The 57,671-nt window shown below is 35.0% G+C and carries 57 protein-coding genes (2 of these 57 running past the window's edge); 1 reads left to right on the forward strand and 56 read right to left on the reverse strand.

Going from position 1 to position 57,671, the window contains the following annotated elements; genetic code table 11:
• The 26 genes from ICG50_RS09570 to ICG50_RS09695 form a co-directional block, all read right to left on the reverse strand.
• Positions 1-208, reverse strand: the start of a protein-coding gene (locus ICG50_RS09570) for a glycosyltransferase family 4 protein (protein WP_187660689.1). It extends 935 nt beyond the left edge of the window; the window shows 208 of its 1,143 coding nt (coding positions 1-208); its start codon is at positions 206-208; its stop codon lies beyond the left edge, outside the window.
• The gene (locus ICG50_RS09575) at positions 205-774 is read right to left on the reverse strand and encodes a serine acetyltransferase (protein WP_187660690.1); all 570 of its coding nucleotides are present in this window, start codon (positions 772-774) and stop codon (positions 205-207) included. The genes ICG50_RS09570 and ICG50_RS09575 overlap by 4 nt, the downstream gene beginning before the upstream one ends.
• A gap of 1 nt (position 775) precedes the next feature.
• Positions 776-2,179 (reverse strand): glycosyltransferase family protein, encoded by a 1,404-nt coding sequence (locus tag ICG50_RS09580; RefSeq protein ID WP_187660691.1) that lies wholly within the window; start codon positions 2,177-2,179, stop codon positions 776-778.
• Positions 2,180-2,274: 95 nt separating this feature from the next.
• Entirely contained in the window at positions 2,275-3,159 is an 885-nt protein-coding gene (locus ICG50_RS09585; RefSeq protein WP_187660692.1) for a hypothetical protein, read from the reverse strand.
• A 1-nt stretch (position 3,160) separates the two neighbouring features.
• Entirely contained in the window at positions 3,161-4,597 is a 1,437-nt protein-coding gene (locus ICG50_RS09590; protein WP_187660693.1) for an MBOAT family O-acyltransferase, read from the reverse strand.
• A 3-nt stretch (positions 4,598-4,600) separates the two neighbouring features.
• Positions 4,601-6,298, reverse strand: a complete 1,698-nt coding sequence (gene asnB / locus ICG50_RS09595; RefSeq protein ID WP_187660694.1) for an asparagine synthase (glutamine-hydrolyzing) — start codon at positions 6,296-6,298, stop codon at positions 4,601-4,603.
• A 6-nt stretch (positions 6,299-6,304) separates the two neighbouring features.
• Positions 6,305-6,937, reverse strand: a complete 633-nt coding sequence (locus tag ICG50_RS09600; RefSeq protein ID WP_187660695.1) for a hypothetical protein — start codon at positions 6,935-6,937, stop codon at positions 6,305-6,307.
• A 5-nt stretch (positions 6,938-6,942) separates the two neighbouring features.
• A complete protein-coding gene (locus ICG50_RS09605) occupies positions 6,943-7,632 on the reverse strand; it encodes an acylneuraminate cytidylyltransferase family protein (protein ID WP_187660696.1) in 690 nt (229 codons plus the stop codon).
• Positions 7,632-8,792 carry a UDP-N-acetylglucosamine 2-epimerase gene (gene neuC, locus ICG50_RS09610; protein ID WP_187660697.1) on the reverse strand — a complete coding sequence of 387 codons (1,161 nt, stop codon included), beginning with the start codon at positions 8,790-8,792 and terminating at the stop codon, positions 7,632-7,634. Before neuC ends, ICG50_RS09605 begins: the two co-directional genes overlap by 1 nt.
• The gene (locus ICG50_RS09615; RefSeq protein ID WP_187660698.1) at positions 8,789-9,796 is read right to left on the reverse strand and encodes an N-acetylneuraminate synthase family protein; all 1,008 of its coding nucleotides are present in this window, start codon (positions 9,794-9,796) and stop codon (positions 8,789-8,791) included. The genes neuC and ICG50_RS09615 overlap by 4 nt, the downstream gene beginning before the upstream one ends.
• A gap of 145 nt (positions 9,797-9,941) precedes the next feature.
• Positions 9,942-11,150, reverse strand: a complete 1,209-nt coding sequence (locus tag ICG50_RS09620; protein WP_187660699.1) for a hypothetical protein — start codon at positions 11,148-11,150, stop codon at positions 9,942-9,944.
• A 5-nt stretch (positions 11,151-11,155) separates the two neighbouring features.
• A complete protein-coding gene (locus tag ICG50_RS09625) occupies positions 11,156-12,082 on the reverse strand; it encodes a glycosyltransferase family 2 protein (RefSeq protein ID WP_187660700.1) in 927 nt (308 codons plus the stop codon).
• Between the two features lie 34 nt (positions 12,083-12,116).
• Positions 12,117-13,007, reverse strand: a complete 891-nt coding sequence (locus ICG50_RS09630) for a glycosyltransferase family 2 protein (protein WP_187660701.1) — start codon at positions 13,005-13,007, stop codon at positions 12,117-12,119.
• A 2-nt stretch (positions 13,008-13,009) separates the two neighbouring features.
• The gene (locus tag ICG50_RS09635; RefSeq protein ID WP_187660702.1) at positions 13,010-13,846 is read right to left on the reverse strand and encodes a glycosyltransferase family 2 protein; all 837 of its coding nucleotides are present in this window, start codon (positions 13,844-13,846) and stop codon (positions 13,010-13,012) included.
• A complete protein-coding gene (locus ICG50_RS09640; protein ID WP_187660703.1) occupies positions 13,843-14,745 on the reverse strand; it encodes a glycosyltransferase in 903 nt (300 codons plus the stop codon). Before ICG50_RS09640 ends, ICG50_RS09635 begins: the two co-directional genes overlap by 4 nt.
• 21 nt (positions 14,746-14,766) lie before the next feature.
• Positions 14,767-15,492 (reverse strand): FkbM family methyltransferase, encoded by a 726-nt coding sequence (locus tag ICG50_RS09645; protein ID WP_187660704.1) that lies wholly within the window; start codon positions 15,490-15,492, stop codon positions 14,767-14,769.
• Positions 15,493-16,320 (reverse strand): phytanoyl-CoA dioxygenase family protein, encoded by an 828-nt coding sequence (locus ICG50_RS09650; RefSeq protein ID WP_187660705.1) that lies wholly within the window; start codon positions 16,318-16,320, stop codon positions 15,493-15,495.
• A gap of 62 nt (positions 16,321-16,382) precedes the next feature.
• Positions 16,383-18,170 (reverse strand): hypothetical protein, encoded by a 1,788-nt coding sequence (locus ICG50_RS09655; RefSeq protein WP_187660706.1) that lies wholly within the window; start codon positions 18,168-18,170, stop codon positions 16,383-16,385.
• Between the two features lie 6 nt (positions 18,171-18,176).
• Entirely contained in the window at positions 18,177-19,103 is a 927-nt protein-coding gene (locus ICG50_RS09660) for a glycoside hydrolase family protein (protein ID WP_187660707.1), read from the reverse strand.
• Between the two features lie 2 nt (positions 19,104-19,105).
• On the reverse strand, positions 19,106-19,759 hold the full coding sequence (locus ICG50_RS09665; RefSeq protein WP_187660708.1) for an acetyltransferase: 654 nt from the start codon (positions 19,757-19,759) through the stop codon (positions 19,106-19,108).
• A gap of 5 nt (positions 19,760-19,764) precedes the next feature.
• Positions 19,765-20,400, reverse strand: a complete 636-nt coding sequence (locus ICG50_RS09670; RefSeq protein ID WP_187660709.1) for a class I SAM-dependent methyltransferase — start codon at positions 20,398-20,400, stop codon at positions 19,765-19,767.
• On the reverse strand, positions 20,397-21,095 hold the full coding sequence (locus ICG50_RS09675) for a WbqC family protein (protein ID WP_187660710.1): 699 nt from the start codon (positions 21,093-21,095) through the stop codon (positions 20,397-20,399). Before ICG50_RS09675 ends, ICG50_RS09670 begins: the two co-directional genes overlap by 4 nt.
• Positions 21,095-22,168, reverse strand: coding sequence for a DegT/DnrJ/EryC1/StrS family aminotransferase (locus ICG50_RS09680; RefSeq protein WP_187660711.1), 1,074 nt, complete (start codon positions 22,166-22,168; stop codon positions 21,095-21,097). The genes ICG50_RS09675 and ICG50_RS09680 overlap by 1 nt, the downstream gene beginning before the upstream one ends.
• A gap of 1 nt (position 22,169) precedes the next feature.
• Positions 22,170-22,934, reverse strand: coding sequence for an FkbM family methyltransferase (locus ICG50_RS09685; protein WP_187660712.1), 765 nt, complete (start codon positions 22,932-22,934; stop codon positions 22,170-22,172).
• Between the two features lie 10 nt (positions 22,935-22,944).
• A complete protein-coding gene (locus ICG50_RS09690; RefSeq protein WP_187660713.1) occupies positions 22,945-24,207 on the reverse strand; it encodes an ABC transporter ATP-binding protein in 1,263 nt (420 codons plus the stop codon).
• Between the two features lie 15 nt (positions 24,208-24,222).
• A complete protein-coding gene (locus tag ICG50_RS09695; RefSeq protein WP_187660714.1) occupies positions 24,223-25,077 on the reverse strand; it encodes an ABC transporter permease in 855 nt (284 codons plus the stop codon).
• Between the two features lie 157 nt (positions 25,078-25,234).
• Between ICG50_RS09695 and ICG50_RS09700 the strand changes: the two genes are divergently transcribed.
• Complete coding sequence (locus tag ICG50_RS09700) at positions 25,235-25,972, forward strand: tyrosine-protein phosphatase (protein WP_187660715.1); 738 nt, start codon at positions 25,235-25,237, stop codon at positions 25,970-25,972.
• Here the strand turns inward: ICG50_RS09700 and ICG50_RS09705 are convergent.
• The 30 genes from ICG50_RS09705 to ICG50_RS13115 all read right to left on the reverse strand — a co-directional run.
• Entirely contained in the window at positions 25,955-28,357 is a 2,403-nt protein-coding gene (locus tag ICG50_RS09705; RefSeq protein ID WP_187660716.1) for a GumC family protein, read from the reverse strand. The two genes, ICG50_RS09700 and ICG50_RS09705, sit on opposite strands and share 18 nt — an antisense overlap.
• Before the next feature lies 1 nt (position 28,358).
• On the reverse strand, positions 28,359-29,129 hold the full coding sequence (locus ICG50_RS09710) for a polysaccharide biosynthesis/export family protein (protein ID WP_187660717.1): 771 nt from the start codon (positions 29,127-29,129) through the stop codon (positions 28,359-28,361).
• A gap of 55 nt (positions 29,130-29,184) precedes the next feature.
• The gene (locus ICG50_RS09715) at positions 29,185-31,131 is read right to left on the reverse strand and encodes a polysaccharide biosynthesis protein (RefSeq protein WP_187660718.1); all 1,947 of its coding nucleotides are present in this window, start codon (positions 31,129-31,131) and stop codon (positions 29,185-29,187) included.
• A gap of 36 nt (positions 31,132-31,167) precedes the next feature.
• Positions 31,168-32,322 carry a DegT/DnrJ/EryC1/StrS family aminotransferase gene (locus tag ICG50_RS09720; RefSeq protein WP_187660719.1) on the reverse strand — a complete coding sequence of 385 codons (1,155 nt, stop codon included), beginning with the start codon at positions 32,320-32,322 and terminating at the stop codon, positions 31,168-31,170.
• Positions 32,323-32,349: 27 nt separating this feature from the next.
• Positions 32,350-32,952, reverse strand: coding sequence for a sugar transferase (locus tag ICG50_RS09725; RefSeq protein ID WP_187660720.1), 603 nt, complete (start codon positions 32,950-32,952; stop codon positions 32,350-32,352).
• Between the two features lie 42 nt (positions 32,953-32,994).
• Positions 32,995-33,615, reverse strand: coding sequence for an MBL fold metallo-hydrolase (locus tag ICG50_RS09730; RefSeq protein ID WP_187660721.1), 621 nt, complete (start codon positions 33,613-33,615; stop codon positions 32,995-32,997).
• 31 nt (positions 33,616-33,646) lie between these two features.
• Positions 33,647-35,038, reverse strand: a complete 1,392-nt coding sequence (locus tag ICG50_RS09735) for an AMP-binding protein (RefSeq protein WP_187660722.1) — start codon at positions 35,036-35,038, stop codon at positions 33,647-33,649.
• An 11-nt stretch (positions 35,039-35,049) separates the two neighbouring features.
• Positions 35,050-35,805 carry an SDR family NAD(P)-dependent oxidoreductase gene (locus ICG50_RS09740; protein ID WP_187660723.1) on the reverse strand — a complete coding sequence of 252 codons (756 nt, stop codon included), beginning with the start codon at positions 35,803-35,805 and terminating at the stop codon, positions 35,050-35,052.
• 10 nt (positions 35,806-35,815) lie between these two features.
• Positions 35,816-36,055 (reverse strand): acyl carrier protein, encoded by a 240-nt coding sequence (locus ICG50_RS09745; protein WP_187660724.1) that lies wholly within the window; start codon positions 36,053-36,055, stop codon positions 35,816-35,818.
• Between the two features lie 90 nt (positions 36,056-36,145).
• Positions 36,146-37,219, reverse strand: coding sequence for a 3-oxoacyl-ACP synthase III family protein (locus tag ICG50_RS09750; RefSeq protein WP_187660725.1), 1,074 nt, complete (start codon positions 37,217-37,219; stop codon positions 36,146-36,148).
• A 2-nt stretch (positions 37,220-37,221) separates the two neighbouring features.
• On the reverse strand, positions 37,222-38,205 hold the full coding sequence (locus ICG50_RS09755; RefSeq protein WP_187660726.1) for a 3-oxoacyl-[acyl-carrier-protein] synthase III C-terminal domain-containing protein: 984 nt from the start codon (positions 38,203-38,205) through the stop codon (positions 37,222-37,224).
• Positions 38,206-38,225: 20 nt separating this feature from the next.
• On the reverse strand, positions 38,226-38,858 hold the full coding sequence (locus ICG50_RS09760; RefSeq protein ID WP_187660727.1) for a NeuD/PglB/VioB family sugar acetyltransferase: 633 nt from the start codon (positions 38,856-38,858) through the stop codon (positions 38,226-38,228).
• Positions 38,859-38,861: 3 nt separating this feature from the next.
• Positions 38,862-39,605 (reverse strand): SDR family NAD(P)-dependent oxidoreductase, encoded by a 744-nt coding sequence (locus tag ICG50_RS09765; protein ID WP_187660728.1) that lies wholly within the window; start codon positions 39,603-39,605, stop codon positions 38,862-38,864.
• A 33-nt stretch (positions 39,606-39,638) separates the two neighbouring features.
• Positions 39,639-39,866: an acyl carrier protein gene (locus ICG50_RS09770; RefSeq protein ID WP_187660729.1), complete on the reverse strand. Its 228-nt coding sequence runs from the start codon at positions 39,864-39,866 to the stop codon at positions 39,639-39,641.
• A gap of 127 nt (positions 39,867-39,993) precedes the next feature.
• The gene (locus tag ICG50_RS09775; protein ID WP_187660730.1) at positions 39,994-40,902 is read right to left on the reverse strand and encodes an SGNH/GDSL hydrolase family protein; all 909 of its coding nucleotides are present in this window, start codon (positions 40,900-40,902) and stop codon (positions 39,994-39,996) included.
• A 6-nt stretch (positions 40,903-40,908) separates the two neighbouring features.
• A complete protein-coding gene (locus ICG50_RS09780; RefSeq protein ID WP_246448734.1) occupies positions 40,909-42,192 on the reverse strand; it encodes an MBOAT family O-acyltransferase in 1,284 nt (427 codons plus the stop codon).
• A gap of 334 nt (positions 42,193-42,526) precedes the next feature.
• On the reverse strand, positions 42,527-43,666 hold the full coding sequence (locus tag ICG50_RS09785; RefSeq protein ID WP_187660732.1) for a glycosyltransferase family 4 protein: 1,140 nt from the start codon (positions 43,664-43,666) through the stop codon (positions 42,527-42,529).
• The gene (locus tag ICG50_RS09790; RefSeq protein ID WP_187660733.1) at positions 43,659-44,780 is read right to left on the reverse strand and encodes a hypothetical protein; all 1,122 of its coding nucleotides are present in this window, start codon (positions 44,778-44,780) and stop codon (positions 43,659-43,661) included. Before ICG50_RS09790 ends, ICG50_RS09785 begins: the two co-directional genes overlap by 8 nt.
• A gap of 6 nt (positions 44,781-44,786) precedes the next feature.
• Positions 44,787-45,641, reverse strand: coding sequence for a hypothetical protein (locus tag ICG50_RS09795; RefSeq protein ID WP_187660734.1), 855 nt, complete (start codon positions 45,639-45,641; stop codon positions 44,787-44,789).
• A gap of 86 nt (positions 45,642-45,727) precedes the next feature.
• Entirely contained in the window at positions 45,728-46,792 is a 1,065-nt protein-coding gene (locus ICG50_RS09800) for a glycosyltransferase (RefSeq protein ID WP_187660735.1), read from the reverse strand.
• Between the two features lie 2 nt (positions 46,793-46,794).
• Entirely contained in the window at positions 46,795-47,820 is a 1,026-nt protein-coding gene (locus ICG50_RS09805; protein WP_187660736.1) for an ATP-grasp domain-containing protein, read from the reverse strand.
• 3 nt (positions 47,821-47,823) lie between these two features.
• On the reverse strand, positions 47,824-48,981 hold the full coding sequence (locus tag ICG50_RS09810; RefSeq protein WP_187660737.1) for a CapA family protein: 1,158 nt from the start codon (positions 48,979-48,981) through the stop codon (positions 47,824-47,826).
• Complete coding sequence (locus ICG50_RS09815; protein ID WP_187660738.1) at positions 48,971-50,095, reverse strand: hypothetical protein; 1,125 nt, start codon at positions 50,093-50,095, stop codon at positions 48,971-48,973. The genes ICG50_RS09810 and ICG50_RS09815 overlap by 11 nt, the downstream gene beginning before the upstream one ends.
• A gap of 69 nt (positions 50,096-50,164) precedes the next feature.
• Positions 50,165-51,400, reverse strand: a complete 1,236-nt coding sequence (locus tag ICG50_RS09820) for an EpsG family protein (RefSeq protein ID WP_187660739.1) — start codon at positions 51,398-51,400, stop codon at positions 50,165-50,167.
• A gap of 6 nt (positions 51,401-51,406) precedes the next feature.
• Positions 51,407-52,705, reverse strand: a complete 1,299-nt coding sequence (locus ICG50_RS09825) for a lipopolysaccharide biosynthesis protein (RefSeq protein WP_187660740.1) — start codon at positions 52,703-52,705, stop codon at positions 51,407-51,409.
• Entirely contained in the window at positions 52,706-53,713 is a 1,008-nt protein-coding gene (locus ICG50_RS09830) for a polysialyltransferase family glycosyltransferase (RefSeq protein ID WP_187660741.1), read from the reverse strand. It lies immediately after the preceding gene.
• A 4-nt stretch (positions 53,714-53,717) separates the two neighbouring features.
• Entirely contained in the window at positions 53,718-54,785 is a 1,068-nt protein-coding gene (pseI, locus tag ICG50_RS09835) for a pseudaminic acid synthase (protein WP_187660742.1), read from the reverse strand.
• Positions 54,782-55,771, reverse strand: coding sequence for a GNAT family N-acetyltransferase (locus ICG50_RS09840; protein ID WP_187660743.1), 990 nt, complete (start codon positions 55,769-55,771; stop codon positions 54,782-54,784). The genes pseI and ICG50_RS09840 overlap by 4 nt, the downstream gene beginning before the upstream one ends.
• A 4-nt stretch (positions 55,772-55,775) precedes the next feature.
• On the reverse strand, positions 55,776-57,089 hold the full coding sequence (locus ICG50_RS13110; protein WP_222940178.1) for an aminotransferase class III-fold pyridoxal phosphate-dependent enzyme: 1,314 nt from the start codon (positions 57,087-57,089) through the stop codon (positions 55,776-55,778).
• A protein-coding gene (locus ICG50_RS13115; RefSeq protein ID WP_222940179.1) for a cytidylyltransferase domain-containing protein crosses the window boundary here: on the reverse strand, positions 57,082-57,671 show its 3' portion. It continues 175 nt past the right edge of the window; the window shows 590 of its 765 coding nt (coding positions 176-765); the start codon falls outside the window, past its right edge — the gene reads right to left on this strand; it ends in the stop codon at positions 57,082-57,084. The genes ICG50_RS13110 and ICG50_RS13115 overlap by 8 nt, the downstream gene beginning before the upstream one ends.

A 57,671-nucleotide genomic window follows, 5' to 3' on the forward strand; every position in this document is an offset into this window, starting at 1 on the left:
AACCTTTGAGCTTGACATTTTTGATTCGGTAATAGTGAATAGTATTTTCTGTAAAAACCTCGTCTTCTTTTTGTCCATAAACCAAAACAAAGACCTCGTGTCCGGCTGCGGTTAACCCTTTGGCTAAATTCAAAATACTTGTCCCAATGCCTCCGGAGGAACCCATTTTGGGATGCGGAAATTCCGGTGTTAGAAAAGCCACTCTCATTTTAATTGGGGGAATTCATGAATATAGTATGCCGACAAATCTTTATCGATAAGCGTTATCTTAGCCGGCAAAACGGTTTTTCCTGCCGGAATGTTATCGGTAACCACTGCATTAGCACCAATCACTACATTATCACCGATGGTAATTTTGCCAAAAACACAAGCATTCGGACCAATAAAAACTCGGTCACCAATGGTTGGAACACCAATTTTCTTTCCGTAATTGCTAACGCCAATAGTAATGCCTTGCGAAATGTTACAATTTTCCCCGATAACACTATCGCCATGAATTACGACATTGCCGAAATGACCAATATAAAACCCTTTTCCAATTTGTGTTCTGTAAGAAATATCAAAGCCATACTTAACTTTAAGCCGTCTTAACCAGAGGAAAAAAAAGTAAAACAACAAACGATTATTAGTGCGATAATGTTGGACCAGTCGAAAAATAGTCATGAATTTTAAACCCGGAATCGGATGCAAAATAAAAACAAAGAATAGCGTTCTAAAATTGATTTTAGAAAGGTTATATCTTTTATAATCTGCTAAAAGTATACTTTTAACCATATCATTCTTTTGTTATCGTTTCGATGGCTGTCCAAATTCGTTCCGAAGCTAATTCGGTCGGATGCTGATTGATTTTCTCAAACCATTGTTGGGCATTTACTATAACGTCATTGGCTTCATTTCCCATTCCTTTTACTAGACAATCTTCAATTTCGGCCGGACTGTTAACCCACAAAACAGCATTTGAATTAGGCATGGATCGGAAATGTATAAATTTATAAATATTTTTTACAGCCCAATCAGGAAATTGCTCGTTAGGCACATCATAATTAATATAAGCACAAGGCTTTTGAAAAGAAACATAATCAAAAACCATGGACGAACCCAAATTAACCACCATTTCGGTATGGGCAATCGTATTCATCTGAAGAATCAAATCTTCTTTGGTCGGCAAAATGTCGTGCCAGGCTTCTCCAATTTTCTTCCATTTTGGATTTACACTCGTGATGATATCTTTAAATTCTTCCAAAACAACGTTGTAACGGTTTGAAAAATCAACCGGACATCTTCTGAAAACTATGCCTAAATTATATCCTTTTTGATTGAGTTGTGCCACCGCAAGAGCCGTATCTCTCAAATAAGTGGGATCATTAGGTGAAGTCGTCACATCATCTCCTGAAAAACAAATGTATTTTTTACTTAAATCTAAGTTGTATTCCTTAAAAAAAACTTCTTTTGAAAGTACAATTTCTTTTTCCGTATGGGTTTCAAACTGTGGTGTACCGGTTACCAACACCTGATTTTTATTGAGATGCGGATAATAATACAACAACTCATTTTTCATATGATCACTCCAAACAAAATAGTAATCGGTTTCGATAATTTTGGTGGCTTTTGGTAAATTATCCCAAGAAAAAATAAAAGTCGCGGTTGGAATGCCCAAATCCTGTGCTGCCAATATCGGTGCTACTGCTAACATTGTCCTTTGATTGGTACAAAAAACAAAATCGGGTTTTTCTTTTTGAAGTGTTTCAAAACTGTCAAAATACAATTTGGTCTTTCGTTCTTGCTTACCAATATTTTTTCTAATGTGATTTAATCCCTTTTCAGAATTGTACCAAAAAACCAACCCCTTAGTACAAACGCTTTTCAGAGATGATTTAAGATCTCTGTAAACAAAAGGAAATCGATAAGAATCGTAAACGTTATCTTTTGATTTTTTGATACTTAGATTGAGTTCGATTTGGGTTTGTGCTTTCTTTAAAATGTCGGTTAACGGATGTACTTTGGCATTTTGAAAACGGATTTCTTTGAAACCCAATTCGTTTAAATCAAAAGGAGTATTATTCCAAAAAGTAATATCATTTCCTCTTTCAAGACCAATAGCGTGAAAATTAGTAAAAGCAAAGTTTTTCAAACCAACACCATCGGGAAGAAGTAAGAATATTTTTTTGGGATACTGCATTGACTTTTTTAATTGAAGTACCAAATATCTTTATTTTATAATGAAAGTAAAAATTTATTGGTCATGAATTATAAGCCTTGTTGTCTCAATTGGCATCATTTGTTGGTCAAAACCTCGTCTGCAAAAATTTCTGTGAAGTATTGTGCCCCTTTATCATTTAAATGATTGGCATTTTGAAAAAGATTCTCGTCTTTAACCGTTCTTGAAAAATCATATAATCCGGGAATCTTGGTTTTCAATTGTGCAATAAAATCCAAATTAGTGGTATGCTGGCAAAACGGTGCTGTATAAAAAGTGATCTTGATTTTATTCTTTTCACAAAACTCCTGAATATGTTTAATATACTCGTTACTTTCATTAATCTTATCAGGCAGTGGAAAATGATGTTTTTCAGCATTACCGTATAAGGGCGCATACCCTTTGTAGGTTACTGCATTGGTTTTCTTTTTGGCAAGATTCAAACCAATTTCTCGGAAGCCTAATTTTAAATCATTTCTGCCATATCGGAAAAATGGAATGTAACGATATTGATTGTAATGAATAGAATCAAATTTGAGGTGATTATCATAAATCTCGTTTTCATGCATAAACGGAATGATTTCGGGTTGGAAAATAGTCGAAGCCTGATTGATGTTGTAGCTATAATCAACTTGTATAAATATCCTTTCGTGTTTGATTTTGTAATGCTGAACCAATTGCAGTATGGTATAAATATCATGCAATTTAGCCGCTTGAAAACCCAAGTTAAGCGCTGTTTTTCCGGTCTTTTTTTCGATGATTGAGGGTACAATCCCACTTTCTACCCGAGAAGAACCGATGAAAATATAATCGATTTTTTGATCCTTAAGCGTTCTTAGATATTGGATTTTGGTTCGTGGTGAAGAAGTCTGGTAAACTTTAGTATATGCCAAATCTAACAACAACATCATGAACAATGTCACTGCAAAAAATAAGGCTATTTTTAAGATAAACTGCTTCATTTTAGAATTGGAAATAAATAAATTCACTCGCCTGAGAATAAACCCCAAAGACTACTATCATCAAAATAACAAACACGGCCAGCATATCTTTGGCTTTGCCAAAAAACGGATGTTCTTTTTCACGGGAAAACCATTCAAATACTATAAAGGCAAAAAGCATGAAAAGCAATTCAACCGAATACCTATCGATCTCTAAATACGCTATTCCACCTTCAAAGTTGAAAGAGAAAAGGTTTTTGATGTAAGTAAAAGCTTGTCCAAGGGTTTCCGATCTAAAGAATATCCAAGCAAAAGTGGTCAAGCAAAAGGTCAACAAAATGCTAAAAAACTCTTTGACCGTTGGCCACGACTTGCCTTTTGCTACAATTTCAAGATGATTTCGGTTACTGTTGGTGAGTAAAAGGGGTAAAAAATAAATCGCATTTAGCAAACCCCAAACAATGAACGTCCAATTGGCGCCATGCCAAAAACCACTTACTAAAAAGATGATAAAAGTGTTTCTAACTTTTGATTTCAGACCGCCTTTGCTACCACCAAGCGGAATGTAAAGATAATCGCGAAACCACGATGATAAAGAAATATGCCATCTTCGCCAAAACTCGGCTATGTCACGAGAAAAATAAGGGAAGTTGAAATTGCGAAACAAATCGATACCAAACAATTTTGAAGTCCCAAGAGCAATATCAGAATAACCGCTAAAATCACCATAAATTTGGAACGAAAAATAAATCGCACCCAATAAAAGTGTGATGGAATTGGCGTTCTCATAATTATCAAAAATTGCATTAGCATAAGCGGCACAACTGTCGGCTATCACAATCTTCTTAAACAATCCCCACAAAATTTGATAAAAACCGTCCATGGCTTTGTGGTAATCAAAATGACGTTTCTTTTTCAGTTGTGGTAAAAGATGTGTCGCTCGTTCGATTGGACCGGCCACTAAAAGAGGGAAATAGCTAACGAACAAGGAATAATCTACTATGTTTTTTTCAGGCTTTATCCTATCGTTGTAAATATCAATAACATAAGACAACCCATGAAAAGTGTAAAATGAAATTCCAACCGGCAAAATGATTTGTAAAGTCCAAAAACTAGACTGTATTCCGAAACCCGAAAGCAACTCTTGAAAAGAATCGACAAAGAAATTATAGTACTTGAAAACACCCAGAAACCCAAGGTTGATGATAATACTCAGCCAAAACCAAAACTTTTTGTGGCCTTGATTTTTAGCGTTATGCATTTGCAATCCGGTGAAATAATCCAAACCGGTAGAAAAAACTAGTAAAAACAAAAAACGCCAATCCCAACAAGCATAAAAAAAGTAACTAGCCGCCAGCAACAATAAATTCTGAAGTTTTAAACTTTTGGTATTGACCAACCAATAGAGTGCAAACACTACCGGTAGAAAGACTAAATAAGAAAGTGAATTATACAGCATGGACTATGACTTTAGTAATTGAGCCGCATTAATCCATTGCCAAATGTGAAAACTGCTTTGATTGTCTCCTTGAAAGAAATTTTTCAACTCGCTTTGCAACTGTTTTTTATCAAACCAATTATTTTTTTCTAACTGTTCAACCTCAGCGGTAACCCAAGCTTTTAAATCCTCCGAAAGCCATTCTCTTTGTGGGGTTTGCAAAGGTCTTTTGGGTGCTAAAACCAAGTCTTTTTGCAAAAACTTTTCAGCAATTTTTCGCAGCATCCATTTTTGAGCACCGTCTTTTATTTTAAAATTGGTTGGTCTGCTGAAAACATATTCCACCAATTCATAATCTAAAAAAGGTTCGCGCAATTCCGTGCCATACAGCATAGAAACCCGGTCATTAAAGCGCAACGCTCTTGGAATTTTGGTATAAAACAAATCGCGGTATTGCAGGTTTAGTAAGTGGTCATCAAATGGTTTCGGATAATTCGTTTTACTGTAATCTTTAGCAAAATCATTATCTAAAACTCCTATTCTGAAAGGTGATTTGGTAACCCCTTGCACTACACTATCGGAATTGGAAACATAGTAATCATAACCGGCCCAAGCTTCGTCTGAACCTTGTCCGTCGAGCAATACCTTTACGCCTTTTTCACTCGCGGTTTTGAATATTTTTGAATAAGCAATCGTTGGAATCCCGCCATAAGGTTCAGCTTGATGTTGCGCCATTTTTAAGGCCAAATCCGGAATCTCATTCGCCGATAAAGTACAAATATTCAAAGGATATTGTCGTTTTTCGAGCATCGCTTTTACCCAAGGTAGCTCGTCATAGCGCTCGTCATTGGTCACAAAAGTAAAAGCTTCAATGGTTGATTTGTCTATATTTTGTTGATCAATCAGTGCTAATAAAGTACTCGAATCCAATCCACCGCTCAAATTAAAACCGATAGGAACATCGGCTCTGAATCGGAGATTAATCGCTTTTAAGAGCAAACTGGTAATATATTCTTCTTCGTTTTGTGCAAATTGATTTTGCAGTTGGACAATTCTTTCTTCAAAATGATACCATTTTTTGATTTGCAAATGGTTGTTTTTTAAAGTCAAAAAATGTCCGGCTTCTAGTTGGTGAATGTTCGTCCAAAAAGTCTCATTGGGCAAACCGTAACTGCCTTCGGAAAAAAAGTTCAGCCAAACCTTATCGTTTGGAATTTTAGCAACATCTGCGGCAAAAAGCGTATTGATTTCGGAAGCAAAATAGAAGTTATTTTGGTCGAAGTAATAATAAAACGGCTTTACACCAAAACGGTCTCGCGCAGCAAACAACGTTTGCTCTTTGATATTCCAAATGGCAAACGAAAACATACCGTTGCATTGGTCTAAACACTTTTCACCCCATTCGCGGTAGGCATTTAGTAAAACTTCGGTATCGGATTGGGTTTTGAAGATGTATTTGGACTGGAGTGTTTTTCGCAGTTCCAAATAGTTGTAAATTTCGCCATTGAAAATCAGCACATAATTCCCGCAATCGCTCAAAAAAGGTTGGTTTCCGGCATCGGACAAATCAATAATACTCAATCGATTGTGTCCAAAAGCCACTTGATTTTCAATCAGCCAATTCCCGGTAAAATCAGGTCCGCGGTGCTTTTGCACGGCTAGCATGTTCAGCAAAATAGGCTGATGGGCATTTGGACCAATAATTCCGGCAATTCCGCACATGCTTTGTTATCTTAGTCTGTAATTAATAGCCGTTTTGATTTTATAAACTGCAAAATCTATCTTTTGCTTTAGTGTTGGATTGGTAAAAATCAATTGCAATCCACCGGAAAAACTATCGGGTGGAAACGGTCCATAATCCGGACTTTTATAATTTGAAATCACTCGGGTATACAATGATTTCGGGAAAATTTCTCTGATGATTTTTAACTGCGGAATTCTATCGCCTTCAATAATAATGATTCCGTTATCGGCAATCATATTTTTGATTTTCAACACATTCTCGTCTGTTCCGTCGATAATGATTAAATCGAATTTTTGAGTAGTTTCAATATCTTTTAACGTATTGAAAATTTGAACCTTTGCGTAATATTCTTTTAAATATTGGGACAAAGCATTTAAACAAAACGCATTGGCTTCCGTGCCCACATAATTTAGTTGTCGGTGTTGCTTTTGATAAAAATCCTGAATACAGTAGGCGATTGAACCGATTCCGAGACCTAATTCTAATACGTTTTCCGTTTTGTATTTGTCCACTATGTCCACTATTGTTTTCAAAGCAAACTCTGAGGCAATGTGCTGGTTTCCTTCGAGACCGGAAAAATATTTAAACGTGGCTACTGCTATATCTTGATTACTCATTTAGGTTATAATTTGTTTACTATTTTTTCTGCCTTTTCCCAATCTTCCATAGTGTCGATATTGACATGGAATTCAGGATTACTCTCCATGTAGGCTATTTTATTTCCGTAAAGGCTACCGTTTTTAATCACTTCCGTTTTGGTTATATAAATTGAACCATCACGGTGAAATGCTTTGGGTAAGGCTTGTCTTCTTGGAATAATCGTTGTTTCACCAGTGGCAATTTTCAACAATCCATTTTCGGTTTCTTCAAACGCCCAATGGGGATTGTATTCTAACGGAATGGGCAAAACACTCACCAAACAATCAGCTTGGGTATGAATAAATTGTGTAATGGCTTTGTCAATACAGCCTTTTTCACGAAACGGGCTAGTCGGTTGCAATAAACAAACGGCATCGAAAAAGATATTTTGGGACTCAAAAAAACCGATGGCGTGTTGCACAACTTCGAGTGAAGTCGAAGTGTCTTCAGCTAACTCCGCCGGGCGAATAAAAGGGGGTTTGCATCCGTAAATTTCTGCGGCTATAGCAATTTCTTCATGGTCTGTTGAAACCACTATTTGAGTTAACAAGGTTGATTCTTTCGCGGAATCTATGGTATATTCAATCAAGGGTTTTTTACCCAGCAATTTGATGTTTTTTTTGGGAACGCCTTTGGAACCACCACGAGCCGGTATTAATCCTAATATTTTCATTAATAAGTAATGGTTTTGTGAAACTGTAAAGGCAACTCTTTGAGCAATTGTGCTATTTTAACGCCGGCATCACCACCGCCGTAAACATTAGATTTTGGTCTTTCGTTTTTGGTCAAAAGGGATGTAATTGCGGCTACAATTTCTTCTTCGGCATAACTTACATCAACCACATTTTGACCACGGTCTCGACGGTTTTGACGCGAACCGATATTGATGGTCGGCACACCAAGATAGGCACATTCGCGAATCCCAACACTTGAATTTCCCACCAAACAAAGAGAAGAATGCAATAAATTTAAAAAATCATCGCCTTCCATATTTTTGAAAAAGTGAACATTACTCATTTCGTATTTTTCACGGAACGAGCGAATTCCTGTGGAAGTTCCATCGGCACCGGCATCCACATTGGGCCAGAACCACAAAGTTGGTTTGTTTATTTTTTGAATCGCTCTTAAAGTGGCCTCAATGTGTTTTCGAGAATCTTGGTATTCATTGGTTACCGGATGTTGCATTACAACTATGTAACCATTGCTTAAATCAGGTTGCGAACCAACACCGCCATATTTTGCATACGGATTAAAGGTTAGCACTTTATTTTTAGCTACTTCCTGCGCAATGTCTATCGATGGACAACCGGTATTGAAGACCATGCTTTCATTTTCACCCAATTGGATAACTCTTTGTTTGGCATTTTCAGAAGCTACAAAATGGTAATCGGCTAATTTGGTAATGGCGTGTCTAACTTTCTCATCTATATTTCCGGTTACTTCGCCTCCTTGAATGTGCGCCAAAGGAATATTCATATACGAAGCGGAAATCGCGGTGGCCATAGTTTCAAATCGGTCGGCAACGGTGACTACAATATCGGGACGAAGATTATCAAAAACCGTCGACAATTCTAATATACCGATTCCGGTGGTTTTGGCGGCAGCAGTTAAGTTTTCACCTTCTAACACATTAAATACTTTGGCGGCTATTTCGAAACCGTCTTTTTCAATAAAATTCACCGCACTGCCGTATCGGTCAAGCAAAGCAGAAGCCGCGACGATAAGTTGCAACTCTAATTCGGGATGCTTTTGGATAGCAGTTAAAACGGTTTTAACTCGGCTGTAAGAGGGTCTGGCTGTGATAACGACAGCTATTTTTCGGGTTTGGTTCATGCTAAATCTTCTTCATTCAAAAAATCCCATTGGGACTTATGGGCAGCCAATGGTCTTCCTATTACTTTGGCAAATTCAGCCGCGGAAATACCGTAGCCTTTAGGTTTTTTACTTTCTAAATCGGCAAAAGTCAGTACATGACCTTTGGCTAAATCTTTATTGATGGCTAATGATTTTTCAAAGATGTTTTTGAGTTCTCTGAAGTCCTCATTATTGTTTTTATGGATTGGGTGGTTTTGGGCCAAATGAATTTCGTTTACGGCTTCCACCAATTGTTTTGTTTCGTCAAAAGTTAGTGACGCGATGGCATCCGGTCCGAACATCGAACGATTGAAAACCACATGAAATTCTAAGATTTCAGCCCCAAGAGCAACGGCGGCAATTCCGGTTGAAATTTTAGCCGAATGGTCTGAAAAACCTACAGTTACTTTATACCTTTCTTTTAATTCCCCAATCACATTCAGTCCGTATTGTTCCGGTTTTGTCGGATAAGCGGTGGTGCATTGCAAAATGGAGAAATTGGCTTTTTTGCTTTTCAGAAAATCAACCGTTTTGTCCAATTCGGTATAGCTGCTCATACCTGAAGAAATAATGATAGGTTTACCGGTTTGGGTAATTTTTTCGAGTAACAAAAAATTATTGACTTCACCTGAACCCACTTTATAAATGTGAACGCCGACTTCCTCTAACCAATCTACGGCTAAATTGCTGAAGGGCGAACAAATAAAGTCTAAATCCACTTCGTCACAATGCTTTTTGAGATCTTTCCATTGTTCTAAGGTGAATTCCATTCTTTTCCAATAGTCGAAACGCGTCGCATCTTCTTTGGAAAATTTGACCCTAAAAGGTTCGTGTATACTGCTTTCTGCATCGGCAATATGCATTTGAAATTTAATTGCCTGAACGCCGGTTTGGGCCACGGCATCAATATAGGAATGCAAGAGACCCAAACTTCCTTCATGGGCTTGTGCAATTTCAGCTATCAAATAAGGTTGGTTGCTCATAAAAAAATGCTAACGGAAGTAAAAATAACTATTTTATGCTTTGCGGTACAATTTTGAGTCAATATAAAATACTGACCGAGTTAATTAATCCTTTATTTTAGTCTATTTTTTTACAAGAGTCAATAGCTAAAAACATGGAAGGACACTACTTGTCTTCAAGGATTTCATTCAGGCGCCATTTAAAATTGACTTCGTTGAAATAATCTCCGAAAGGATAAACCGGTTCCACATTGTTTACTCTTGAAAGTATCAGTTGTTCCAGTTTATTTTGTATTTCCAGTTTGTCCTCCATAGCTGCTATGTATTTTTCATCTTTAATAATGGTTCGCAATTCGCTTACCGGAGGAGAAATACACAAGACAGGTTTGTTAGAAGAGGCTAAGAAAGGCGCTTTACCCACCAAAATATTGCAATACAGCGGACCGTTTTCCAATATAATATTGATATCGGCCACATGGGTTTGTTCGTAGCAGGAATTGGAAAAATTTAACGTATCCAGGATAATGATATTGGGTGTATTGGTATAACGCTCTGCTAATTTTTTGAGATCAATTCCTTTTAATCTTAAGATAAACTCTGTTTTTTCACTGTACAATGGATTGCTGTGAACCAAGGTTTCATAAGCATCTAAAAGGTTTTCTATAGTTCGGCCAAATTGGATGGCGCCATGATAAGCAATGGTGATGGCTTTGCCTTTTTTTAAGGCTTTGCCTGTATCGGATAAATCAAAAACACTTTCGCAATACTGATGAGGCAAGCTGTAGAATTTCTTTCGGGAACCATACAAAAACTGCATGTCTTTCGCCATGGCGTTGGCAGAACTCATACAGGTTTTGGCTTGAGAAACTACTTTTTGCATTGATTTCATTTGAAACAATTCCAAATTAGTTAACGCTTTTGTGGTACCAGCGTACCAAAAAATAGGATACGGATCGTGAAAATTGACAATGGCTTTTTTTAGTATTGGAAGGTCTTTACACCCTAAAATAGTTTCATGAGCTAAACCGGCACTTCTAACAAAAATATGATCGTAACTTTGATACTCTATCTTGGCTATGCAAGCGCCATAAACTTTATTAATGTGTTCTACTACTAAGGAAACATGAAACAAACGCCAATAAAATCGGTTGATTAGTTTGGTAAAAAAGGGAACTTTTAAGTTTAGAATATGGCTTTCTATATGGTCAACCGGTAATAAGTGCAATTGATCATCACTGGGATGGCTTTTCAAATAAACCACATTGATAACTGCCTTCGGATGAGCGTTTCTTAATCGGTATAAAAAAGAGCGAGAAATGATACCCTGACTGGTTCCGGACACTCTTAAATCTTGCTCAATGACTAAAATTTTCATTTGTTTTATTTTATAGCTTTCCGCATTCGGTACAAACTTAGCCTAATAGGTAAAATGGCGAAGAAAAAGCGCCATTTAAATTGTTCCAACTTGGACAGTTCAAGAATAGTTAAAATTTTTTCAAATAAGGCATACTCTTTAAAATTTATTGAAATGGCGATGAAATAACGAATTATTCGGTATGACAATAAGTTCTTTTCTTTCAAATTTTTGAGTACCAAAAGTACGGCATCAACATAAGAGGCTCTTCTGATGGGATTGTGATTATAGAACTCACCGGTATTGGATTCCGGATGCTTTCGACCATAGAATAAGCATTTGTCAATGGAAATTCCTTTATAACCTGAGGAAATAATTCTGGAATACAATTCCCATTCTTCGGCATACATCAAATGCTCTTCAAACCTATGGTGTTCAAAACATTCTTTCTTCCACATGACGGCACATGAATTAAAAGGAAGTTCGTTTTTAATCATCGCTTCTACATCATTTTGGTCGATGTAAAAAGAAGTGTAATCGGTAGCATAATCAAATTGATAATCAAAATCACCAAAAAAGACATTTCGAATATAACGACAAAAATAGATAGTGTTATCTGCCAATTCGGAAACACATAACGCTAAATTCTGTGGATGTGGCAAATCATCATCATCAAAGAAAATAATATGATCTCCTTTGGCCAAATCCAAACCATAATTTCGACAACCCGGTAAACCTTTCTCATACTTATCCGAACGTTTTAAAAACTGAAATCGTTTGTCTTGACGAAGTATTGGTGCAATAACCTCAGCGGTGTTATCCGTTCCGCCATCATCAATAATGAGACATTCCCAATCGGAAAAAGTCTGATTTTGAATGGCTGTCAAAGTCTCCAAAATAAAATTGGCCCTGTTATAGGTTGCCATAATGATGGTCACTTTTACTTCATTCATGCTGTTGTGATTAAAAACATTGGCCTTGGATTATTTATTTGGATACTCTTTTTTTAAAAAATTCAGTAATGGTGGTAGTGTTCAAGTTGATAAAGTAATTCCACGCAAAAAAACACCAATCTTTAAATTGCAAAGGTCTACTTTTACGGAGTTCCTCTTGGTACTTTCTAACTATTTTAATCCTTTGGTATTTGGTGTAATAAGGTAATTTTTTTTCAATCAAAAAAGTATAAAAAGCAACGAGAGACTGGTTCTTTAAGGACAAGTTGTCTTTTTTACCGGTGATATTCAAACTTGACAATCGCACACAAACCACACTTTCATTGATGGAATAAATCGGTTGGTCTTCAGCAAAATCAAGCCAAGCTCTATCATCGCTATTCCAAGCCAATGGGTAATTGTAAAAACGATGTCTTTCAAAAGCGCTCTTTAAAAACACGTACTCTGAAAGGGAACTTCTGGAGGTTTTCATGAGTTTTCTAAAATAGGAATCCGTAGCACTTTCCCAGACCGGATTGGTGCAAATTGCGGCTTTGTGTTGGGTTTCTTCGACTACCGTTTGAGAGGCAAATCGAACCAAATTGGTTTTAGAAATGAACTGAGGCAATTGCGCATAAAACTGTTCGACTACAGTATGCGTTAAGTAATCATCATCGCCTAAAATCATAAGCCATTGCTCGTTTTTAGTAAGCGATATGCAACGTTCCCACTGTTTGACCAAAGCTTTTCCACCCCAATTATCCTCAAAGCGATGGTAAACAAACTGGAATTTATTTTGGAATTGAGCCAATAAATCTTTTGGGTTTTCCGGACTGGCATCATCACCAATATAAACCGTAAAACGCTGGTCCGTTTGATTAGCCAAGGAAGCCAATGTTTCCTCAAAAAAAGCGAGTTTGAAATACGGAATAACAATAGCTAACATTACTATTTTTTTGTTTTATACAATCCAAAGATAGAAAAACCAAAAAAGGTTTTGCAAAATAAATCGATTACAAATTTTTCGCTTTTTAATTGAGCTGTCCTTTGATGCTCCGCATTTTGATATAGTAAAAAAAGATCTAAATAATGTTGCTGACATTGCTCACTGTACTTTTTAAAGATATAATCATTGTTGGCTTGTTGCATCGAAGCATTAAAGGACCTAATCATTGACTTTTTGGAAACATAGTAATGGAACGTAATTTTGTTTAAATGGTAAAATTGAACCTTTAAAACGCCTAATGCTATCCAAAAATCCCAATCCTCATGACCTTGGTAGGGCATATTTTCGTCATAACCACCAACTTCAATCCAACACTTTTTTCGGTAAATGGCACACGCGTCTATATAATTAGCAGCTAGTATTTTTTTAAAATCATAGGCATCCACTTCCCAAAGACCTTGCTTTTCTCCGAAATAGCGTGCATGCCCATACACCACTCCTATTTGGGGGTTTTCCTCAAAAACAGCAATAGCGTCTTGGGCAAAATCTGTCGCTACTAAATTGTCTGAGTCCAAAGGTAAAATGTACGTTCCTTGGGCTTTTTCAATTCCGAAATTTCGGGTTTTGCCTAAGCCTTCGTTGGGTTTTGTGAAGTACTTAAATCTATCGTCATTTTTCACCCAATTTAAAGCGATGGTTTCTGTGTCATCGGTTGAACCATCATTGACAATTATCGCTTCCCAATGCCGGAAATTTTGCGTGACAACAGATTTCAATGTGGCTTCTAAAGTCGCCTCAGCATTATAACACGGAATAATGATACTAAGTAGAGCATTCATAGGTATCGAAATGATTTTATCAAATTAAAATACAAATGCAACTTCCTTGCTATTTTTTGGGAAGGATATTTATAATTCGACACGTTAGACAATGACTTCTTGATTTTTTGGGAGACAATGGATTGCTCATTTTTATTCAGATGGACATACATGTTTTTATAAAAATCCAAATATTTTTTTTCGGCCTCTATGGGTTTAACTTTAGACCAAATGCCTTCACCATGAATGCGATAAACACTCATGACTTCGTCTATACAAGCGATTTTTTTATCTTGACTTATTACTTTATACACACCCAAATCGCCGAATGGCAAAGAAGTAATCCATTCCGGAATAACCAAATTTTTTTGATTCTTGAACATGACACTGGCGGTGGTAATAAAATTATAATACCGCAGTAACTCTTCATAAAAAAAAGGAACCGAACTGAAGGGTTTCGGTATTTCATGTAAGGTTAATACTGACCCTTTCAACATAGTAGCGCGGGTAAAGCAAACATTGCAATCTTTATGGACCTCTAAAAAATCTACTTGTTTTTGAAGCTTTAAAGGATCTGTCCAATAATCGTCACCTTCGCATAAAGCGATATATTTTGCACCGGTTTGAATACAATGTTGGTACATAAAAATCCCGTTTGGACTGGCACCTAAGTTTTTCTCGTGCAACAACAATTCAATCTTATGTGGATATTTTTCTTTGTACTCTTGAATGATTTTTCGGGTATTGTCTTTTGAGCAGTCATCACCGATGTACAGTTTAAAATCAAAATGAGTTTGTTGCATTAAAACAGAATCAATGGCTTCTACAACATAAGCTTCATGATTATAAGTCACCATCCATATGGCGACTAAAGGGCTTTTATTAGTTTCTGTTTTCCAATCTAAATCTTGACTTTTCATGCGGTGGGATAACGCTAAAAATTATTGTCTTTCGAACACGATGTTAAAGAGATTGGCTTCATTAGGCACATTAAATCTTGCCATTTCCACAAATCCGTTATCATTCAAAATGGTCATTATGTTTTGAAAATTGGGATCCAATTCATTCAATTCAAAAATAATTCCTTTTAAGTCATTACTTTTCAATGTTTTAGCGGCGCCAATAAGGAAAGGCATTTCAGAACCATCGATGTCGATTTTTAAATAATTTGGTGCCGGATACAATCCTTCTTCCACAAAGCTATCAATAGAAACCAATGCTATTTCTTGATTTTCAACAAAATTAAAATTCAAATCATTGCGAATTTCCCCATGCTCAACCACTTTTTGATGGCCGCCTTCCCAGGGTTGCCCGATATTGATGATGGCTTTTCCGTTTTTAGCGCCAACGCCGGCATTGATAGCAGTAAGTTTAGCTTCTCCGATATGATTAAGGGCAATGTTTTGTGAAAAAACGGAGAAATTTTTAGCTTCCGGTTCAAAGGAAACTACCGTAACTCCTTTTAATGCTGCATACAAAGAAAAACGACCTTCACACGCACCTAAATCATAAAGTACTTCATTGGGTTTTATCCTATCAATAAAATCCAAGTTCTCGGTTTCATAATTCATTCTGGCACATAACTCAAGAGAACGGGTATAAGTCATTAATTTAAAATCAATGCCACGAACGGCTACTTCGCTGTATTTCTTTTCTTCAGTATTCATTTATGAGTATATTTTTGATAGGTCGTTTATTGTTGGGAAGTCTTTTGTGATTAATTCTTCCATGGGTTTATAGAGGTAAGGATGCGCAAATTTTCTTTGAATAAAAGTTTCTTCTTCTAAGTCATTGTACCTAAAATGGCAACTCCATCTAGGCATATCGGTAATATTATCGCCACTTTGGTGAATTAAAAAAGAGGAAAACAGCAAGGCATCTCCGGCATTAAGTTCAACAGCAATTAAGTTTTCTTTTTCTTCATCGGTTAAAGCTACCATTCCGAAACCATTCTCAATATGATCTGTTCTCAATCCGTCCAAATGACTTTGGGGTAATATTTCCAAAGCACCTAATGCTTTATTGATATCGACCAAGGGAATCCAAATCACCACTGCATTTAGAGAACCTTGCATACTTCGCCAATCCTGATGCGCATCAACGGTGTGAAATACTTTTTGTTTGGCTAATTTGGGATGGTTAAAATACAAAACAGGTCGGGTACTAACAATGGGTGATTTTAAACCCATTCGTTGGAGCAAATCGACAATTTTAGCGTCTAAAGACAAAGTATGAAGACTAATCAAGTGTTGTACTTGTTTGCCACAATTGGTAAGGCATTCTAAATCTTCCTCGAACAAACGGTATAAAAAATTATTAAATTGGGCATCATCAAGATCTTCTAAGGCACATGGCATTATGTATTTTTTTTCAATAAACTGTCTCAAAAATACACTTTTAGCCTCTTTTAAAACCAAGGCTATAGCTTGTTTTGGGAAAAAGTGCTCCAAAACTAAATATCCGTTTTTATTAAAAAAATTTACTTCCTCATTCATAATCCAAAAAAAATTAAAATTGATTCTAACTGTGCCAAATTATCATTTTAAACTCAAAACAATTAAAATTTAGGAACAATTATTTTTTGTTTAAAAGCGTCTATTTCTAATTTATCGTATTCAAATATACTGGGTTTATTCACTACTTTTCCCTTTTTATCTTTCAAGTTAAAATGGTAAAACGCTATCCAAGGATCTTCAATCCATGGCTTACAATTTCCTTTATAACTAAAAGGCTGGCGCATCGGTTTTATATAAATTGTGGCACTCTTGTACTGACTTGCCTTTTGATGATTAAGCGAATAGTTGATAATGCCTTGTAACTCCTTTTCCATAGGTAAATTCAATTGAGAACTCGACAAAAAAGGTTCTGACCTTACGGCATCCATCATTCTAAAACAACTCAACAAAAATCGTTCATTGCCAACCAAGGGATGAACTTCACTAATTGCGCCATCTTGATCAAAGTAATTAATTATTTCAACTTCCTTGTTGGCATAATCTGTAAAGATAACTTTAAAATAAAGTCTATCAAACAAATGATGGTAATTAAATAGCGGTATTGACCAAGTAAATTGCCAATATTTGTGAGGTTTAATAGGCGTTATAAACGTTTGGTCTATGAAGTTTAATTTATAAGCAATAGGATTTAAGGGTTTGTTTTTTGATAGCTTGCTATTTTCAAAATAACTAAAAACAGGTGGGTTGTCAAATTTATTTAATCGGTAATCTCTGAAAAAGACATTAAAAGTTAATAAAATAGTGTACCAAAAAACAAGCAACGCCACCCCGTTAGAACTTAAAAAAGAAGGGGTGACATTTGGGCTAAGCCTTTCTTCTGCTTGATGGTTTTTCTTTGAAAGGAAACGACTTATCTTAACCGGAATTTGGGTTAAAGACAAAAACAATAAAATCATGCAGAACACTATCGGTCCGCCCATAATGCCAATTCCTGACATGGCGAATGATAAAAATAAGGCCAATCCAAGAAAACACCAAATAACCAAAGGCCAAGTGCGCTTGAATAGAAACAAGGGAAGTGCTATTATCTCTACTATAATTGTAGCCCAATTAAAAAAGTACATTAGTCCTTTATAATCCAACAAATCCCAAAGATACCTGTCTGGGAAATAAGCGATATTTAAGGAATAATAAAACCCTAAACCTTCTTGCCATACCGGTCCTAAAAGTTTGTGCAAACCAGCAGCACTCATCAAAACGCAGGCTGAAAGACACATTAAAACTATCGCCCATGAACCTTCATTAGTTTTCTTGCCTTTCCATAAATCGACTGAAATAAAAATGGCATAAAAATTAAAAATGTTCTTTAAGAATATCTCTAAAGAAAAAGGTATGATCAAACCACCAAATAAAAAAACCAAAATCCAAGCAAGTCGAATTTTATAACCTATAAACAACATTATTAAAGCAACTATATAGGCTGCCGATAATGAATAGGATTCCGCACTGGGAATCTCTCTTCCCAAAAGCAGTAAATTGTAGGGTTCTAATCCATGCTGAATTAAAGAAAAATGTTGAACTGCTGAAAAAAGACAAAGAACGGCATACAATTTTCTGGTTATAACCATTAATTCAGGATTAACCGTTACTGAAAGCCAGCGACTAATCTTTTTTCGGGTTAAAATTATAATTAATACTAATGTGGAAATAAAAAATAAGGACAAGGAAACTTTAATAATCCATCTTCTAATGATACGGTTTTGAATTAAATCAAACATGTATAAAAAATGAAGAACGATACTTATTAACAGTACACCAACTAAGATGGTTTTCCAATTATAAGTCTTCAATTGGTTGATAAACTTTAAAATACTATTTTTTAGTTTCATCATCAATTATTCTTGCCATAAGGCATAGCCAAATCCGGTTTTTCCAAAACCATTGCCATTGTAAAGCATAACCAATTCATTTTCGGTTTTAAAAACACAAGGATAGGAAATCATTTCAGCATCCCAACCTTCTGCTGAAACATCAATCCCCGATAAATCATCTTTTCGTTCCCAATGAATGCCATCGGTTGATTCGGCATAGCCAATGCGATAAGTGTTATGGGTGTTGGTTCTATAATCGCTTTTTTTTCTTTTGCCAAACCACATTTTATAAATAGTATCGGCTTTGATTACAGAGGCACTGACCAATCCGCCTTCGTCTTCTGCCAATTCAACAGCTACTGTCCCGGTTTGTTTCCAATGTATGCCATCTGCAGATTCAGCATATTTGAGGTTATAAATAGGTTCCGGTTGACCTTCAAAAATCTCCCATTTGATGCATGACAAATACCACATTTTAAAGACTCCGTTATCAATCATAACATACGAAGTACCTGAAAAATAAGGTTCAATATGATTTACACTAATAATGGGTCCTTCAGAAACTTTTTGGAACGTTTTCCCACCATCTTCACTGATGGCCAAACCGATAGCGTTTTGAAACGGTACCGTTTGTCTTGTCGTCCAACCGATGTAATACAAATATTTTTTATCGCCTACGTTTAGAATCGAAGAAGGCATGAGACCCGAATCGTCAAAAGCGCCAAGATTCCCGAAAGGCAATAGAGGTTGATTGTTTTCGAATAGAATTTTGTTCGGATTATCTTTAGCCACTTCTATAAAAGAAATGGTACTTTTTCCATTTGAATTTCTTGTGGCGTAATAAATTCTGATGCGGTCTAAAAGGACATCGGCAACCGGTACTTGAGCATGACTTTTATTCCAATCATATGCAGCATTTACGTTGTAAAGTAATCCTTTCTTTTGCCACATAATTATAAGCTTTTAGTTGATTTTTCAGATTTCACCGCAGGATTTCCTTTGTACATTGACCAAGGCTCTGTATTTTTAATAATACTAGCTGCCATTGCCACAAAAGTTCCTTCGGCTATGGTAATTCCGTCCCTAATGGTAGCGTTAACACCTAAAGTAGCATAACTTTCCACAACGCAATGTCCGGACAACACCACTTGAGAAGTGAACATCACGTGGTCTTTGATTACCGAATGATGTCCAATATGATTACCACTCCACAACACCACATTATTACCAATAGTGGTAAAAGGTTGAATGGTATTGTTTTCTAAAATAAAACAATTATCACCTATCGGATTGTGGAATAAAGTGGCTTTACTGCTCACATAACTAATCAACTTATATCCTTTGGCTTTGATGGCATTATAGATACTTTCTCTTAATCGGTTCATCTCCTGAGGTGCCATGGGTGCAAAAAATTGGAAATCACCCGGAGCATATTCTTTTTCAACAGCTTCAAAAGCCACAATAGGCAGGCCATGAAAAAAAGGAGGTTCAGGAATATATTGTTGATGAACACTAAAGGCAACAACCTCGTGTTCCGAATCATTTTCGAGATAATAATGGGCCAATTCTGCAAAATCTTGGATTCCAAAAATGATAACTTTTGCCATATTGCTTATTTTTTTAATACATAAACGGTATACTCATACAAACCATAATCATTTCTGATGACATAATCTCTGGTCAGATTTTGACATAAAAATTGACTCAACGCATCGTGAGAAACATGAAACAAATCTTCTCTTTCCCAATCGACATTTTTGGACATCACATTAAAAGCAAAACCTTTGTTGCATTTGTTATAAATGATGCTGATCATCTCAGTAAAATAGTCCCACATTTCTTCATATGACAATTCTCTTTTTTCAGTAAAAACACCGTTCATAATGATGTAATCAAAAGAATGCAAGCTGTCCTTCTCTTCTAAAATATCGATACAATAAAAAGTATTATGAGGATACTTTTCTTGGGCAATACTAACAAATTTTTCAGAAATATCTAACCCGGAATAAACTATATTTTGCCAATTATATTGCTGCATGTAAGCTAAAAGATGGGCTGTACCACAACCAAAATCCAACAAAGAAACTGAATTGTCATTGCTCTCATTCAATCTTACAATGTCAAGCATCACCTTGTAGCGTTTGTCAACATCTTCCAACTTTGGCCAATCAACCCCTAAATGATTGTCGCCGTGTTTTTCCAAACAGCTTTCATAATGTGCAATAATTTTATCGTATTTCTTTTTCATATCAGTTCATATTGGTCTAAAAGTTGCCTTACCTTTTCCGGTGCATTAAACATCATTACATCTATGACGGACAAATGTGGCACAAAAGCATTTTTAAATTGTGTATAAACAATAGGATGCGATTGAATAAATTGCAAAGTCATTTGGTTTGCTGAAAAGGTACTCTTGTCATACAAAGCCAATCCGCCTAGAGCATTGATGTAATGAGTGGCATCCAACTTTTTACAAATTTCGATAATCTTATCTTGTCCTTTTAAACTATTGTCTTTTTCAATTTCCGAAGAAATAATAATTTTCGTTTCAATCGATAGATAAGAGCTTATTTTCTGTAACGAATAAACTATCCATTCGGAAAGATTAGTTCCTTTTTGTTCTATTATATCTCGAATAAGAGGAAAAACTTGACCGAAAAACGGTGCCTTTCCATAAGCCAAATGAATCGTTTTTAATAGGGCTGTTCTCCAATTCGAATGGTCATCCAGTTCAATTTCATTAATCAATTTATTCTGACTAGCCGATTTTAGGGCTACTGTAAATAAATATGGCTTTTCATTCACTAAAATATTATTTCTGTTAATCCACCCTTTTTTTATAAAATTAACATCATCATAAACCACGAAAGTATCCACGGCATTCAGCAATTGGAAATAGCCAATATAAGGAAAAAAATAAGGCTGCATTATAGCTGCTTTCATTATAAGTTGGTATTGATAATGGTAACAATTTGCGTTACTTCTACGGCGGACAATTCCTTATACAAAGGCAAACACAGAACTCTTTGGGCTATACTTTCAGAAATCGGCATGGAACCGCCCTTAGTATATTCGATTGTATTTAAAGAAGGATAAAAATAACGTCTCGGATAAATTGCCTCAGCATTTAACGCATTTTGAACAGCCAATAACTGTGCTTCTGTTTCAAAAATAACCGGATAATAACTGTAATTCCACTGTGTGTTTTCTCTGATTTTCAAAGATTGTAATTTTGAAAAATCCAAATGGGTATTGTAAAAATCAACTACTGCTTTTCGGTCTTTGACAATTTCAGCAACATAAGGTAAAACAGTCAATCCCATTGCCGCTTGTAATTCGGAAATCTTACCGTTTATGCCAACTCCATAGTAATCTATAGGTCCCAAATGACCAAAAGTATGGCTGTAAAAAATCTGATGGGCTAAACTGGGGTCTTTGCAAAATATGGCACCACCTTCACCGGTATGAAAAAGTTTGGTGGCATGAAAACTACAGGTACTCACATCACCATAATCAAAGATGGACTTATCTTCATAGGTTACCCCAAAGGCATGAGCGGCGTCATAAATCACTTTTAGGTGATGCTTTTGGGCAATAGCTTCAATAGCGGCTACATTACAAGGATTGCCAAAAACGTGAGTGGCCATTATAGCTGTAGTTCTATCGGTGATAGCGGCTTCAATTTTAGTTTCATCAATGGTCAAATACTCCGGATGAATATCTACGAAGACCGGTGTACAATTTTCCCATACAATGGCGGCTGTAGTGGCTACATAACTAAAGGGAGTAGTGATGACTTCACCGCCATTACCCAATAACTTCATAGCAATTTGCAAGGGTATGGTACCATTATTCATCAAAATGATATGGGTAACTGCCAGATGTTTTTTTAGTTGATCTTCTAACTCCAAAACCAATTGCCCTCTGTTCGTTAACCATTGATTTTCCCATATACGTTTTAGTTGCACAGTATATTCATCAAGGGGTGGAAAAAAAGTCTTGGTAACATTAATCATTTTAAACTTTGGGTATAACTTGGTTATCAATAACGCCGTCCTTTAGCACAAAAACGATTTCAACCAACCATAAAACATTGAGTTTAAATGGGCGATTTAAATCGGTTATTTCAAAAAGACGGTAGCCTTTCTCATCCATAAAGTTAACTATTTTAAGAAAACTGTTGTCATATAACTTATTAACAACACTGGCTTCAACCATGATAATTTCGGTTTTACCGAGATAATCGCTGGCCCCTTTCAGTACTTGAATGTCAAGTCCTTCTGCATCAATTTTGATAATATCCGGAATGGGCAATTGGTTTTCCGAAAGCAATTCGTTTAAGGTGATGATGGGCAATGTAATTTGTTTTAAACCCATGGCTTCAGCTTGTTCTTTTGAATATTGAAACGAACAACTGTCATCTCTATCTAAGATAGTAAATTCAAACGAACCCGATTGTTCACCCGCGCCAAAGGGGTAAAAACTAACATTTTTTTGGGTATCTAAAATATCTTGTAGCGAACTTTGCAACCAATATTGTGGTTCTACCAAGGTATAAACAGCATCCGGGAAATAATTTAGGGTTTCTCTGGTCCATGCCCCGTGGTTAGCTCCAACATCCACTATATGCTTGGGATAAAATTGCAATTGGGTTAAGATGTTGTAAAAATTATGCAAAAGAAAATCTTTACTGTTGACATCAGAAAGTGGGGAACGGGTATTGACTCTCTTAATTTCGAATCCGCGTTTTAAAATTAATTTTCTAACTATTTTCTTAATCATACTTTGTTATTTATTCGATAATCCATTGAAACTTTGGTTTGATAAATCCGGGTTCTTTACCCATCCATGAACCAATAGGCCGCTCACCTTCTTGAATGGTAAAAGTTAGAATATCTTTTTCTACAAACAAAGTAGTTTTTGAATTCTCTATGAGGTAAACCGTTAAATAATAAGAACCAATATTCAAAAATCCTTCCGGTAAGGTACAGTTAATTTTATTTAAACCTTGTTTTAGTTTTAAACCGCTATTGCTGTGAGAAAAGGTAAACAAGGTTTCTCCGTATTCATTATTTAAAACATAAGTGACATGCAAATTTTTAGTACTGTTCTTCAGTGTAAACAACATATTGAATTCGATACTTTGGTATTCATCTAATATAGAATCAGGCGATTTTTCAACAGGATTGACACCTAATTCGTGTATAGTAAAATCTTTCGTGTCATATTCTTTACTGAATATTTTATAGTTTTGTGTTCCGAAATTACCGGTAAGATAAGTTGCTACTGCATTTTCTACTAAATCATCCTTGATAATCAAACCGTTTTCCAAAACTATACCTCTATTACACAAACTCTTTACGGCCGCCATATTATGACTTACAAACAATACTGTTCTTCCTTCTCCTTTACTAACATCATTCATCTTGCCCAAGCATTTCTTCTGAAACTCAGCATCACCAACGGCAAGAACTTCGTCAACAATCAGAATTTCACTTTCTAAATGTGCTGCTACGGCAAAAGCCAAACGCACATACATTCCGGAAGAATACCTTTTTACCGGAGTATCGATATACCTTTCAACCCCAGAAAAAGCGACAATTTCATCAAACTTACGGGCTATTTCATGCTTGCGCATGCCTAAAATAGCACCATTCAAATAAATATTCTCTCTTCCGGTCATTTCGGGATGAAAACCGGTTCCAACTTCCAACAAAGAAGCTATTCGGCCTTTGGTATAAATTTTTCCAGTAGTAGGTTGAGTCACTTGACTTAATATTTTCAACAAAGTGCTTTTCCCGGCACCATTTCTCCCAATAATCCCAACGGAATCTCCTTGATTGATCTCAAAGTTAATATCTCGCAACGACCAAACATAATCACTATTTCCTTTTGAAGAACGATTATTGGCCTCTCCTATTTTTAAAAAAGGATCTTCTTTACCTCGAACTTGGTGCCACCAACGCTTCAAATCATCTCGAACCGTTCCTGTACCTACAAGCCCTAATCGGTATTGTTTAGAAATATTTTCCGCTTTAATTACTACTCTACTCATTTTAACTTGCCGTTCCTAAACTGTATCTATAAATGTTTTTTGCGCTTTATTAAAAACCAAGACCCCAAGTGCTAAAATCACTACTGAAAAAAGACCGGGATATACCAAAGACAACAATGAAAACTCACCAATCCCCAAAAAAGCATACCGCATATAATCAAACAAACTTACCAAAGGATTCAAATTGACCAACCACTTATAGGCTGCCGGTATAGATGAACTCGGATAAATAACCGGAGTGACATACATAAACAATTGAACACCAAAAGCAATCAACTGAGTCAAATCTTTATACTTAGCAGTCATTGCCGTTAAAATCAATCCTATACCCATAGAAATTAAAGCCATCAAAAGAATAATTACGGGCATTAATACTATATAAAAATTAGGGGCAATTTTTCCTTGCAACACGAAATACAAAACAAAGCAAAGGAACAATAGAAACTGTACGCCAAATTTCATCAAATTAGAAATCACAACCGTAAGTGGCATAATTAATCTGGGGAAATATACTTTGCCAAAAATACTGGCATTAGCATTAAAAACTCCGGCCACACTGGTTAGACAATTCGAAAAATAATTCCATAACGTAATACCCGCCATATAAAAAATGACTTTGGGCGCACCATCCGTAGACAATTGAGCTACAGTTCCGAAAACAATGGTAAAAGTGATAGTCGTCAACAAAGGTTGAATAAAGAACCACAATGGTCCTAAAATAGTTTGCTTGTAAACGGTAACAAAATCTCTTTTAACAAACAAAAACAATAAATCCCTGTAATGCCAAACTTCTTTTAATCTAACATCAAAAAGTGAAGTATGTCCTTTAATTACTAAATCCCAATCTTGAGACTGATTATCGTTTTTCATTTATACTTTTTAAACAAAGTTTTATTTTAACTAGTAATTGCAAATATATAAATTAGCAAACCCCATAGAAAGATTTGAGTTGTTTTATTTACTAATTCCTTTAAAATACAAAAATCGACTTTAATTTGATTAATTTTACACCGATAAACGCTTCATTTTGATTCAACTTTTCAAACCAAAACCTACTTTATGTGATTTAATTCCAAACAATCACATAGACATTCATTCCCATCTGCTTCCGGGCATTGATGATGGAGCGACTAGCTTGGAAAACAGTTTGGCATTAATCCATCAAATGAGTGAAATGGGGTTTAAAAACATCATCACTACACCGCATATCATTTCCAATGTTTGGAATAACAGCGAAAGTTCAATCTTAAAAAAACAGTTAGAGGTATCCAATTATTTACAAGAGAAAAACGAAATAACTTCTTTCAAAGCGGCAGCAGAATACATGATGGATGATAGTTTTCTAAAAAGAATAGGAACTGAAAAGTTATTAACCCTAAAAGACAATTATGTCTTGGTAGAAATGTCTTATTTAAGTCCACCGATTCAATTGTACGATATTATTTTCGAAATCCAATTGGCCGGATATAAACCTATTTTGGCTCATCCGGAGCGTTACTTATTTTACCACCTAAACTTTAAAGAATACTACAAACTAAAAAACGCCGGTTGCTTGTTTCAGTTAAATTTAATAGCAACGGTAGATTATTACGGTAAAAATGTGAGGTTGATAACTGATAAGTTATTAAGTAATGATTATTACGATTTTGTGGGAAGTGATATTCACCACCAAAACCACATTAATGCCTTTAAGAACAAAGTAAAAGTAAAAAGCCTTCTCCAATTAGAGAAGGCCATTCACAATAATTTATTTTTTCTTGAATAACTTATCTTTCCAAGATTTTTTTTCTACTTCAACACCGTAGCCATAGCCGTAGCCATAGCCGTAGCCGTAGCCATAGCCATAAGTTTTTCTCCACACAGTATCATTGAGTAGTATAGACATGTTAGGCAATTTTTTTTCCTGATAAAAACTTTCTGCAATTTTTAACAATCGCTTGTCAAGGTAATTAGCCCTAACAATATAAATGAAAGCATCTGCATGTTTGGCGACTAATAATGTATCGGTAACCAAGCTCACCGGTGCGGTATCCACAACGATATAATCGTATTGTTGTTTCAAAATTTCAAACATTTCATCCACTTTGGGACTCAAGAGTAAATCGGCAGGATTGGGTGGAATAACACCGGAAGGTAAAACATATAAATTGTCAAAAGCATCAAGTTTGGTAATAAAATCATCTACGTTTTGTCCCGGTTTGACAATATAATTGGTAAGCCCTTTTTGCGTAGGAACATCCAAATACTTATCTATTTTCGGATTTCTGATGTCAAGTCCAATCAATAAAACCTTTCTACCGGTAAGTGCTATAGTACTGGCAAGATTAATGGCTACGAAAGTTTTACCTTCTTTAGGCATGGTGGAAGTTACAAAAATAGTCTTTGCCTTGTGTTCAGGAACAGCATTCAACATGAATTCCAAGTTAGTTCTTATGATCCTAATGGCCTCAGCAGAACTTGAACGACTGGAAGCACTAATAATTTCGTCTTCAGAATCAGATTTAGGTACATCTCCCAAAAACGGTATGGTAGTGTTTTCCTCTATGTCTTGTCTGTTTTTTATTTTGGTATCAAGGAGATTTAAAAGATAAATGATTAAAAAAGGGATAATCAATCCTAAAGTTAAACCAACCAATAAAATAATATTGGATTTCGGAAATATTGGGGAATTCGCATACTTTGCCTCATCAATTAATTTGGCTTTCGGAGAAGTAACCGCAAGTGAAATACCAACTTCTTCTCTTTTTTGAAGCAAATACAGATATAATGATTCTTTTATTTTTTGTTGTCTTCCAATAACGTTAAGTTCTCTGGTTTGTTTAGGGATTTCTGAAATTTTTCCGTTTAACATAGTATCCTGCGCTTGCAAATCAGCTCTTCTAATCTTAAGAGAAGCGATTAAACGATTTAAACTCTCCTTAACACTTTTTCGCATATCATCAATTCTGTTATTCAAATTGATTACTACACTATTTTTGGGAGTTCCGCCTCCGTTCACAATACGGTTTCTCTCAATAACAAAACCATTATATTGATTGATTAAATCAGCAGCATTACTGTTTCCGCCATTTTTATCCGATGGAATAAGATTACTTGGTATAATATCATCTTGAGAAGAACGATTCAAATATTCCAACATACTTGATACTACTTTGATTTGAGTTTCGGTTTCAATTAAAGCTTTTTCAAAATCAACAGAATTTTGTATAAACAAATCGGCATCAGAAGTAATATTGGTCAATCGATTGGAAGTCATATAACTTTCGCCTTCTTTTTCAACATCCCCTAACTCTCTGGTAATATATTGTAAACGTTCATCAATAAACTTTTGGGTATTCTTAGAAATATAATTTTTATCATCAATGGCATCTTGATTATAGATAGCTATTACAGTGTTTAGCAAATCTTCTGCTTTCAAAGCCACAGGATCATTTAAAGTTAGCTCTACAACACTGGATTTGTCGTTTAATGGAACAACTGTAAGCCTACTTTTGTAGCCCTGAACTACATTGTCAAGATTTTTAACACTTACTGTAACAGAGAAAGCTTCCTTGTTTAATTTAGCAGACTGCATTCTTTTGAGTACTACCATCTTGCAATTGCGTAATCTTATGGTTGAACCATACTTAAAAACACCAATCGATTTCCCTTCAACAGTTTGCATTTCAAAAGTACTTTCCGTTTTGGAATTAATTAAATAGGATTGATTTTTGGTATAAAAAGTATCATCCGACTCAAAAAAAGAAACATCTATTGGCCTGTCTTCATAGAGCTCTTTAATTTTAACCCTACCTTCAACATAATAGTAAACATTGAAATTTAATTTCTTAACAGCAGCTTTAATAATAGACCTAGATTTAATAATCTCAATCTCATTATCCACATTGCTTTTCATTCCTTTCATCAATCCCAAATCGGCAAAAGCTGACAATTCTGACTCTAAACTTCCTTTCTTCTCGTCTTTTACTAAAATAGTAGCGCTAGCTTGGTAAAGCGGCACCGTGTATCTCAAATATAAAAGAGAAATCCCAATACAAAAAATAACAGAAATAATAAACCAAGGCCAAAACTTAATGTATTTATCAAATTGTTCTCTTAAGTCTAGACTGTCGTCATGATGAGCTGGTCGAAAGGAAGATTGATCTTGCATACTATCGGGTAAGGATGATTAAAATAGTTCCTAAAAGGGATAAGGCAGAGATTATAGTAGTCACATTAGGTCCAATTACCGAAGAATTTATCTTGGTTTTGTTAGGCTCCACCAACACTACATCATTTTGTGACAAATAATAAAAAGGAGAATTGATAAAATTGGCTTGGGTAATATCCACTCGGTTATAAGTCATTTTACCATCTGATTCTCTGATTACCAAAATATTATCTCTTTTGCCGTAAATGGTCAAATCACCGGCCTGACTTATAGCCTCCAAAAGCGTGATTCTCTCACTATTAATTTTAAAACTACCAGGTTTTAATACCTCTCCCAAAACTGTTACTTTGTAATTTAAAATTCTCAAATTGATGGTCGGATTGGTGATGTATTCTTTAACAGCGGTTTGCAATTTAGTAACGGCTTCTGAACGACTGAGTCCGGCCAATTTTATTTTACCAACCACCGGAAACTCAATGAATCCATAGGCATCAATCAAATAGGTCTTAATACCATCCTGATTTTCATTAATCTGATAATTGCCTTGAATTTGGGGCATGTTAAAAGGAATCGTTAGTTCAGGTTGATCAGCCGACACAATGATACTAAGTAAATCATCGAATTGTAACTTGGGTTCATAATTCAAAGTTTCTTTATTATTCCCTAGCGAATCTACATTTTGCAAATAAGCAATATCCTTCCTTGAAGCACAGGAAACCAAGACTAAAGAAACCAATAAAAAGAGTGATTTTATAAATGTTTTAAAATTCATAGGGCAAGTATTGGGATGTAAATATAGTATAATTTATAATTGATTAGTACCTAAACTATTGATCAAGGGTCTCAAACACCGAATTCATACTTTTAAATTCAGGCACAATTTTTTTCATCAACCCCACGATTTCGGCACTGGTAGACATTTTAGCGGTAGCTATCAACTGTGAAATAAGGACATTAACTTCTTCAAAATCATCAAACTGATCTTGTCCAATCATTATTTTTTCATTGTGGGTTGGTAATGTTTTGGAAGTATCATTTAACAACTCTTCATATAATTTTTCTCCGGGTCTTAAACCTATAATCTTGATTTTGATTTCATTGTCGGGTACAAAACCGGCCAATCGAATCATTTTTTTGGCCAAATCTATAATCTTAACGGGTTCTCCCATATCAAATATATAAATCTCACCTCCATTACCCATGGCACCGGCTTCTAAAACCAATTGACAGGCTTCCGGTATGGTCATAAAATACCTTATAATTTCAGGATGCGTAATGGTCAAAGGTCCGCCTTCTTGAATTTGTTTGGTAAACAAAGGAACTATAGAACCATTGGAACCCAACACATTCCCAAATCTTGTGGTAATAAATTTAGTAGTGTTACTAGTTGGACTTTGTATCAAATGATAATTCAAAGACTGTACATATTTCTCAGCAATTCTTTTACTGGCACCCATAACACTACTTGGGTTTACAGCTTTATCAGTAGATATTAAAACAAACTTCTCAACCTTATAGTAACTTGACAAATCGGCAAGATTCTTAGTCCCGATGACATTGGTAAAAATGGCCTGTGCCGGATTTTCTTCCATTAAAGGAACATGTTTATAGGCAGCAGCATGATAAACATAATCAGGTTTATAGGTCTCAAAGACATATTCCATTTCCTCAAAATTTTTAACATCGGCTAAAACTGTTCTTATTTTCACCTTTTTGGCAAGGTCTGAAACTTCTAATTGCAAATTGTGAAGTGGCGATTCTGCCTGGTCTAATATTATTATCTTGTAAGGTGAAAAATGAATCACTTGCCTAACAATTTCACTCCCGATAGAACCCGCACCACCGGTAATTAAAACGGTCTTTCCATTAATTTGAGAGGAAATGGTCTTACTATCTAAAACTATGGGTTTTCTATGCAACAAGTCTTCAATGTCAAAGTTTTTCAGTTGATTGGAAATTTGCTTTTGATCTTCCCAATCAGTAATCAATGGCACCGTAAAAACCTTAAAGTTGTATTCCAAACATTCCTCAACTATAGCAATGGTTTCTTCCTTAGTAAGACTCTTTTCGGCTAAAATTAAAGCCTCAGCGCCTAAACTTCTCAAAATAACATGAATATCTCTGGACTGATTGACTATAGGCAAGTCTAAGATGCTTTTGGAGGTTTTGGTGGTTTTGTATTTATCTATAAAAGCAACCAAATTAAAGCGGGAAGGCTTCTCTGTTTTAAGCGCATTGGCCACCGAAATTGCATTGGCATCAGCGCCATAAATTACAGCCTTGACTAATTTTCTTTTGTCATCACTTTGTAAATACTTTTCAAATATATTTTTAACCATTATTCTGAACAAAAACAACAGTAAAAAAGAAATCACAAAAGTGATGAAAAGTCCCGTAGACAAAAACAGCTTTTTATGGGCAATAAAATAATAACCGATATTGATGAAAAGTAATATAAAATAAGAGGACGCAGTGGCCACTAATAATTTAATACCATCTATAAATGTAGAATGCCTTATGATACCTGAATAGGTCCTATATATCATAAAAAAGACAGCATTGACCAAAACAATGATGATATTCAACGAAACCACATCTAAAGTACTGATAAAAACTACCGAAAGACTGTCAATAACAACGGTGGTAATCAGACAAGCGACAGAAACAATAAAAACATCAATAGCAAAAATAATCCAACGAGGTAGGTAACCTATGTTTTGGAATTTTTTGTTGAAAATACTGCGCTCTAATTCTTTAAAAATAGTTTTATTCATTCGTCAAATCGTCAATGGTTCAAAATTAAACTAAATTTAATTTACAGAGATTGAATTGTTAAAAAAATCATCAAGAGTTATTTTCAATCGCAACCTATCGGCGTCAGATAAATTAGATCCCGAAGGCAAACAAAGTCCTTCATCAAATAACGTTTCCGCTATAGTAGTCCCATAATAAGGGTAATTGGCAAAAATCGGTTGCAAATGCATGGGTTTCCAAAGGGGTCTAGATTCAATGTGATGCTGCTCTAAAAACAACCTCAAATCTTCTCTGGTTTTACCGGCAATAGTGGGATTAATAGTAATACTGCTTAACCAATGATTGGAATAATAATCCGAACTAGGCTCCATAAAAACACTGATTCCTTTTTTATCCGCAAAATAAGCTTGATAAAAATCGTGCATTTTTCGTCTAAGAGTAACATGCTCTTCCAACACTTCCATTTGTCCTCTTCCAATCCCGGCACAAATATTACTCATGCGATAATTATAGCCAATCTCGCTATGCTGATAATGGGGTGCATTATCTCGGGCTTGAGTAGAAAGAAAGACGGCTTTATCTTTTTTAGCCAATGAATGACTAACCAAAGCACCACCACCGGAGGTCGTTATAATTTTATTGCCATTAAAAGACAATATTGATAAGTCACCAAATGTCCCACATCTTTTTCCTTTATAACTACTTCCCAAGGCTTCGGCACTGTCTTCCAAAATCGGAATTTCATAGCGTTGGGCTATCGCTCTAATCTCATCTATCTTGAAAGGCATACCATAAAGGTGAACCCCTATGATGGCTTTGGGTTTTTTACCTTTAGCAATTCTATCTTTAATGGCTTCTTCCAGAGCATCCGGGCACAAATTCCAAGTGTCTTTTTCACTATCAATAAAAACCGGTGTCGCGCCCAAATAAAGAATAGGATTGGCCGAGGCTGAAAAAGTAAAACTCTGACAAAGAACTTCATCGTCCGCCTGAACACCTAGTAAAATCAAACCCAAATGAATGGCTGCTGTCCCCGAACTCAAAGCGGCCACATGAACGTTGTCATTCAAAAAAATTTCCAAATCCTGCTCAAATCCGTTTACATTTGGGCCAAGTGGTGCCACCCAATTGGTATCAAAAGCTTCTTTTACAAATTTTTGTTCGTTACCACCCATATGCGGTGAAGAAAGCCAAATTTTTGATTGTGTCATGGTTATTTTTACTTAATGATTTTAAATTTATTTTCCGCTAAATGGCTCCGTTGTAGCAGCATTGGCGGTATTAATTCCGTCTCTCTTAAATACTTTTAAAATAGTATTGAATAATATCTTGAGATCAACCTTTAAAGACATATGGTCAACATACCAAACATCGTATTCAAATTTTTTATCCCAGGATATCGCATTTCTTCCATTTACTTGAGCCCAACCTGTAATGCCTGGTTTTATTTCGTGTCTGCGGTTTTGAAAATCATTATACAAATGCAAATAAGTAGTCAACAAAGGTCTTGGCCCAATCAAACTCATATCGCCCTTTAAAACATTGATTAATTGGGGCAATTCATCTATAGAAGTTTTGCGTACAAACCTTCCAACAGCCGTTAATCTTTGGGCATCGGGAAGCAATTTCCCATCGCTATCCTTTTTATCATTCATAGTCTTAAACTTGACAATTTTGAAGATTTTTCCATTTTTTCCTGGACGCAATTGAAAGAAAAAAGGTTTTCCGGCATTGGCAAAAAACAGTAAAACAGTAAATAAAAGCAATAAAGGAAACAACAAAATCAAGCCCATAAGGGAAAATAAAAAATCAAATAATGGCTTAACTAAAACTTTATACATTATATTAAATATAGCAATGAATCCTAACGCAAGGTAGGCATTTTACACCAAAAGCGTTTTAAAATTCTCAAACAAAAAAGAACAATCATGCCCCGGATAGATAGTCATTCCTTCAGTCAAATTTCCTTTAAGTTTCTCCAATGATGACTGATACTCTTTTCGGTTACTGTGCGGAAATGTAAGGGGTGATTTTACACCATTTAAGATAGTATCACCGGTAAAAATAACATCTCCAACCAATATACATAGACCACCCGGACTATGTCCGGGCGTTTCAATAAAAGTAAATGACTCATTCGCTATAACGCAAACTTCACCATCTTTAACAAGTAAAACATCTCTGTATTCCACTTCGAAAGTATCAATTTCTTCTATGTAATAAGAAAAATTTTGACGACAGTTTCTGATATTTTCTTCACACTTTGAAGTACAAATTAATTGAAATGAATGACTTTCAGCTAAAGCATCAACACCACAACAATGATCCGCGTGCTCATGGGTTAAAATCACATGCGTCAAGGCTTTTCCTTCCTCTTGTAACCAAGCCAAAAGAGGCGCTGTATCAAAATTACCAACATCTATTAAAACCACTTTACCATCAGCCAACTCCAAAACATATGTATTGGAAAGCCTGTGCGGATTAATATATTGGTGTATCTTCATACTATTGGCTGTTCAAAAACAAGAATGGTATTTAATCAAAGTTGTAAATGATTTTACCCACATCATTTCTGGGAATTGTTGGTATAAAAAGCACTTCGAAGGACTGATGATACAATCCTGTTTTTTGTATGACAAAAGAAGCAACTTCAGTTAAAATTGCCTCATCAGTAACATATATTTTCATTTTCTCATCAGTACCGGTGCAAATGTTTTCTACTCCAAACTCTTTAAAAATAAGCTGTTCCACTTCATCCAAACCTATTCGGATACCATATAATTTCAGGAATCGGCTTATTCTGCCGACGATATAGAAAAACCCGTCTTGGTCTTTGACTGCGATATCGCCCGTGGGTAAAACCTGTTGGCGTTCATCCCCTTTTTGCAAATCATCACTTGTGTAAGCATAGCCTAAAGTTACATTCGGACCACTGTAAACCATTTCACCGGGAACATTAGCTTCCGAAATTTCGTTTCCGTTATCGTCAATCAAATATAATTTCCCGTTGGGGATGGCTTTTCCAATGCTACCTATTTTAGTTTGGGCAAACTCAGGCGGTAAATAAGCCATTCTTGCCGTGCCTTCGGTTTGTCCGTAAGTGGCAATAAACTTTTTCCCGGTTCGTTCAGCATAGTCGGCAAAATCGTTAAATAAGTTTGCACTCAATTTTCCTCCGCCTTGCGAAATAATTTTTAAATCGGGTAAATCCATACGGGTAAACCGCAACTTAGACAGTATTTCAAAGCTATACGGAACGCCAGTCAAAATGGTTGTTTTTTGTTCCTTCAAAAATTTCCAAAAACCAGCATCAGTCAAACTTCCATTAAACAGTAAAATAGTAGCACCTCCATACAAATAGCTCGTAATGACTGAAAGTCCCATAGTATAATACATCGGTAAAACAGCTAAAGCTCTGTCTTTAGTACAGATATCAAAAACTTTCCCAACATTCTGTGCATTGGCTTCAATATTTTGATAGCTGTGACGAACCAATTTAGGACTGCCGGTGGAACCCGAAGTAGGCAACAACAATGATAAGTCATCGTGTAATATCGGTGGTTGTATATCGCTTTTCAACAACACATAACCTAAAGCACTAAAAACAACATCATATTTAAACTCGGTCGCCATGGATTCAGGCAGCCAAAAATATTCGGGTTGGTATTGGGCAATTAACGCATCTCTCAAGGATTTCTCGGTTCCGGCATGAAGCAACAAGGGAACTATTTTGCTTTCTAAAGTCGCAATATAACCGGCAACTGAACCAAAAGTGTTTTCAGAAAAAATAAAAATCAACGTACGCTTATTGATTTGCTTAAAGAAAACCTTAGAGAAATCAGACAATTCTTTATAGGTTAAGGTATTACCTTCAACATCAATAAATGCTGTAGATTGGTCTTGGATAAACGCTGCTTGGAGAAGCATATACTTTGTATTTAAAATGAAGTCGAACCGTCAACGCCAATGATTTGGCCAGTTACATAAGTGGAAAGGTCTGAAGCCAAAAAAACGCAAACATTGGCAATTTCATTAGGCTCAGCCAATCTTCCGATGCCAATATTGGTTATTTTATCTTTAAATTTTTCTTCAAAAACTTGGGTAAATCTTTCGGTACCCACCATGCCCGGAGCAATGGCATTGACACGAATATTGTGTTCTATGAGTTCTTTCGCAGCCGATTTGGTCAAGGAAATTACAGCACCTTTTGTTGCTGAATAACCTAATTGACCTTTGACGCCTTGCACACCAACAATGCTCGACATATTAATTATCGAGCCGCTTTTTTGACGCGACATTACCCTAGAAGCCAGCTGTACCAATTGAATCATGGCAATCACATTGATATCAAACATGGTTCTGAGTTGGTTAAAATCAATCATGGGTAACAGTTCATAAGTAACCATACCCGCATTGTTGACTAAAACATCAATTCGACCGTAATCCGCTTTGATTTTTAATATTGCTTCCTTACAAGCAACGGCATCAGTGATATCAAAATATAAAGGAATTACAGTAGTATTGTATTTTTCTGAACAGGTTTGGGCCCATTCGTCTATAGAACCTTCTTTTCTGGCATTGGCAAAAACAATAGCACCTTCTTCGGCATATCTTTCCACAATGGATTGCCCAATCCCACGATTGGTTCCTGTCACCAAGCAAATTTTGCCTTCTAGAATTCTGTGGCTTTTCATGAAAGTAGTTTTAGAAGGTTACGCCATATTTGGCCACAATTTCTTTACCAACCGCATACGATTTGAAGTTTAAAATATCTTCCGGGTCGAGCATAATATCAAAAGCATCTTCCATGGCCGTAACCAAACTCAATTGGGTAATAGAATCCCAATTATCAACACTGGTTGAGCTGAAATCATCACTCAAAACCGAGACATCAACATTAAAAACGGAACTAAAAACAGTATTGTAATTTTCTAAGACACTCATTTTTATTTAACGGTTAGGCGGTATTATTAAAAAAATTAAGTGGTAAAAGTAAGCCGTTTTTACCTATAAAACAAACGACTATCTCAAAAATCAATAGGCCTCTTTATAGTAGGAATCGGTTTCAATCAATGGATTGATGACGGCCGTATTTATAATCAAATCACCGCAAGCAAACGACAAACCGGCACCAAAACCACAAATAAATAGCTTGAGATTCCCTTGCTTTGCCAACCCAAAATGATCAGCTAACACCAGCGGAATCGAATTGCTACTGTTATTTCCGAAACGGTCCAGTGAAACCGGAATTTTCTCGGTCGGAATTTTTAATTTTCGCGACAGCTGTTTTAGTATATAGTTATTAGCCTGATGCAAAATAAAGTAGTCATACTCTTCAGGTGTTTTTTCTTGAATAGTCAAAAAGTCTTTCATCAACAAAGGCACATCGGTAATCGAAAACCCAAAAACATCCATTCCTTTCATGTGGGTATCATAATCAGAGCGTAAAATACCGTCGCTCCAGGCCTCACGTTCTTTGGGTGCGTATCGATTTCGGTAAGCGCCTGATGGCGTGATGATACTTTTAAAACGATGTCCATCCGTGCGAAAAGCTAAGTTAATGGGTGTTGAATCGTTCGTTTTTTCTAATAAAGTAGCCGAACCGCTATCGCCAAAAAGCATAACCATCGTTCGGTCATGTGGAGACAGCGTTTTTACTGAAGTATCGCCGGTGATGAGCAAAGCTGCTTTTGAACCGGAACTTTGTAACAAGGAAAGTATCGTTTGCAATCCGAAAATAAATCCTGAACAAGCCAAATTTAAATCAAAACACAAACAATTTTCAGAAAGTCCAAGTCGTTTGTGAAGTACAAAGGCTGTTGAAGGCACTCGATAATCCGGTTTTTGACTTACAAAAATTAAAATTCCGATATCATTTTTGGCAAGGGTTGATTTATTGAAAACATCTACTGCAGCTTCATAGCCTAAATCGGAAGCCGTTTGGTTAGGTTGGGCTCTCGAAACCGAATGAACGCCGGTCATTTCCTTAAATTTCTCTACGTTCTCTTCTCCGAAAACAGTATAAAAATCTTCAACAGGCACTTTACCCGTTGGTACTGCCACAGACAAACCTGCTATCCTGATATTTTGAAACTGTCCTGTTAACATAGCTAAATATCATGGGTTACAAAACCTTCGGTAAAATAGTCGTCGGTTTCAATTATGGGTAAAACCGTAGCTGCTTCCAAATAAAAATCGGCAAATCCCCAAGACAATCCTTCGCCATAAGCACAAGATAAAACTCTTTTTCGTTCAGTAACATCCAAAAGCAATAACGGAATAGACGAACCGGAGCAATCATCGATTTTTTTTAAATTGGATACTAATTTAGTGGAATCAAAACCGTTCTTTTCAATAATTTCCAGATTCATCTCAGGATAAGTTTGCTGGAAAGCCAACAAATCATAAGCATCACTTTGAGTATTGGATTTAGCCATAAAATCGGTCAAATCACCCGGAATTTTTTCGGCAAAGAATTGATGCATGGTTTCCTTGTCATACTGCAATTGGTTAAACGTTCCGGCTGTCGGTAGACTAGACAAGTCATAAAGGGCTCTTTTTTCATTAGTTCTGAAAGCACCACCCGGAATTAAATAAGCGTCATAAGCATCTCCTTGTGAAAATGACTGTAGACAAATGAGTGAAGCCTCTTTCTTTTCTAAAAGAACAGCGGTTGCGGCATCACCAAAATCAGTATAGTGCGAATGGTCTTCGGCTAACTGCTTGCTGTTGGTATCGCCAATAATCACTAATCCTTTAGTAGTATTCAAACCATTCAATAAAGAACAACCCAATTGCAATCCGGCAATAAAGCCTACACTGCCCAAGTTGATATCATAAGCCAAACAATCTAAAGGAAGTCCCAAACGGTGTTGTAATACAATAGCTGACGCGGGACTTCTGTAATCGGGTGTTTTGGTTAGGAAAATGATAAATCCCAATTGGGTTCTATCTATATTTTTGGTTTCCAATAAATGAATTGCAGCAGCATAACCTAAATCAGAGGCTGTTTGTAAATCTACCGAACGTGCTTGTTTTGGGATGGCCGAAGCGATACCTGAAATTTTGACGTTATTGAATTGGTAAAAAGACATATTTTTTTGGGTTTGCAAACCTACATTACTATTCGTTTGGCCGGATTTCCGAAGACTGTGGTATTCTTTTTCACCCGTCGTAACACTACGCTGCCAATACCAACGACAGCTTCTTCTTCCACTACTATATTTTGTATAATTCTGACACCGGCATTGATGGAAACCATATCGTGTACGCGAACGTATCCCGCAAAAAACGAAAACGAATTGACTTGACAAAAACGGCCAATATGAACGTCATGTCCCATAATTACAGAGCTTTGTAAAAAAGTAAAATCTTCAACGGTGACATCACTGGCTAAAACACAAAAGGATTTGATGCCCACGCCTATTCCCATTTTTACACTTGGAGAAATAATGGCTGTTGGGTGAATCAGGTTGATGAAATTTCCGCCTTTAGACAGAATGATCTCAACGGTTTTTCTTCTGTGGTATAAATTGCCTATGGCGCAGAAAAAAACATCGCCTTCAACAGGTTCATAATCTGAAACGGTATTCAATACAGGCGGATAGCCCATTTCAGCTATGTTAGAGGGATTATCACTGAGAAATCCTTTAATCTTAAAATCAGATTGGTCACCATAGCAAGCCATAGCCAAATCATACATTTCTCTGGCAAAACCACTGGCTCCAATTATTACTAAGTTTCTCATATTTTATTTCAAGGTGTAGCCGCCGTCTATAGTCAGAAGGCTTCCGGTCATCCATTGGGAGACGTCGGCCATTAAATAAACGGTTAAACCGGCAATGTCTTCAGGTTGTCCAAATCGACCTAAAGGGTAATTTTTTAAATGGGCTTGCAATTGTTCCTCGGATACGGCTCCGGATTCTAAAATACCGGTTTGAACCATACCGGGTAAAATGGCATTGACTCTGATTTTCTTTGGCGCTAATTCTAAGGCTAAAGATTTGGCAAACGAATTCAAAGCACCTTTGGCAGCACTGTAAATAGCATTGCCTATAGTTATTTTTTGAGAAGCAACCGAAGAGATAAAACATACCGAGGCTTCGGGTTTAAGCTTTTTAGCTTTTAAAAGTTGTTGGAGTAACAAAATGGAACTGTGTAACATCAGATCAAACATATAATCCAAGTCATCCCGTTTGATATATTGTACCGGTACAGTTTTAACCATACCGGCATTTAAAACAATTCCATCCAAAGCAGGCAATTCGGTTACCAATTCTTTAATAGCTTCATCTGAAGTTAAATCAGCAGAAAAATAGTGATGGTTTCCTTTAGGCAAGGATTGCATGGTAGCTTCTAATCGGGCTTCATTTCTGGCAGTCATGATTACGGTGGCACCTTGTTGGGCTAACATTTCGGAAATAGAACGACCAATACCCGAAGAAGCACCGGTAACCAATATCGTTTTAGTATGTAAACTGAAAAGTGAATTCATAGGATTATTGAAGTATTACCCTCGAATAAATTTTTAGGCCATTCTTTTTTTTACTTCTTCAGCCAAATCACCAACGGTAACCAGATTTTTAAAATCTTGCGAGGCAATGTGAACGCCAAAAGAATCATCCAACATGGCAATAACCGACAAATTAGCCATAGAATCCCAGTTATCATAATCTCTGAAAGCGTCTGTAAGTGCTACAGTTCCGGGATCCAATTCTAAAATATCTTCCAATTGTTCAAAAAGTTCTTTTTCCATTTGTTCTCTCATTTTATGTTGCTAAACTAGGTATAAAAATTATCATTCAAAAGTAAAAAAAGGAATACTACCATTAATATTATCTCTTAAAAAGATAAACTCTAAAAGTCTTTTAAAATTGTTACTGTTAAGGGTTGATTTGCTTTGCCACTTCTTTAGAAAACAGAAAAGCTCCTTTATCGTTTAAGTGTTCAGAATCATGAAAAAGAGTTTTTTGGCTTACAAACTCTTCTGCATTAGAATAATCAACCAGCTTGACTTTGTTTTGGGCAGCTATTTCATTGACAATAGTAAAAAACTCCGGTTTTATTTTTTTGAACGTTGGTGAAATCACCAAAATAACTTTAATATTTTTGGACTGGGCTTTAGTGATAAATAAATTTATTGTTTTGATTAACTTAGATCCAATGGTAAAAGTATCATTTTTTAATACCTTGTCTTTTCCATTCCATTTTCCTTTTAGCGGAATATATCCTTTGAAGTTATCATTGTTTTTAACAACATTGGCCGTGAGTATATTAAAAAATTTCTTGTTGTATTTGAGTAAATTGGATTGGTAAAAAATACCATCGTACCAATTTCTGCAGATGTAATCATCAAATTCTTCATTAATTTTTCCATAGAAAGGAGCTAAATCACTAAAAACATCCTCTCCAAAATTTCCTCCTCTATCATAAACATCTCTAAAGTCTAAATCCAAAACGACAACTTTAGGGCTATATCTTTCCAAAGTGGCTAAAAGCGCAGCATAGTGAAAATAAATTCCCATTCCTTCTCTACCGGCATTATAGCAAGTCAATCCAGTCTTTTCTGTTATAACATCCGGCTTGTAATGAAAAGCGGCTCTTGAAGAACCGAAAATCAAAATACTATCCTTTGTTTTATTAAAAACTTGATTCTCTTGATAGGCAACTCCTGATTTAGCATTGGAATATAAGGCGTCAAAAACAAATCCGGCACATACATCAATGGCGATTAATACCACCAAAAATAATAGTCCTTTTTTCAAAATTGAAATACCGTTTTCTCTTCTCATCTAAATTTAAAATTGAAAATAAATAAATTGTCCCTCATCAAAAACACCCATCAAAAGTATTAATGCCACGATTAAGGCGTAAAATAATACACTCACATTTGCTTTTTTAAAAAAAGAAAGTTTGTTAACCCAAAACTCATCCTTGAACTCTTTCAAAATCAAAACAAACAACCCGATAAAAACACCAAAGAATACATCCCATTTTACAAATAATTCTTTTGAAAATGTTGTTCCGATTTTTTCTACAATTAAAAAGGCATCATGAACATTGTTAGCTCTAAAAAATATCCAGGCAAAGGAGCTGAGAATAAAAGTAGTGATTATTTGAAAAGCGGTAAATAGAGTTTTATTTTTTGACAACCCAATAGCATCATTGCATTGGTTACGAAATTTTTGAGTAACTATAGCAATTACTAAATAGCCTCCGTTTAATGCTCCCCAAATAACAAAAGTCCAGTTCGCGCCATGCCATATACCGCTGATTAAGAAAACTATAAACAAATTAAAATACCATCTGTATTTTGTGACTTTGTTACCTCCAAGCGGCAAGTATAAATAATCTCTAAACCAAGTACTCAATGAGATGTGCCATCTTTTCCAAAATTCAGAAATCGTTTTGGCGAAATATGGTCGGTTAAAATTGGTCATTAAATCAAAACCCATAATTTTTGCCGTACCTATGGCAATGGAAGAATATCCGGCAAAATCACAATAGATTTGGAAAGAGAAAAAAACGGTAGCCAACAAGAGTGTTGAACCATTGTGATTGTCTACATTATTATAAGCTGCATTAACATAAAGTGCTAATCGGTCTGCTACCACCACTTTCATAAAAAAACCCCAAATAATAAGCTTTAGTCCTTTCACAAAATTTTCAGACGTAAAAATTTTATGTTCGTGAAATTGGTGAAGCACATTTTGTGGTCTTTCAATCGGTCCGGCAACAAGCTGAGGAAAGAACATTACATATAAGGCATAGATTCCGAAATGTTTTTCGGCTTTTTGATTGCCTCTGTATACTTCTATGGTGTAACTCATTGCCTGAAAAGTGTGAAATGACAAACCTACCGGCAATAAAATAGACAAATAAGGTAAATTGCTTTTACTGCCCATGGCAGCCAGTAAAACTTCAATGTTTTCTATGAAAAAATTATAATATTTAAAAACGGCTAAAACCAATATATTGGCCAATAAACTTAGTATTAAATAAAACCGCCTTTTCGTTCCTTGGTTGTTTTCAATGAGTATACCGGCAAAATAATCGACTACAATAGTCCCAGCTAAAATCAATATGTATATTGGAATAAAATACATATAAAAATAGCAACTCGCTACTAACAATAATAACCATCTGTATTTTGTTGGAAATCCAAAAAAGAGTACACAAACAATTGGAAAGAAAATTAAAAAGTCTAGTGAATTAAAGAGCATTGTTAGGCCTTTTGTTTATAGTGAAAATGTATTGTAATGTAAAATTTGTCGAATGTGTTTAATAAATTAAATTACTTAGAACTCGATTGTAAAAGTATTTATAATTTAGATTTATTATAACATTATCTTCAGTTGTATTCTATTTTGAAATATCCTATACTGGAGAGCTGGTAAAACCTAAAAAGGGTTGTTACTACCTAGAGCAATAAATCTTCTTCATCCCATCCCAAATCATTTTGCTTTCAAAGTTTTTGGCCCAAATTAAACCATTCATCCCCAATTCCTTTCTTTTTTCCGTATTCTTCTGTAAAAAATCCATTGCATTTTGCAAATCAGTGACTGATTTTGCAGGGATTAATAAACCATTAAAATCTTTGGAAACAGCATCTTTACTTCCGGTAACATCTGTGGCAATCACAGGTAATCCCATAGCGGCAGCCTGAACTGATACATTCCCAAATCCTTCCCACCAAGCAGGCAGACAAAAAATATCCATTACAGACAAATACAGCGGAACATTAATTTGGGTGCCAACCAATAAAACTCCGGGATGTTCATTCATTTTTTCTAGTAAGCTCAAGTCAGCAATTTGACTTTTTTCAATGGGACCAACAATCAATAATCGCAAAAAATGATTCTCTGCATATAAGTTATTGAATGCCTCATAAATTTCTTTAATTCCTTTTCTGTCAATTAATCTTCCCACAAAACCATATACAAAATGGGTTTCATTCAATCCTAGTTTATTTTTCAAATCTAAGATTTGTTCCGTTTTAACTTGACTTGGGCTAAATCTTTCTAAATCAATCCCGTTACTGCTTCCTTTATTAATTACTAAAGATTTATCTTTTGAAAAAATAGTGTTTTCTATGCCTAAATCCCTAACCGAATTACTGATACAGATGATTTTATGGGCAAATCGTGCGGTTATTTTTTCCATGGTAACCAGTATTGCCTTTTTCAATCCGGTTTCATGTTCAAAACGAAAACCTCGACAAGTATAAATCCTGTTTCTAACCCCTAATAACTTTGCCGCAATCATTCCTAACAAACTTACTTTTGGTGTACCGAAATTTACTACATCCGGTTTTACCTTTCGCAAATGTTTAAATACCTGAAACAAAGCTTTAATATCCTTTAAGAGAGAAATTTCCCGTTCTAAATCCACAGGCAAATGCGTACAGCCTTCTTGTTGGCAATACTCAGTTACCCTCTGATGATTGGGCGCCATTAAATAAGTGTCATAACCTAATTCCTTAAAATATCGCAATTGTCCGGCAATTAAAATTACACTTCCAGGCGCGGTAATTCCAACTATTAACTTTTTATTCATTACTTGTATTGCTCATATATTCACCTAATTGTTGGCTGTTCATAAATTCAACATTGGGCCATTTTTTTACAATTGCTTTCAAAAGCGCATCTAAAGCTTTGATGGAATCGGATTGATTTTTTTTGGATAAATGGCCTATATAATTAAGCCTATGCGAATTGATAACAGCTGGTTTACCAAATGTAAAAGCATTATTAATTTCTGCCATACACAAATCTACCCAATCCAAATTTTGATTTTTACTAGGCTCAAAAGTCACATTTCTTCTCCAATAAAGCAAGCCGAATTCATCTTTAAAACCCCAATATTTATTGACTATGCCATGCTTTACATCTTCTAGATAAGGCAACAATTGCTGCGCATTTTGATGATACTTAACCCCATTATTGGCTAATATGGCATTGATATGATTTCCTCTTATTGATTGGGAAGCAATAAATGATTTTGATTGGAATCCAAATACAGTTTCAAACAATTGGAGCCCATCCATTAAATCCGTTTCTATGGATAATTTTTCGGCTTCATTGTAATAATCAAAAGCGGCTAAATAATTAATTCTCTTGGAAGTCCCTAAATCAATACCCGGAATCGCATCATGGTCAAAACAAATTTTTTCTTTTTCACAGGTCATAACTGCCTTCATCCATCTGGCAGGATGCAAATGCTCTCTTCCATGAAATTGAGGGTAAAAAATATTTTCTTCAATACCTTGTTTCCATAAACCAATCATTGCCTCCTTGGAAGAATGTTTTTGGTAACTATCAAATACTGATTCATAATGATAAGTATTCATAGCTCCGGCTCTAATTTTATCAAAATCTGGATTAGCCGGCAACGAATTAACGGTTATAGTGGCAGGATTTTGATTAGCGTCTTTATGGGAACTAAGCACCTCAAACAAAACAGCCAAGTCGTCTGGAGTTTCAAGTCCATCAAATTTAGTATATCTGTTTTTATCAACAGGAATTCCTTTTTTGACTAGCGCCTGATAGGTTTCGGTATTAGGTATGCGAATACTTCCCCAATCATCGGATTCTATGACCACAATTTTTTTGGGGGTTGACCAACCTCTATAGTTGACATATGATTTTCTAAATAATGTAATTAAATTCATAAATAATCAATTAAATTTTAAATCAAAATAGTCAATACAATCCTTAATTTGTTTGTCTTTTCCTCCTTTAAATGAATTACTTGATACAAGGGAAACTTTATGCGTAGATTTCACGCTGATTGGATCTTTATTGTATTTGGCATTGGTAACAACCTCAATTTGAAGTCGGATCAAATTCATTTTAAGCCACACATCGTCTGAGTTGGGACTCAATTTAAAAATTAAATCTTTATCAAATACTGTTTGATCAAAAATATTTTTGCCAGGCAACAAGGTACCATTACCACTTGTATGGTGTAAATATATTGAGGGTTTTTCTTCATTATAATTATGTGTCCATTGCAGATACGGTAGTATTAAACCCTCATTGAAATTGATTAAGTGAGCTCTTGAAGCTATTACTTTATTGGGGTATTTAAGATGCAATGCCATTAAATCTTTAATCATGTCCTTGTGGTAATATAAATCATCATCAAACATAACCACCTTACTTTGAGGAAATTCGATTAAAGAGTAATAATATTTTTTATGAGAACGCAAATCATCACAAAACCTAATTTCTAAACCGCGCTTGGTCTGATCCAATAACCTTTTTGGCAATGAGGCTAAACCTTCCGGAAATTGTTCTTTGGCCAACCAAAGTATTAGTTTATCAGGTTGATAAGATTGTCTTAATATACATTCAACACTCAAATAAGTATATTCAATTCTGGCCGGAAAACTTGTCAAACTCGCAATAATTAATTCACTAGATTTTTTTTCGGAGGTGTTCGCTTGGAGAGAATATTTGGCATTCTTTGAAGTAAATTTAAAAAAAATAGGACAGTAAAAATCAAACCATGTTTTTAGGACTTTCTCCATACTTCTATTCAAAATTTTACCCAAAACAGATTGATTTTGAAAATTAGGAATACTATAATATAATCGAAGTAATAAATTCATAGTTATTAATTCAGGATTTCTTCAAACTTAGTAAAAATTATCGGCAATGCTAGTCGGTCTCTAATAGATTGTGCATTTTTACCCATAGTCATTCTTAGAGATTCTGATTGCAATAATTGGTTAATATTCGATGATAAATCAATAATATCATCTCGTTTTGCCACTAAAAAATCTACCCCTTTAGTTCCTAAATCTTCATAAGGAATTCCTTCTACACAAACGCATGGTAAACCGGCCGCCATTGCCTCACACAAAGCATTTGGAAAACCTTCCAATACAGAAGGTAAAACATATAAAGATGCTTTGGAAAAATAGGAATCAACATCTTTCACCTGTCCTACAAATTGAATGTTGCCCTCTAATTTTAATTCAGAAACCAATGTTTTCATATTCGAAAGCAAAGGTCCGTCTCCCAACATTACTAATTGCCATCCATCCCTATTCTCAATCATTGAAAATGCTCTAATTAAAGCCTCTGGGTTTTTTTCCCAAGCAAATCGGCCAACATAAAGCAATATCTTTTCCTTAGTTATAGTAGAATCAACAATAACTTCTCTTATGGGATTTGGAATTACTTTAATATTGAGTTTGTTTGCAAATTTCGCTTCGTTCCATAGCGCAGCTTTTGTAGTTTGTGCTATAAAGGTAGTGGAATGAAGATAAGTAATTTTTTTTAAGAAAGAGACATACCATTTGAATTTAAAATCAGGACTTGTTCGATCTGAAATATGCACTTTCTTTTTTAAACCAATACTGGCCATTAAAGTCAATGGATTAAATACATCTCCAAATGAAATAATATGTTGTGAGGAATTTGCTTTAAAGGCTCTTCTTAAATAAAAGATAATCCTGATATAGTGAAAAATGATATTGCCTTGATTTCCGGGATGCTCTTTTTGGGGTGTTACCAATGTTACTTTTGAGTCTAGCGGATAAAACAAGGGTTCTTTTTTACAGGAAATTAAAGTAACTTGATATCCATTATTTACAAACCAATTGGCCAGATTGGTCATTGCTCTTTGAATACCGCCTATCCCTAATTTTGGAGAAACTAAAATTACTTCTTTCAAGATTACTTCTTTAAGTTCAAAAACGTTTCTTTTAAATCTTCAATTATCCATTGATAAGGATTGAAGTTACCGGAATGCCAATTCAAACTACTGTCCCAATAGCCTTCACAAGCGTAATAGCCTTCTTTTCGATAACCATAACTCATTTCTACTAATAAAGGTTTTCCGTCACGGTAAACAAAATCAAACGCTATGCATTGAGTTTTCACCTTTGACGCTATTTCAAAAGAAGTCTTTAACAACTCATTATCAAACAACTCCTTTTTGTATTCTATATAACCACTGCCACTAGCTCTGAAATCATTAGGTCGCGTATACCGTTTTATGGCAAAAGCCTTGTCTTTAATAACAATAACCCGATAATCAGAATCATTATTGGGAATAAATTCCTGCAGATAAACATAACCCCAAGCCTTACCGCTCATGCGTTCATATTTGACAGGATAAACTAAATGGGCTATGGCTTTGAAAATATCAATCATTTTCTTTTTGCCCATTTTATATCGTCGGATAGCTTCTTTAATGCCATCGACAGCATCATATTCTCTTATACCGCTTCCAAACATTTTTTGACCAATAGCAATCAACTCGTTTTCATTTTTAACCAGCTTTACATTTCTACTTCCGGAACCGCCTTTTAACTTCCAAACTATCGGATAGGAACTGGATTTAGCAAATTTTTTAAGTGATTTTAAATCGTAGAAAACATAATTTTCAGGTGTCCTTATTTCTAATCCTTCAAACAGGTATTTTTGGGCTACCTTATCATCAAAATGCCAATTGGTATTGTGGTCAGGAAAAACCAATTTGCCGGAAAACTCTAAAGCCTCTAATAATTTTTTGGCCATAAAATAATCTGTTGGATTAGACTGTTGATGATGCCATAATAAAATATCAAATGATTTCATTTGTTCCATAATGTCAGTATCATAGCAGTTTACAATGCCAAAATCAATGCTATTGTCTTTACAATATTCTATCCATTTTGAAGCAAAAGACCCCGGATTATCATGTATTGCGATTCTCATGAATTACTTTTTAGTGTTTTTAATCTTCTCTTTTAATATGTACTCCAGCAAATATTTATGAGATTCACATCTTATTAAATTGAGTAATAATAGTATTTTCTTTTTACTATACACCGAGGGAAGAATGCCTTTTTTAAATAATGAACTTAACTTGCCTTCGTATGGATTTAAAAATGCCAAATACTGCAACCCCATTTTTTCGGCAAATCTACCATATTCTTCTTGTAACTTTTGATCATCAAGAATGATTTCATTATACATATTTAGCTTCACTTCAAAATTCTGCAATGCTTGACCTTCTAATTTTTTTATCCCTATGGCTTCATCGTTTTGCAAAAACGGAATGATTTTAAAATCTAATTGATCATTAATAATAGTTAATCCTATGGCAATACCGGTATTCCAATTTTCGCCTTTCGATTTTTTATGGCTATCAAAGATAAAGTTGCCCAAACTATAAAAAATAGGACAATCATGGTATCTTTCATACCCGCTAAAAGTATGGGTATGATGCCCGATAACGGCTGAAGCACCGGCGTCGACAAAAAAACGAAATATTTTCTTCATTTCCGGAGTAGGAAGTGGATGGTATTCATTACCTCCATGGTAGATTACAATGATAAAATCGGTAGTGGAACGCAAAGTTTTAATTTGACAATAATGCTCAATGACATCCACTCCATTGGCACCTGACTCACTATTGATCTCCGTAATCCACTCATGTTCACAAACATTGATTATGGCTATTTTTTTTGACTTAATGACTGTTAAAAATGGTTCTCTTTTAACGGTTTTAGAAAGTCCGGCACCTACAAAACTTAGATTGGACTGATTTAATCTTGTTATAGTTTCCTTGAAGCCTTCTATCCCAAAATCCATAACATGGTTATTGGCTAAAGTTACTAAATTGATATTAGCATCAACTAAAGCTTCCAGTACTAGTGGTTTCATAACAATCACAGGACCTGTTTTAGGAGATGGATTTCCTGAGTTAACCACTGGTCCTTCCAAATTCACAATGGATAATTTTGAGGCTTTCAAATCTTCATACAAATCCCCAAACAATAAAGCATAATCTTTATTGGCAATAACAGTATCCAGTCTTCCTCCGGCATGTGGCCCAACGTAAAAATCTCCGCAAACTAAAACATCATAACTCATTTTTAGAAATTCTTATTAGGTTTGACAATTCCACGGTATTCATAAACTCAATATCGGGGTATTTTTTTACTAAATCAGTAAGTATCTCCGAAAACAATTTCAGATTATCCTCTCTGTTTTTTTCCACCATACCTCCCATAAAGTTAACCCGATGTGTCGATAAAATTACCGGTGCCCCAACTAAAAAAGCCGCTCTTACTTCGTTTAAAATTTTTTGATGCCAATTGACATTGGGTCTGGTAGCAGGTTCAAAACCAGCATTTCGGATTAAATAGATCTGTCCTAAAACATTTTGATTTCCCATATAATGCTTGATGATTTGATACCCTTGATGGCTGCCCGGTACTTTCTGAGCTCGACCACCTTGAATGGTATTTACCCCTATTCTATTCAAAAAAACTTCATGATTAGGATGCCAGGTATAATTAGCCGCAATAAAAGATGTTGAAGGAAAACCAAACTTATCGGTAAAAATTTGTTGGGCTTGAGTAAGAATGGCTTCATGAACTGCTAATTCTTCTAAATGATCAGCATCGAGTGCTGTTAGAAAACTTTTTCTTTTAGCCGTTGTTATTGTGGTACTCAACCCGTAAACTTGGTTATCAAAGGCCAGTCTGGTTGCTGCCTCTTCATTTTTTAAGGCACTCATCCAATTTTTTAAAAAAATATGCTCTCGCCCATGCAACTGTGGAAAATACAACTTTTCCCCTATTCCTTGTTTAATTACCTCTAACGTATTGGCAGTACCTTGGTACCTTTGATAAGATTGATCAAACGTTTCAAAGTAATAACGATCAAAATTTCCTTCTCTTATTTTTTGGTAGTCGGGATTAGCAACAATGGTATTGGCAGTGATACTTGGAGAATTGCCTTTCTTATCTTTGATTTTATGCAACTGACTAAAAATAGCCTCTAAATCTTGCTCTGATTCCAGACTGTCAAAAGTAGTATACCCGCATTGGTCAACTTTGATTCCGGCTTTCAATAAGTTATTGTAAGCATGTTTAGAAGGCATTCTTACTGAACCCCAATCATCGGATTCGATGACCAAGATTTTTCTTTTGGATTTGAATCCTTTAGAATTCAATAAGATATTTTTTAAAATTTCAACCATTTTCCTTATCCGTTTAGCCTAACTATATTTTTTAAACCAATCCTTTTTTTTCTTCTACTTATGATACATTTATCCGCTAATTAAAAAATAGGAAGACAGCCAATTTCCAAAAATAAGATTCGGAAAATTAAAAATGGTCTTCGCCATATAGGTGAAATTTATAAAGTTCAATACGATGAGCAGACTTATGAAATGAAAGAATCTTTTGTTATTCAAAAAGAAAGCTTTGTTTTGCTCAAAAGAAACTTTGTTAGAAGCAATCATAAAGAATAATACAAAATAAAAGTAAAAATTACTGACCGAGAAAAAACGATTTCCATGGAGGACAGAAGAGGCAAAATTAGTCAGTGAATAAGACAACAAAGCCATTATTAATAGATCTTCATAAAACTGATTCTTGGCTAAAAACTTTTTCCTTTTAAGGATAAAAAACAACAAACTAAACATTAAAATTTGTCTCGAATAAGCAATTATTCCTCTGTTAATAGCCCTTCGGGCAGAACCTTCTTTTACTGCTTTTGCATATCGCTGGTCGTTGTTTTCAATGCCTTCTTCAGAAGCATAAGCATCTACTTGATTGGAGATACTTTCTCTTAGATATTGCTTGGAAAAAGTATCCACCACACTTGAAAGATTAGAATTAGAATACACAAAAGACAATCCAAATAGTAAGATAACAATATTGGTTCTTTTTTTTAAATTCTTGATTGCCAAATAAACAAAAGGCAAAATGGTGTAAAAAAGAAATGAAAAGTGAATGAAAGGTGTTAAAAGAATGATATATAAAAATTTCTTCTTACCGTTTAAAGTATATTCTAACAAACACCAAGAAAAAAAAAGCACTGCCGAATTGTATCTAAACGCTGTAACCACTGTAAAAGGAAGAACGGTATACAATGCTAAAACATAAAACCATGGAATATAGGCTCTATAATTTGGATCTAAATTATCCGAGATTACTTTAATACACTTATAGAATAAAAAATAATAAATCGTTGTAAAACAGACCGTAATAAAATAAAAATCACTTGAAACTGAATTAATTATTTTGGACAGAAGCGGGTAAAAGAAATCTTTTTCCAAAAAAATATCGACCAAAGAAATATTTTTATAATAGACCGAACGAGTTACATACCTATACATGTCAGAAGTAGGCGCATTAAACATGTTAATTCCAACAAATACAGAAAAGAACAAGAAAAACAAAAGTAAATATCTCGATTTTAAATCTTTGAATACACTTATTATCGTTGGAAGAGGCCAAACAAAAACAAAAAGTAACTTAGGTACAATACTGCTTCTCATAACTTTTTATTTATCGGTAATTTTAGTATTATACTTTTCTAAAAAAAGCACCTTTTTCAACAAAAAATAATTAAACAAATATAAAAATATGTAATTAATTAGAATTCCGATAGATATACTACTTAATAAATCAACATCAAATACCCAGTGACATAAGATGGGGAAAAGGGCATACCCTAATAATTCGAAAAAAAGAAATTGGTACGCCTCTTTATAAGCCTTCAAAGTATAAAGAATGTTGTGTGTGGTGCCGTAACTTGAAAAAATAAATGCCACCGACATTATTTGGATGGATACTATTGAAGCAGTAAACTTAGGAAAAAAAGTTGCTATTATATAAGGCATAAAAGCAATAACCACTATGGAAAACGGTAGACATAGTAAGGGATAAAATAAAATCATTTTCTTCATGTAAGGCCACAACAAGGCCGCTTTTCCTTCCTTACCATACTTAAAACCCATTTGGGGTTGTATGAACTGATTAATTTGACTAGGCAATAAATTCATCATGCCTTTTAATGCCATAGCAGGGGAAAATAATCCAAGTTGAAATACACCACCGATACTAAGTATAATCCATTTAGGAAAACTTTGTGCCAACACTCTTAACTGATAAAACGACATTATAATCATGCCTCTTTTTAACAATTTCTGTAAAAAAGCTTTTGAAAAATCCGGTTTTATATCCTTGTATGGTGAAAAAACAAAGAGCAAAATGGTATGCTGTACAACTACAATGATATTAAATAACAGTATGCCATAATAGTGGAATTTATAAACAAAATAAGCTGAAAATAGTGTTAATATACTTTCAATACTATATATTTTAGTCAGCTTATCAAATGATTTTGACGTTCTAAAGGTAGAAATCATATGCAAGGTCAATGACGTACTTGCCGCAATAACACAAATAGTTCCAATACCCAGCGTAAGATCTAAGTTAGCTGTAAAAAAGAAAGAAAGAGCTGTGATAACAATACCAACAAGGAGGAATAGAATTGAAATAAAATAAGAATACCATCTTGCGGAAGCTATATATTTCTTATAATCTTTATCGTTATTTCCCATTAATACGGGTAGCTCAATAGACAATCCATTTTGAATGCCCAATTGAAAAAAAGGAATATAGGCTAAAAAGATGGATACGGCATTCCACATACCAAGCTCATAAGGATTCAACCATTTCATAATAACAATCCCAACTAACATTTTGGAAAAGCTATTAATGGTACTCGACAAACTATAGTAAGAACCGGTCTTAATTAAATCGTTTGATTGAAACTTATGGTAAATTTTCTTTAACATTTAAAAAACAATTTCATTCATATTGTCAATATTAACAATATAATCTGTAGGGTTACCTATATCAACTTGGGTAAAAATATTACCAAATTGATAGAGTTTATAGGTGTAATAAAATTTGCAAGTTTCATTATAAACAAACATTGAGGTTGATGCTGCGCTCAAAATAATGGTGTTTTTCATAGTCAGCACATACAATTCGGCCGGAATTATGTCTTTTATAATTACAATATTTTTATAATCATTATATAACTCAAGTTGACCCGGTTCTGAATTGGGATGTGCTTTGTATATAATTTTTCTTTCGGGGTACTTTTGAATCAAATAATCAAAAATTTCTTTTTCGCGTTCCCAATAAATTCTTTTCCAAGCTTGACCTAAGTATAAAATAGATTCCACATCAAAATCAACCTTGAAATTGAATAGTTGATTACAAAATTTGATAGATTCCTCAGAGTAATAGGGCAATTGAATTAATTTTTTCTTGGTTCTGTTATTATATCTCTCAGGATAAGTTAACCACACTTCATCGACTTCTTTAGAAAATGCATATTTATAATTGTTGTGAAAACCAATTAATGCCATTTGCTTTCTCTTATACATTTCCTTATAATCATTGAGTGTATCTCTGAGAATACAATACAAAAGTCTTTTCTTTTTGTAGTGATGGTAAGGTTTAGTTCCGTCTTGCAATAACGAAATAATAATATCCGTTTTTGATAATTTGTTTAGTAGGAACAACGTTTCTGAACAGTTCTCTTGAAAAAAGAAAAAACGTTTAGGATTAAGCTCTTTTAAATGCTTGACAAAGTCAGTATTCCCAAATTTGTTTCGTTCTAGTTTTTTAAAATCTATAAAATCTTCATTGCTCTCTAAATCATTATTAATCCTTCCTTTCAGGTAATAAATAATATTATTATAATCTTTATATTCACTGAAAATAGTATTCACAGCCATTAACACATGGTATTGTGTCCTAACTAAAAACACATTCGTTTTCTTCATTTTCATATACCTAATTTAATTCCTGTTCTAAAGTTGCATCCATTTCCAAAAAATCCAAACGCATTCTGGTCCCTTTTTCTACCTCTTGACTGCTCTTTTTTCCAATAATTTGATTATAATATTTTGGATGCAAACCGAAGCCCGGTCTGATACTTTTAACATGCTCTTCAGTGATTACTTCTCCTTTTTTCAGGTCTTTAACAACATACAAGGAGCGCGAAAAATCTTTGCCTTTGGCTTGTTTATCCGTTAATTGATAATCAACAACACCGATGGCTTTTTCTGCTTCTCTTACAGCTTTTACCATATCGGTAAATTCTTGTTCATTCATCGAAAAGGAGGCATCCGGTCCTCCGATAGATCGGTCTAAAATAAAATGCTTTTCGATGATTTTGGCACCAAAACAAGTAGCCACTAACGGAACAGTAGCTCCCATGGTATGGTCAGACAAACCGGTAATTACGCCAAAACGTTCTGCAAAATCTTTAACCATAACCATATTGGCCTCTTCAATCGGCGCAGGATAACTTGAGGTACATTTCAATAAAGCAATATCGGTATTACCCATTCTTCTGCAAGCGGCTAAAGCCAATTCAATATCTTCTATTGTAGCAATTCCGGTAGACATGATTATGGGTTTTCCTTTGCTGGCGGTATATTCAATCAAAGGGATATCAGTAATCTCAAAGGAGGCTATTTTATAAGCCGGAGCATTTAATGATTCTAACAAGTCAACGGCTGTTTTGTCAAATGGGGAAGAAAAACAAATCAAGCCGTTTTTTTCTGCTTCTTCAAATAAGGCCTGGTGCCATTCCCAGGGAGTATAGGCTTCTTGGTATAATTCATATAAATTTTTGCCATCCCAAATAGTCCCTTTGATTAAAAAATCATCTTTTTTGGAATCAATAGTAATAGTATCCGCAGTATAGGTTTGTAATTTTATACAATCTGCGCCGGCTCTTTTGGCGGCACGAACTGTTTCTAAAGCGGTTTCTAAACTACCGTTATGGTTGGCAGAAAGTTCTGCAATTATAAAAACCTGTGACTCTTTATTTATAGTGAAGTTCTTAATCTTCATAATTTGAATTTTAGGGTATTTTCATTTAAAAACTCCTCCTTAAAAAATAAATCTCTAAAGATTTTTAAAGAGGCCTTATTTTCATTCTCAACAATTCCTACGATAGAATAAGCTTGCGAATCCAATCTAAAATGCGCAATTCCTTCTTCTACTATTTTTTTTCCAAAACCTTTTCCATGAAACTTCGGATCAATCAAATAACTGATAACCGCTTCCTCTGCAACTTGGTCAAAACGAATAGATCCGATCGGCTGACCATCAATCATAGCAATGTAATAATAGACTTTTGAGTCGTTAATTTTAGTATTAAACCATACCGTATGACTGTCAAATTCAATTTTATTTTTAGTTAAGGCATATTGCCTAACCACTGCATTGGATGCCCATTCAAAAGTTATATTGACATCTGAACTAATAGCTCTTCTGAGCACCATTTTGTTTTTATATTGGGCATGAATTACCACATTTTTAAATTTGTTTTCAAAAAAACAATGGTCTTTCAGTACGGCTTCTTTTTGAAAACCGGACGATTCAAGTGCTTTATACAAGTGTGGTCTCAAATCAAAAGCATAAGTATATAGTTTATGCAAATTCAAATCTTGAAAAGCAACTTGATTGATTAAACCTAAATAAGCGCACCAAATCTCATGAAACCGCAAACTTTCCAAAGCAGTATTCATTATAAAAGATATCTCAGCATTTTTATCCACCCAATTGATATGAACTAAACCACCATAACCTATACAAAGGTCGTTTTCTAAAAAGGAAAACAGTATTTGATTGGGTTGCTCTTGGTCAAATAATTTTGAAACTACGTTGTTAAAATAATGATCTTGGTCTTCAATGGTTAATGGCTTTTGCTGGCGCAAATGATAAATTTGCTCATTTCGCCATTTCATAATGGCAATTCTATCCTCAAAACGGATAGGAACTATGGCAAAATTACCAACGGAAAACACTTGCTTATGCAATACTTTGTATTTCATAGGGCTAATTTAATCTCTTGAAACCCGAATGACAAATGGGTCCTTCTAACAAAGAATTTAGGTCTAAAGTTCCATTTTCATGTTCTTTTATTTTTTTATAAACCGTATCTAATTCCGTAAAATATTGGTCAAAATCAGCGTCTTCATGCGCAATGGATGCATAAAAATTAGTACTGGCCAAAAATCCTTTTTTCAACATTTCCTGAGTGATAAAAGTTTTGAACAATAAAGCATTATCACTATTAAAAGCATAAGTAGTTAATGATGGAATTCCCGATACCGTTATGGATAGGTTATTAGACTTAGCTAACTCTTGCCATCCTTCCTGCATTTGCTTTCCTTTTTCCGTAATAATTTCCCATGACTTAATGCGTTCCATTACCTCAAGCGTCTTTAAAGCCGCTGTCGGACCGATACGTTCGGTCCAAAAAGTACTACTGATAAAAGTCTTCTGAGCAGCTTCCATCACAGATTTTTTTCCAACCACTGCGGTCAAAGCATATCCGTTTCCGATTGTTTTTCCATACATAGCCATATCCGGTTCAACACCATATTTTTTATAAATACCGCCAAAGGTTTCTCTAAATCCCGAGGTACATTCATCAAAGATAAGGACGATATTATTTTGGGTCGCTAAATCTCTGACTTTCTGTAAAAAATTATCTTCCGGGCCAAAATTTCTAACCACTTCCATTTTGATTACTCCGATATCTTGAGTAGCAACAATGGTTTCTAATTCTTTAATGTTATTGTAATGAAAAGGAAAAACAGAATCTTTTAAATTCTTGGGAACACCTGCAGGCTCTAAACCGGGCAATAAATGACCGGAAAGTCCATCGCCACTGTTATGATTAGTAGATAAATACCAATCATGCCAACCGTGATAACCACAAATGGCTACTTTATCTTTTCCGGAAGCCGCTCGGGCAATTCTAATGGCTATGGCATTGGCTTCACCTCCACTTCGGGCAAAACGAACCATGTCTGCCCACGGGTTAATTTCAATAAGTTTTTCCGCCAAATAAACTTCCTCAGGACAATTTAAGGTACTCATATTACCATTAAGCACCGTTTTCATAACGGCTTCATCCACTTCATCATGTCCGTAACCTAAGGTATTGGTACCTATTCCCATGATTGACATATCTGTAAATTGGTTTCCATCCAAATCCCAAACTTTATTTCCCTTTGATTTCGAGAAATAACTAGGCCAATTGTCCGGCAAAAACATTTCCGGTCTTTTGGACAATAGCATCGTACCACCTGGAATTAGTGTTTTTGCTTTTTCATATAATTTTTGTCCGGTTCTGTTACTCATTAGTCTCTTTATTTAATGATTTTAAATAGCCTTCGTTTCTGATAATCTTTTGATTCTCTAGTATTTCCTGATGGTCTAAAATGTAATGGGTATAAGACTTCCAATCTTGGTCAGTGCCTAATTTTTGTATTAAGACCGCTACCGTTTCTAAATCTGAGGGTTCATCAACGGTCATTCTCACATGATTAAAATTTTCAGGAGCATTATAATTCATGGCTTTGAACATATTGCCCTTATTGAAATCCGTATTTTTTCGAATATAAGGCGTAACATGTTCTCTATCGGATAATAATGTGGCTTCTTCCCATGCTTTTTGCAAAGCTTTAAAAGTAAAAACCTCTACATCTTGTCCGTCGGGGAAATTTTCAATCAATATGTTGGCGCCGTAATCCAATTTATTGTCTTGTACCATGCTAATAACTTTGTCTATTAGTTGGGGATCAATCAAAGGACAATCAGAAGTAACCCGGACAACATAATCCGGATTATGATTCACCACTGACTGATAAAACCTATCCAAAACATCTTCAGTCGAACCTTGAAAAGCTTCTATTCCGGCATTATTGGCTATAGAAATTATTT

The organism is Flavobacterium buctense, from assembly GCF_014486695.1.
Taxonomy (GTDB): domain Bacteria; phylum Bacteroidota; class Bacteroidia; order Flavobacteriales; family Flavobacteriaceae; genus Flavobacterium; species Flavobacterium buctense.

Coding starts and splice junctions, on each gene's coding strand:
- ICG50_RS09740 (WP_187660723.1), bottom strand. CDS start 35,805: ATGAAAAGCCACAGAATTCTAGAAGGCAAAATTTGCTTGGTGACAGGA.
- ICG50_RS09765 (WP_187660728.1), bottom strand. CDS start 39,605: ATGAATTCACTTTTCAGTTTACATACTAAAACGATATTGGTTACCGGT.
- ICG50_RS09810 (WP_187660737.1), bottom strand. CDS start 48,981: ATGAGTTATGATGTTTTAGTTTGCGGAGATTTTTACGTTGGGCCACAT.
- ICG50_RS09705 (WP_187660716.1), bottom strand. CDS start 28,357: ATGCAAGATCAATCTTCCTTTCGACCAGCTCATCATGACGACAGTCTA.
- ICG50_RS09750 (WP_187660725.1), bottom strand. CDS start 37,219: ATGTTAACAGGACAGTTTCAAAATATCAGGATAGCAGGTTTGTCTGTG.
- ICG50_RS09795 (WP_187660734.1), bottom strand. CDS start 45,641: ATGGAGAAAGTCCTAAAAACATGGTTTGATTTTTACTGTCCTATTTTT.
- ICG50_RS09805 (WP_187660736.1), bottom strand. CDS start 47,820: ATGAGAATCGCAATACATGATAATCCGGGGTCTTTTGCTTCAAAATGG.
- ICG50_RS09785 (WP_187660732.1), bottom strand. CDS start 43,666: ATGAATAAAAAGTTAATAGTTGGAATTACCGCGCCTGGAAGTGTAATT.
- ICG50_RS09730 (WP_187660721.1), bottom strand. CDS start 33,615: ATGAAGATACACCAATATATTAATCCGCACAGGCTTTCCAATACATAT.
- ICG50_RS09720 (WP_187660719.1), bottom strand. CDS start 32,322: ATGACACAATCAAAAATTTGGCTTTCTTCACCGCATATGGGTGGTAAC.
- ICG50_RS09645 (WP_187660704.1), bottom strand. CDS start 15,492: ATGAATACTGAAGAAAAGAAATACAGCGAAGTAGCCGTTCGTGGCATT.
- ICG50_RS09840 (WP_187660743.1), bottom strand. CDS start 55,771: ATGAAATACAAAGTATTGCATAAGCAAGTGTTTTCCGTTGGTAATTTT.
- ICG50_RS09770 (WP_187660729.1), bottom strand. CDS start 39,866: ATGGAAAAAGAACTTTTTGAACAATTGGAAGATATTTTAGAATTGGAT.
- ICG50_RS09670 (WP_187660709.1), bottom strand. CDS start 20,400: ATGAAAAAGAAATACGATAAAATTATTGCACATTATGAAAGCTGTTTG.
- ICG50_RS09735 (WP_187660722.1), bottom strand. CDS start 35,038: ATGCTTCTCCAAGCAGCGTTTATCCAAGACCAATCTACAGCATTTATT.
- neuC (WP_187660697.1), bottom strand. CDS start 8,792: ATGAACCAAACCCGAAAAATAGCTGTCGTTATCACAGCCAGACCCTCT.
- ICG50_RS09665 (WP_187660708.1), bottom strand. CDS start 19,759: ATGGCAAAAGTTATCATTTTTGGAATCCAAGATTTTGCAGAATTGGCC.
- pseI (WP_187660742.1), bottom strand. CDS start 54,785: ATGAAGATTAAGAACTTCACTATAAATAAAGAGTCACAGGTTTTTATA.
- ICG50_RS09640 (WP_187660703.1), bottom strand. CDS start 14,745: ATGAAAAGTCAAGATTTAGATTGGAAAACAGAAACTAATAAAAGCCCT.
- ICG50_RS09695 (WP_187660714.1), bottom strand. CDS start 25,077: ATGAAAAACGATAATCAGTCTCAAGATTGGGATTTAGTAATTAAAGGA.
- ICG50_RS09825 (WP_187660740.1), bottom strand. CDS start 52,705: ATGTTAAAGAAAATTTACCATAAGTTTCAATCAAACGATTTAATTAAG.
- ICG50_RS09575 (WP_187660690.1), bottom strand. CDS start 774: ATGGTTAAAAGTATACTTTTAGCAGATTATAAAAGATATAACCTTTCT.
- ICG50_RS09580 (WP_187660691.1), bottom strand. CDS start 2,179: ATGCAGTATCCCAAAAAAATATTCTTACTTCTTCCCGATGGTGTTGGT.
- ICG50_RS09600 (WP_187660695.1), bottom strand. CDS start 6,937: ATGAGTAATCAAGATATAGCAGTAGCCACGTTTAAATATTTTTCCGGT.
- ICG50_RS09605 (WP_187660696.1), bottom strand. CDS start 7,632: ATGAAAATATTAGGATTAATACCGGCTCGTGGTGGTTCCAAAGGCGTT.
- ICG50_RS09675 (WP_187660710.1), bottom strand. CDS start 21,095: ATGAAAGCAGCTATAATGCAGCCTTATTTTTTTCCTTATATTGGCTAT.
- ICG50_RS09830 (WP_187660741.1), bottom strand. CDS start 53,713: ATGAAAATGAAGAAAACGAATGTGTTTTTAGTTAGGACACAATACCAT.
- ICG50_RS09725 (WP_187660720.1), bottom strand. CDS start 32,952: ATGTATAAAGTTTTAGTTAAGCCATTATTTGATTTTTTATTTTCCCTT.
- ICG50_RS09630 (WP_187660701.1), bottom strand. CDS start 13,007: ATGTTAGCTATTGTTATTCCGTATTTCAAACTCGCTTTTTTTGAGGAA.
- ICG50_RS09820 (WP_187660739.1), bottom strand. CDS start 51,400: ATGAGAAGCAGTATTGTACCTAAGTTACTTTTTGTTTTTGTTTGGCCT.
- ICG50_RS09710 (WP_187660717.1), bottom strand. CDS start 29,129: ATGAATTTTAAAACATTTATAAAATCACTCTTTTTATTGGTTTCTTTA.
- ICG50_RS09790 (WP_187660733.1), bottom strand. CDS start 44,780: ATGAATTTAATTACATTATTTAGAAAATCATATGTCAACTATAGAGGT.
- ICG50_RS09755 (WP_187660726.1), bottom strand. CDS start 38,205: ATGTCTTTTTACCAATTCAATAACGTCAAAATTTCAGGTATCGCTTCG.
- ICG50_RS09775 (WP_187660730.1), bottom strand. CDS start 40,902: ATGAGAAGAGAAAACGGTATTTCAATTTTGAAAAAAGGACTATTATTT.
- ICG50_RS09760 (WP_187660727.1), bottom strand. CDS start 38,858: ATGAGAAACTTAGTAATAATTGGAGCCAGTGGTTTTGCCAGAGAAATG.
- ICG50_RS09625 (WP_187660700.1), bottom strand. CDS start 12,082: ATGAATGAAGTAAAAGTGACCATCATTATGGCAACCTATAACAGGGCC.
- ICG50_RS09615 (WP_187660698.1), bottom strand. CDS start 9,796: ATGAGCAACCAACCTTATTTGATAGCTGAAATTGCACAAGCCCATGAA.
- ICG50_RS09690 (WP_187660713.1), bottom strand. CDS start 24,207: ATGAGTAGAGTAGTAATTAAAGCGGAAAATATTTCTAAACAATACCGA.
- ICG50_RS09620 (WP_187660699.1), bottom strand. CDS start 11,150: ATGAAAATTTTAGTCATTGAGCAAGATTTAAGAGTGTCCGGAACCAGT.
- ICG50_RS09815 (WP_187660738.1), bottom strand. CDS start 50,095: ATGGTTGAAATTTTAAAAAATATCTTATTGAATTCTAAAGGATTCAAA.
- ICG50_RS09655 (WP_187660706.1), bottom strand. CDS start 18,170: ATGAAACTAAAAAATAGTATTTTAAAGTTTATCAACCAATTGAAGACT.
- ICG50_RS09660 (WP_187660707.1), bottom strand. CDS start 19,103: ATGTGGCAAAAGAAAGGATTACTTTACAACGTAAATGCTGCATATGAT.
- ICG50_RS09680 (WP_187660711.1), bottom strand. CDS start 22,168: ATGATTAATGTTACCAAGACTTTTTTTCCACCCCTTGATGAATATACT.
- ICG50_RS09650 (WP_187660705.1), bottom strand. CDS start 16,320: ATGAATGAGGAAGTAAATTTTTTTAATAAAAACGGATATTTAGTTTTG.
- ICG50_RS09585 (WP_187660692.1), bottom strand. CDS start 3,159: ATGAAGCAGTTTATCTTAAAAATAGCCTTATTTTTTGCAGTGACATTG.
- ICG50_RS09685 (WP_187660712.1), bottom strand. CDS start 22,934: ATGATTAAGAAAATAGTTAGAAAATTAATTTTAAAACGCGGATTCGAA.
- ICG50_RS09635 (WP_187660702.1), bottom strand. CDS start 13,846: ATGAATGCTCTACTTAGTATCATTATTCCGTGTTATAATGCTGAGGCG.
- ICG50_RS09590 (WP_187660693.1), bottom strand. CDS start 4,597: ATGCTGTATAATTCACTTTCTTATTTAGTCTTTCTACCGGTAGTGTTT.
- asnB (WP_187660694.1), bottom strand. CDS start 6,298: ATGTGCGGAATTGCCGGAATTATTGGTCCAAATGCCCATCAGCCTATT.
- ICG50_RS09715 (WP_187660718.1), bottom strand. CDS start 31,131: ATGAATAAAACTATTTTTAAAGAATTAGAGCGCAGTATTTTCAACAAA.
- ICG50_RS09745 (WP_187660724.1), bottom strand. CDS start 36,055: ATGAGTGTCTTAGAAAATTACAATACTGTTTTTAGTTCCGTTTTTAAT.
- ICG50_RS13110 (WP_222940178.1), bottom strand. CDS start 57,089: ATGAGTAACAGAACCGGACAAAAATTATATGAAAAAGCAAAAACACTA.